Raw genomic sequence first — 56,823 nt, 5'->3', positions numbered from 1 at the left:
CCCGGTGCGGGCTGCTGCGGTTGCGGCTGCTGCGGGGCGTCCGACCCGGTGGCCCCCGGCGAGGAGCTCGGCTTCCTCGTCGGCGAGGCGCTCGGCGAGTGCGACGCGCTGCCGCTCGCCGAGGCCTCCGGACTGGCGCTCGCCCCCGCCGGGCTGCCCGGCTCGGCGCCGCCCGCACCGGCCGTCCCCGGGCTGCTGCTGGCGGACGGCAGCGGCATCGGCGTGTTCTTGGTGTCGCCGACGTCGTCCAGCCGCCCGTGCGGGTCGTTCCCCTTGTGCTCGTCGGGCCCGGTGATGCTCATCGCCACTGCCGTACCGAGCACCCCGAAGGTGAGCACGGCCGCGGAGGCCACCACCACCCGGCGCCGCTTCCCGGTCCGGGCCTTCAGGCCGGCCGGCACCCGGGCCGCGATCTTGCGGATCACCGGCCCGCGGCCGGGGGCCGCCGCCGCGACCGCGGCTGCGGACAGCTGTCGGCCTTCGGCGCGCAGCAGGTCGAGCATCCGGCGCGCGGCGGCGACCCCGCGCTGCTCCCCGGCGGAGGCCCGCAGGGTGAGCGCGGTCTCCAGTTCGGCGATCGCCCGAGACGGCTGCTGGACGCAGATCGCGTGCACGCCCGCCTCATGGTGGAACCATGCCTGGTCGACCGTCGAACCGGTCCGCCGGGCCGCCTCCAGGCCCAGCTCCAGCACCCGCTCCCAGGCGCCCCAGCGCAGCGCCAGCGCCAGCGCGGGCGCCGCGGCCCGGGCCAGCCGGATCACCGCCTCGTGCCGCCCGGCGGTCCGGTCGGCGAGCAGCACGCCGATCACCACCTCGGCCTCGGCGGCGATCTGCTCCAGCGACACCGAGCTGTGCCCGACCCACCAGGCGAAGTGCTGGGCGGCGCCGTCCACGCAGCCGCGGGCCGGCCAGTGCGGGGCGAGCAGTTCGAGCGCCCCGGCGGTGAGCCGGTGGTGCCCGCCGATGGACACCGCCAGCCCGGCGTCGGCGAGTTCGGCCAGCGCGCTCTCGCCCTGGCCGACGTCGATCAGCGCGGGCAGGTGCGGCGCGGTGGGGCACTCCCCGCCGAGCGCGACGGCGAGCCGCAGCACGGCCTGCGCGGGCTCGCTCAGACCCTCGGCGAGCCGGACGGCGGGCGAGGCGGTCTCGGCGACCGAGAGCAGCGGGACGGTGCGGCGCAGCGCGTTCTCGCGCACCGCCGGGTCGGGGTCGCGGGTGGGCTCGTCGATCGCGCCGAAGACGTCCAGCCGGTCCTCCTCGGCGGCGACCAGCGCGTCCACCGAGACGTCCCGCTGGCGCAGCAGCGCGGCGGCCTGGACGAAGCGCAGCGGCAGGCCCTCGGACTCGAACCAGAGGTCGACGGCCCAGTCCTTCTCGGCCACGTCCAGGGGGCGCCCGGCCTGCCGGGCGGCGAGGGCGAGGCAGGCGGAGCGGGAGAGCCCGGCGACGGTGTGGTCCTGCAGCCGGGAGTCGGCCGGCAGCAGCGGGGTGTCCGGGGCGACGGAGATCAGGAAGACACAGCCGGGGGCCGCGGCGAGCAGCTCCTCCAGCTCGGCGCCGGTGGGCTCGGCCTCGTCGATCACGACGATCGCGCCGATCCCGGCGAGGTGGGCGGCCAGCTGGCCGGGATCGGGCCGGAAGCCGGGGGCGTGGTGGGTGGCCGCGAAGAGGTCCTGGAGCAGGTCGGCGGCGGTGCGGCGGTGTCCGCAGAGCTGGACGACGCCGCCGGGGGCGAGGTCGGCCGCGGCCTCGGCGACGGCCGACAGCAGTGTGCTGCGGCCCGAGCCGGCCTTGCCGACCAGGCGTATCGAGCGGCCCTCGGCGAGCAGGCCGAGCAGTACGGCGATGTCGGCCTCGCGGTCGAGCAGCGGCAGGTCGGCGGGCCCGGCGCCGAGGGCGAGCGGGCCGACCGCGCGGCCGACGCCGCCGGCCGGGCCGCGGGCGGGCTCGCTGCGCTCGATCCGGCGCGGGCGGGGGCGCCACTCCTCCGGACAGGGCCTGGCCTCGGAGCCTTCCGGGGCTCCGACACCGACCAGCAGGCCGCCGGAGACCAGTTCCCCACCGCGGGTGCGGACGGCCTCCTGCCGGAACTCCCCGGTTGGCTGTGCCACGTTCTGCTCCGCATCGTGCTCGGCCGCCGGCGCCCCGCGCCACCCGGCACACGTCTCAATCAGGCCGCGGGCGGGGCCCGGGCGGCCGTTTTCTGACGGGCAGACTCTCGCACATCCTGGCCCGCCCGTGCAGAGCGGTCCGGTGCGGGGGAGGTGGCGGGGCGGGCCCCGGCCTAACGAAGCACTGCCACCTGACAAAGCCCCACTAGAGGATGTGCGCCTCGGCGACGCCGCCGTCGACGGCCAGGATGCGGTGCAGCTTGGTGGCCACCAGCAGCCGCTGGAGCTGCGCGGGGACGGAGCGCAGCACGAGCCGACGGCCGATCCGGCCGGCCCTCCGGTGGGTGCCCATGATCACGCCGAGGCCGGTGGCGTCCCAGAACTCCAGCCGGGCGAGGTCGAGCACGAGGTCGCCGAGGCCGCCGTCCACGGCCTGGTGCAGCCGGGCCCGCGCATCGGCGGCGGTGCGCACGTCGAGGCGGCCTTCGATGGCCAGCGCCGTGTGGTCGCCGGTGATGCGCATGCTCTCCTCCTTCGCCTGGGTGGCCTGCTCGGGGTGGTCCGCCCCGGCCGCGACGGGCTCGGAGGCGGGTAGAGGTCGTGGACGGAACGCCTGTGACGGCTCGGTCCGCACCCGGCCCCGGTCGGAATGCCGGGTTCCCTCATCTGACGGTGAAGCAGCGCCGCAGGTTGCTGGTTTTCGCCCCGGTCTGAAGCAATTTCACTCGTCCGAGGGAATATACGCAGGAACTCTCCACACCTATGCTCGATTACCGCCCAAATCACCCGTCTGCGGCACCCGGCGTGAGGAAACTCACCCGTCCGGCACAGCGGGCCGTACGATTCTCCGATCGCACGGCCCGCCAGGTCGTTCAGCCTTGTCGGCTCACTTGCCTTCGTACGGGTAGAAGCCTCGGCCGCTCTTGCGGCCGAGGTCGCCGGCGGTGACCATGCGGGCCATGATCTCCGGGGCCGCGAACTTCTCGTCCTGGGTCTCGGTGTAGATGTTGCGGGCGGCGTGCAGCAGGATGTCCACGCCGGTCAGGTCGGCGGTCTGCAGCGGGCCCATCGCGTGGCCGAAGCCCAGCCGGCAGGCGGTGTCGATGTCCTCGGCGGTGGCCACGCCCGACTCGTACAGGCGGGCGGCCTCGACGACCAGCGCGGTGATCAGGCGGGTGGTGATGAAGCCGGCCACGTCGCGGTTGACCACCACGACCTCCTTGCCGACGCCCTCGGCGTAGGCGCGGGCGGCGGCCAGCGTCTCGTCACTGGTCTTGTAGCCGCGGACCAGCTCGACCAGCTTCATCATCGGGACCGGCGAGAAGAAGTGCACACCGACGACCGACTCCGGGCGCTGGGTGACGGCGGCGATCCGGGTGATCGGGATGGCGGAGGTGTTGGAGGCCAGCACGGCGCCGTCCTTGGCGAGCTTGTCCAGCTCGCGGAAGACGCCCTCCTTGACCTCCAGGTTCTCGAACACGGCCTCGACCACGATGTCGGCCTCGGCGACGGCGCCCAGGTCGGTGGTGGTGGTGATCCGGCCCAGCGCGGCCTCGGCGTCCTCGGCGCTCAGCTTGCCCTTGGCGACGAACTTCTCGTACGAGGCGCGGATGCCCGCGAGACCGCGCTGCAGCGCTTCCTCGGTGACGTCCCGCAGCACCACCGGGTGGCCGGCCTGCGCGGACACCTGGGCGATGCCGGCGCCCATCAGGCCGGCACCGATCACGGCGATCTGCTTGCTGGACGCATTGCTCATGGCTGGGTCTCCCGATGCCGTCGCCGCCCCGCGGGCGGGCCCTGAAGGCGGCTCAGGGCAGGGGTCGCCGCCTGAGAGCCGCATCGCTCGATTTCTCCCGCCTCGCTGGCGCTCGGCGGTCACTTCCGCGAAGCGCGCCCCCCGATCGGTTCACTCGCTTCGCTCGCTCACGGCGGGACTCTAGTGCCCAAATCCCCCGTGCAATAGCAATCCGGAGTGTGATCTGCAACCGACCTGGTCAGCCGCTCAGGATGCGGATCAGATGGTCAGGCCGAGGTCCTGGGCCAGGATCGCCGCCTGCACCCGGCTGCGCAACCGCAGCTTCGCCAGGATCCGGCTGACATGGGTCTTGGTGGTCGCCTCCGCCATCTCCAGCCGACGGGCGATCTCCCCGTTCGACAGCCCCGCCCCGATGCAGGCCAGCACCTCCCGCTCGCGGGCGGTCAGCCCGGCCACCGCCTCCTTCGCCTCGGGCCCGACCTGCCGCTCCGGGCGGGCGAAGACGCCGATCAGCCGCCTGGTCACCGAGGGCGCCAGCATGCCGTCCCCGCGCGCCACCGTGCGGATGCCCTCGACCAGGGTGTCCGCCTCCAGGTCCTTGAGCAGGAACCCGGCCGCGCCGGCCCGCAGCGCGCCGTAGACGTACTCGTCCAGGTCGAAGGTGGTCAGCACGAGCACCTGGGCGGCCCCGGCGGCGACCACCTGGCGGGTCGCCGAGACGCCGTCCAGCCGGGGCATCTGCACGTCCATCAGCACCACGTCCGGCCGCAGCTCCAGCGCCAACCGGACGGCCTCCTCGCCGTCGGCGGCCTGCCCGACCACCTCGAACTCGGGCTCGGCTCGCAGGATCATCACCAGCGCGGCCCGTACCGCCGCCTGGTCCTCGGCCACCAGCACCCGGATCGTCATGCCCGTCCCCCGCTCTCCCGGCCGCGCGGCAGTACCGCGCGCACCCTCCACCAACCGTCCCGCGGCCCGGCGTCGAAGCTGCCGCCGAGCAGCCCGGCCCGCTCCGACATGCCCACCAGTCCGGCCCGGGCGCCGGGCAGTTCTCGGCCCGGCCCGCCCCGGTACGGGCTGTCGACGCTGATCCGCAGCTCCTGGGGCCCGAACTCCAGCCGCAGGGTGACCAGTCCGGGCCCGGCGTGTTTGAGCGCGTTGGTCAGCGACTCCTGGACGATCCGGTACGCGGCCAGTCCGACCGGCACCGGCACCTCGGCGCGCTCGCCCTCCTCGGTCAGCTCGAACTCCAGCCCCACGTCCTGCCCGGCCGCCCTGGCCTTGGCCAACAGGGCGTCCACCGCGGCCAGGTCGGGCGCCGCGTAGGACTCGTCGGCCTCTCCCCCGCCGCTGTCCCGAAGCAGTCCGATCATGCGACGCATTTCGGCCAATCCCTGGACGCTGTTCTCCCGGATCACCGCCAGCACCTCGACCAGCGGATCGTCCTCGGCCAACCGCCGCCGCCGGGCCACCGCCTGCGCGCCGGTGGCGTGGATCGCGATCGCCGACAGGTGGTTGGCCACCACATCGTGCAACTCCCGCGCCATCCGCGCCCGTTCGGCGCCGACCGCCTCGCGCCGGTCCATCTCCGAGAGCAGCGCGGTCTGTTCGGCCCGCAGCCGCTCGCTCTCCGCCTCCTGCCGGTGCTTACGCACCAGGTCGCCGGTCCACACCGGCGCCAGGAACACCAGCGAGCCGACCACCACGATCAGCAGCCCGGCCGCAGTGCCGCCCACCCACCACGCCAGGGCGGAGAGCACCAGCACCGTCGAGCCACCGGTCAGGTGCAGCACCCGCGACATCCGGTGGGAGCCGTAGAGCACCGCCGCGTACAGCAGATCGGTGTACATGATCGTCGTCGCCAGCAGGCTGCCGGCGAACACGCTCCCCGCGAAGGCCAGCCCGCCGAGCGACACCGCCAGCACCGGCCGAGTCCGCCGGACCAGCTCCAGCCCCGCCATCACCAGTAGCGGCAGCACCACCGCCCAGATCGGCAGGTCGTCGGCGCTGTCGTACACCTTGAAGGCGATCAGCACCGCGCCGCCGAGCACCCCGCACAGGGCGATCAGCTGGTCCACACGGCGCGGGGGGACGGACGGTGCGAGCACGCCCCCATCTCACCATCCCCGGCACCCGCACCGGCTCCCGTCCACGGAGGAGCCCGCTACATCGAAAGATGCAGCCCCGGACGGCACCGTGCGACGACGACACGGCCGCGCCCGCGCACGAGGCTGGACCAGGGCGTGTCTCCAGGGTCCTCGCCGGGCCCGCCGGAACCCGAGGACAGGCCCGGACCGCCGAACCGACCGGGAGCAGAACGTGATCGTCACCCTCATCGTCGCGGCCGAGATCTCCTGGTGGATCGTGCTCGGCCTCGCGCTCTCCGCCCGCTACCTGCTGCGCCTGCGCCGCACCAGCACCGCGCTGCTGATCGGCCTCCCGGTGGTGGACCTCGCCCTGTACGCGCTCACCGTGCTCAACCTGCGCGGCGGCGCCGAGGCGGGCTGGATGCACGCCCTGGCCGCGAGCTACGCCGGCTTCTCGGTCGGCTACGGCCCCTCGCTGGTCCGCTGGGCCGACCGGCACTTCCTGCACCGCTTCGCCGGCAGCCCCAAGCCGCTGCCCTCGCCGAAGTACGGCCCGGAGCGGACCAGGTACGAGTGGCAGGTCGCCGGCCGAACCGTCGTGTCCGCCGTGATCACCCTGGGCCTGATCAGCCTGCTGGTGCCGCTCTCCGCGGGCTCCGCCCACTTCGGCACCTTCAGCCAGTGGTACGTCAAGCTGGGCATCGCGGCCGTGGTGAACCTGGTCGTGGCCGGCTGCTACTCGATCTGGCCCAAGGAGCCGCCGGCCGGCGTGCGGGTCGAGAACGGCCGGGTGGTGGAGCGGAAGGCCCCTGCCGAGCGGGTCTAGCGGTTCTCCCCCGGCACCCAGAGCACGTCGCCGCGCTCCTTGTTGGCCACCCGGGCCAGGATGAACAGCAGGTCGGAGAGCCGGTTGAGGTACTTCGCGGTCAGCGGGTTGACCGAGTCCCCGTACTCCGCGATCGCCGCCCAGGTGGAGCGCTCGGCCCGCCGCACCACCGTGCAGGCCAGGTGCAGGTGGGCCGCGCCGATGGTGCCGCCGGGCAGGATGAAGCTGCGCAGCTTCTCCACCTGCGCCAGGTAGTGGTCGCAGTCACCCTCCAGCCGGTCGATGTAGGACTGCAGCACCCGCAGCGGCGGGTACTTCGGGTCCTCCACCACCGGGGTGGACAGGTCCGCACCGACGTCGAACAGGTCGTTCTGGACCCGGGTGAGCACGGCCACCACGTCCTCGGCCAGTGCGCCGGCCGCCACCGCCACCCCGATCGCCGCGTTCGCCTCGTTGGCGTCGGCGTACGCCATCAGCCGCGGGTCGGTCTTGGTGGTCCGGCTCATGTCGCCGAGCGCGGTGGTGCCGTCGTCACCGGTACGGGTGTAGATGCGCGTCAGATTGACCATGCGGCCAGACTAGCCCGGCGGGTTAGGCGACGTTAACCCTCTCCCAGCCGCCGGCCTGGGGGCACGGCCCGGCCGCCAGGCTGGGGGAGGGTACCCCCACCGCGAGAGTCTCGTCGCTACGCGACGTTGACCCTCTGGCCGGGCGGGGCCGCCTCCAGCCAGGCCAGGAAGCCGGTGAGCGCGTCCTCGCTCATCGCCAGCTCCAGCGGGTCCCCGTTGTGCAGGCAGCGCAGCACCACCGAGCCGGAGAGCAGCGCCAGCTCCTCCTGGCCCTCCGGGTAGCGCCGGCCGAGCACCTCGATCTCCCGGCGCGGCAGCACCTTGCGCGGACGCGGGGCGTACGAGAAGACCCGGAACCACTCGATCGAGTCGCCGCTGTAGCGGCCGATACCAAAAACCCACCCCTTGCCGTCGGTCGGGGGGACCGGGGCTGAGGTGGGTTTGCCGTTCTCGTCGAGGTCGGGCTGCGTCGAGGCGTCGGCGGGCATTTTGAGCCGGTAGCTGCAGTCGAACGTGCCGCCGACCCGCTGGATCAGGCGGCGGCGCACGGCGAAGGCCATCAGGCCGATCACTCCCAGCGCCACGACCGCCGCACACACCACAAGCGCGAGGACCATGCTCACCTACCTCCTCGCTACCCGCGTTCCCCGTTAACGGTCGTACCAGGCGACCGCGCTGACCTACCAACTACGACGACAGTCCCGGGGTCACGCTCGCGCGTCCCCGGGACCGTCGGTCGACCCCGCTAAGCCGGGGTCCGGCGCACTCAGGCGTGGGCCTTGAGGCCGCGCGCCGCGAACAGACGCACCTCGGCGCGACGCTCGGCGTGCTCGTCCAGGTCCGCCTTGGCCTTCTCCAGCGCGCGCTCGGCACGCGCGACGTCGATCTCGTCCGCCAGCTCGGCGATCTCCGCGAGCAGAGACAGCTTGTTGTCGGCGAAGGAGATGAAGCCGCCGTGCACCGCGGCGATCACGGTGCCGCCGTCCACCGTACGGATGGTGACCGGACCGGTCTCCAGCACGCTCAGCACCGGGGTGTGGCCCGGCATGATGCCGGTGTCACCGGAGGCCGTACGGGCGACGACGATGGTGGCCGCACCGGACCACACCTTGCGGTCGGCTGCGACCAGCTCGACGTGCAGCTCAGCCAACGTGGGCTCCTAGGCTCATGCAACGCCCGATTACTCGGGAGTTTCGGTAAGAATAACGGCCCCGCGCCTCCGGCATGAAACCGGCGGCACGGATTTGACCGGAATCACAGCCGATGCGACGCGAGGGGTGGACCCCAGGCTCGGGGGCCACCCCTCACGGTCACTCAGCTGCTACCGGCCGCGATTACTTCTTGGCCAGCTCGGCGGCGTTCTTCTCGAGGTCCTCGATGCCACCGCACATGAAGAAGGCCTGCTCCGGAACGGAGTCGTACTTGCCGTCCGCGATCGCGTTGAAGGCCTCGATGGTCTCCGACAGCGGCACGGTCGAGCCCTCGACACCGGTGAACTGCTTCGCCACGTAGGTGTTCTGCGAGAGGAAGCGCTCGATGCGGCGGGCACGGTGCACCGTGACCTTGTCCTCCTCGGACAGCTCGTCGATACCGAGGATCGCGATGATGTCCTGGAGGTCCTTGTACTTCTGCAGGATCCCCTTGATACGGATGGCCGTGTCGTAGTGGGTCTGCGCGATGTACCGCGGGTCGAGGATGCGGGACGTGGAGTCCAGCGGGTCGACGGCCGGGTAGATGCCCTTCTCCGAGATCGGACGCGACAGAACGGTCGTCGCGTCCAGGTGGGCGAAGGTGGTGGCCGGGGCCGGGTCGGTCAGGTCGTCCGCGGGGACGTAGATCGCCTGCATCGAGGTGATCGAGTGACCGCGGGTCGAGGTGATGCGCTCCTGCAGGAGGCCCATCTCGTCGGCCAGGTTCGGCTGGTAGCCCACCGCGGAGGGCATGCGGCCGAGCAGGGTCGACACCTCGGAACCGGCCTGGGTGAACCGGAAGATGTTGTCGATGAAGAGGAGCACGTCCTGCTTCTCGACGTCACGGAAGTACTCCGCCATGGTCAGCGCGGACAGCGCGACGCGCAGACGGGTGCCCGGCGGCTCGTCCATCTGGCCGAAGACCAGCGCGGTCTTGTCCAGAACGCCCGAGTCGACCATCTCGTCGATGAGGTCGTTGCCCTCACGGGTGCGCTCGCCGACGCCGGCGAACACCGACACACCACCGAAGTTCTCGGCGACGCGGTAGATCATCTCCTGGATCAGAACGGTCTTGCCGACACCGGCACCACCGAACAGACCGATCTTGCCACCCGTGACGTACGGGGTGAGCAGGTCGATGACCTTGATGCCGGTCTCGAACATCTCGGTCTTGGACTCGAGGTCCTTGAACTCGGGGGCCTTGCGGTGGATCGGCCACCGGACCTCGACCTGCGACTCGAACTCGTCCTTGTCGACGTTCAGCACGTCACCGAGGGCGTTGAACACCTTGCCCTTGGTGATCTGGCCGACCGGCACGGAGATCGCGGCACCGGTGTCGGTGACCTGCGAACCGCGGACCAGGCCGTCGGTCGGCTGCATCGAGATGCCGCGGACCATGCCGTCGCCGAGGTGCTGGGCGACCTCGAGGGTCAGGGTCTTCTTGCCCGTGCCGTCGGGGTTCTCGACCTCGACGTGCAGGGCGTTGAACATGTCCGGAATCGCGTCGACGGGGAACTCCACGTCGACGACCGGGCCGATGACCCGCGCGACGCGGCCCGTCGCCGTGGTCGGCTCAACAGTGGTGGTCATACTCATTCGCTCCCGCGGCTAGCGTCGGCGAGGGCGTTGGCGCCGCCGACGATCTCGCTGATTTCCTGGGTGATCTCGGCCTGACGGGCCGAGTTGGCAAGCCGCGTGAGCGACTTGATGAGCTCGCCGGCGTTGTCCGTCGCGCTCTTCATCGCACGGCGGCGGGCGGCGTGCTCGGAAGCGGCCGACTGCAGCAGCGCGTTGTAGATCCGGCTCTCGACGTACCGCGGCAGCAGCGCGTCCAGGACGCCCTCCGCCGACGGCTCGAAGTCGTACAGCGGGAAGATCTCCGACTTGGCCGGCGTCTGGTCGCTGAGCTGGACCTCGTCCAGCTTCAGCGGCAGCAGCCGGGCCTCCACCGCGTTCTGCGTCAGCATCGACACGAACTCGGTCGAGACCAGGTGGAGCTCGTCCACGCCGCCGGTCTCGGCCGTGAAGGCCTCGATCAGATCGGCCGCCACGGTCTTCGCGTCACCGTAGGTCGGCTTGTCCGAGAATCCCGTCCACGACTCCGCGATCGTCAGACCGCGGAACGTGTAGTACGAGACGCCCTTGCGGCCGATGATGTACGTCACCACGTCCTTGCCCTCGGACCGCAGGCGCTCGGAGAGCACCAGCGCGGCCTTGATGGCGTTGGTCGAGTAACCGCCCGCCAGGCCGCGGTCCGCCGTGATCAGCAGGACGGCGGCGCGCGAGGCGCTCGGGTTCTCGGTGGTGAGCGGGTGCTTGGCGTTGGACCGGGTGGCCACCGCCGTCACCGCCCGGGTGAGCTCATCGGCGTACGGAGTGGAGGCGGCCACCGCGCGCTGCGCCTTGACGATGCGCGACGCGGAGATCATCTCCATCGCCTTGGTGATCTTCTTCGTCGCGGTGACAGAGCGGATCCGGCGCTTGTAGACCCGAAGCTGTGCTCCCATGGGTCGTTACGTCCTTTCCCTCGCTACCGGACTCAGGCCTGCTCGGAGAGCAGCTTGCCGTCGGCGGTCTGGTAACCCTGCTTGAAGGCCTCGATCGCGGTGGTCAGCGCGTCGACGGTGCCGTCGGCGAGCAGACCGGTCTCGACGATGCCGGCGAGCAGGTCCTTGTGCTGCAGACGCACGTGGTCCAGGAACTCGCGCTCGAAGCGGCGGATCTCGGCGACCGGGACGTCGTCCATCTTGCCGGTGGTACCGGCCCAGATGGAGACGACCTGCTCCTCGACCGGGAACGGCTGGTACTGACCCTGCTTCAGCAGCTCGACCATGCGCGCACCGCGCTCCAGCTGGGCCTTGGAGGCCGCGTCCAGGTCGGAACCGAAGGCGGCGAAGGCCTCCAGCTCGCGGTACTGGGCGAGGTCCAGACGCAGACGGCCGGCGACCGAGCGCATGGCCTTGATCTGGGCGGAGCCACCGACGCGGGAGACCGAGATACCGACGTTCACGGCCGGGCGGATGCCGGCGTTGAACAGGTCGGACTCCAGGAAGCACTGGCCGTCGGTGATGGAGATGACGTTGGTCGGGATGTACGCCGAGACGTCGTTGGCCTTGGTCTCGATGATCGGCAGACCGGTCATCGAGCCGCCGCCCAGGGCGTCGTTCAGCTTGGCGCAGCGCTCCAGCAGACGGGAGTGCAGGTAGAAGACGTCACCCGGGTAGGCCTCGCGGCCCGGCGGGCGGCGCAGCAGCAGGGAGACGGAGCGGTAGGCCTCGGCCTGCTTCGACAGGTCGTCGAAGATGATCAGGACGTGCTTGCCGTCGTACATCCACTCCTGGCCGATGGCCGAACCGGTGTACGGGGCGAGGTACTTGAAGCCGGCCGGGTCGGAGGCGGGAGCAGCCACGATGGTGGTGTACTCCAGCGCGCCGGCCTCCTCCAGGGCGCCGCGGACGGACGCGATGGTGGAGCCCTTCTGGCCCACGGCGACGTAGATGCAGCGGACCTGCTTCTCCGGGTCGCCCGAGCGCCAGTTGTCGCGCTGGTTGATGATCGTGTCGACGGCCACCGCGGTCTTGCCGGTCTGGCGGTCGCCGATGATCAGCTGACGCTGGCCGCGGCCGATCGGGGTCATCGCGTCGATGGCCTTGATACCGGTCTGCAGCGGCTGCTTGACCGACTTGCGGGCCATGACGCCGGGGGCCTGCAGCTCAAGGGCGCGACGGCCGGTGGAGGCGATGTCGCCCAGGCCGTCGATCGGGTTGCCCAGCGGGTCCACGACGCGGCCGAGGTAGCCGTCGCCGACCGGAACCGAGAGGACCTCGCCGGTGCGGCGCACCGTCTGGCCCTCTTCGATGCCGCCGAACTCACCCAGGACGACGACACCGATCTCACGGGTGTCGAGGTTCAGCGCGAGGCCGAGCGTGCCGTCCTCGAACTTCAGCAGCTCGTTCGCCATGACCGAGGGCAGACCCTCGACATGCGCGATGCCGTCCGCCGCGTCAGTGACCGTGCCGACCTCTTCCACAGAGGCGGCGTCCGGCTGGTACGACTGGACAAAGTCGGCCAGCGCGTCCCGGATCTCCTCCGGACGGATCGTAAGCTCCGCCATCAGGCTTCCCTGCTCTCCTAGTTTGCGATCCTCGGCCCGCCATTGAGGGCCGCAAGTACTCGACTCTCGGCCGGGTCGTATGAACCGGCCGTACGATTTGCCGGCTCCTTGGGGAACCGGTTTCCCGACCGAGGGTCGGATGTGCTGCTTGGGTGCTCAGCCTTCGAGCGACTGGCGAGCGCCTTCGAGGCGGCTCGACACGGTGCCATCGATGATCTCGTCGCCGATCTGCACCCGGACACCACCGACGACCTCGGGGTCGATGTCGATGTTCAGGTGGACCTGGCGGCCGTACATCCGGCCCAGAGCACCGGACAGGCGCTCCTTCTGGGTGTCCGACAGCGGCACCGCACTGGTGACCAGGGCCACCACGCGGCCGCGGCGCGCGGCGGCGAGCTTCGAGTAGGACTCCAGGCCCTGCTCCAGGCTACGGCCACGCGGCGCGTTGACGAGAGCGGTGACCAGCCGGACGGTGCCGGCGTTGGCGCGGCCGCCGAGCAGCTTCTTGATCAGCTCGGCCTTGGCGACGGCCCCGGCCTTCGGCTCGGTCAGCGCGGCGCGCAGCTCGTGCGAGCCGCTCACCACCCGGCCGAAGCGGAACAGCTCGTCCTCGACGTCGTCCAGGACGCCGGCCTTGTCCGCGGCGATGATCTCGGCGTACGCGGCGAGCTCCTCGGTCGCGTCCACCAGGTCACGCGAACCCGACCAGCGGGAGCGGACCAGGCCGGAGACCAGGTCCACGGCCTCGCCGGAGACCTGACCGGTCAGCAGCGCGGTGACCAGCTGGGCCTTGTCCTGACCCGACCGGGACGGGTCGGTCAGGACGCGGCGCAGCGAAACCTCGCGGTCCAGCACGGCCGTGACGGCGGTGAGCTCCTCGGCGAGCTTGGCCGCGTCCACCGAGGTGGAGTCGGTCAGGCTCTCCAGGTTCTGCCGACCGGCGGCAAGAGCCTCGCGGCTGGCGCCGATCACTTGGCCGCACCCTGAGCAACGGCGGCCTTGGCCTCCAGCTCGTCCAGGAAGCGGTCGATCACGCCGCTCTGCCGGGCGTGGTCCTCCAGGGACTCACCCACGATGCGGGTGGCCAGCTGGGTGGCCAGCGAACCCACGTCCTGGCGCAGGGCGGCAGTCGCCTGCTTCTTGTCAGCCTCGATCTGGGCGTGACCGGCCGCGACGATGGCCTCGCGCTGACGCTGGCCCTCCTCGCGCATCTCGGCGAGCTGGGCAGCGCCCTGCTCGCGAGCCTGCTCAACAATGCGGGCGGCCTCGTGGCGCGCCTCGGCGAGCTCGGCGCGGTACTGCTCAAGCACGGCCTGGGCCTCGGCCTGAGCCGCCTCGGCGCGCTCCATGCCGCCCTCGATGGCGTCCCGGCGCTCCGACAGCACCTTCTCGATGCTGGGGAGGAGCTTCTTGCCGAGCAGACCGAAGACGATGAAGAAGCAGAGCAGGCCGATGATGACCTCGGGCCAAGCGGGGAGAAGAGGGTTCATCTTCTCCTCTTCCGCGAGGAAGACCACGGGGTTCATATCTGAACCTTTCGTCTGGGGGACTACCGGTGTGCCGGAATTACTTGCCGGTGCCGAACACGAACGGCATGACGATGCCGATGAGCGCGAGCGCCTCGGTCAGCGCGAAGCCGATGAACATGTTCGAGCGGATCAGGCCGGCGGCCTCGGGCTGACGGGCCATGGCCTGAACGCCGTTGCCGAAGATCAGACCGACGCCGATGCCGGGGCCGATGGCGGCGAGGCCGTAACCGACGGAAGCGATGGAACCGACGACGCCCTCAGCGAGGTTGCTCATTGCAATTGTCCTTTGCAGGGTGGTGAACCGGTGGTGATTGGCCACCGGGATTCCAGATGGTGGTTCATGGGAGGCCAGGGCCTCAGGCTCAGTGAGCCTCTTCCAGGGCACCGGCGATGTAGCTGCTGGCCAGCATCACGAAGATGTAGGCCTGCAGGAACTGGACCAGCAGCTCGAAGGCGGTCAGCGCGACGGCCACGATGAAGGAGGCCGAGCCGTACAGCGCGCCCAGGGTCGGGCTGAGCAGGTACCAGGAGGCGATGGAGAACATCACGATCAGCAGGTGGCCGGCGAACATGTTCGCGAAGGCTCGGACCGCGAGCGTGAAGGGGCGCACGAAGATGTTCGAGAAGAACTCGATCGGCACCAGGATGAACATGACCCAGCCGGGGATGCCCGACGGCCAGCAGAGGTTCTTCAGACCGCCGACGAAGCCGTGCTTCTTGAAGGTCAGCGTCATGTAGGTGACCCACACGACCGCCGCGAGGCCGGCCGGGAACGCGATCGCCGCCGTCACGGGGAACTGTGCGAACGGGATGATCGACATGATGTTCAGCAGCCACACGAAGAAGAACATCGAGACCAGCATCGGGACGTACTTCTCGCCCTTTTTGCCGATCGTCTCCAGCACGATGGAACGCTTGACGAAGTCGTAGCCGATCTCACCGACCAGCTGCAGCTTGCCCGGAACCAGACGCGGCTTGGCGAAGGCGGCCCAGAAGAAGACGACCACCAGCAGCGCGACGAGGATCGACAGCAGCATCGGCTTGTTGAAGTCGACGCCGCCGACCGAGAAGATCGGCTTGAACTGGAACTCGTTCAGACCCGGGGCCGGGAAGCCGCAGCCAGCGTCGCCGAAGTGGCAACTGCCTGAGGCGAGGGACGTGAGTTCAGCACTCACCGCGGACTCCTTCGTCGTGACGCATGGTTACGGCAACCTCGGTGTGTCGGCGTGGCCTGCGGCCACGGAGCGGCACTGGAACTTGATGGGTTTCTCGCCGACCCCGCGCGACGGCGCGCTGCGCGACTGCGGGATCATCGAAGACTGCGCGGGTCCGGGGGGCGATCAGTCCGCTGTCCGGACAGACCAGGCCTCTTCCCGTACTCCGTTGTTGCGACGGACGATAGCAGCCCGTCAGTGCGGCATAAACACCGCCCCCCTCGTTGGGGGGACAGTTGGGCCTCGTCACTGTTGACGCCCCGAGTCGGAGGGCTTGTCGCCCTTCTTTTCGGAGGCGTCGGTGTCGACGTAGAAGGTCTTGGCCTTGAGAGCGCCACGCACCTGGAAGCCCGTCCAGATCAGGGCGCAGCCCAGCAGGGTGAAGGCGAAAGCCTGCCGGTTGAACAGTTCGGTGTTCTTGAAGATCGCGAGCACGATGCCGACCAGCAGGATCTGCGTGGTGTACACCAGCAGCCCCGCGGCCATCATGATGTGCGGGTTCGACCTGGTCAGCCGGTCGAGCGCGACCTGGCCGAAGCTGAAGAAGGCCATTACGAGCAGCGCGCCGAAGAGGGCGCCGAGCAGCCCTTTCCCACCGGCGACAACGAACGAGATCGCCATGGCGATGATCCCGGCGACCGCAGTGGGAATCGCGGCGCCTCGGAGGATCCGGGCGTCGGTGGACGGCATGTCGGCAGCTCCGGCGGCATGTCGATGTGGCGGGGGACGGGCACAGACGGTGGTGACAGGCACAACGGTGGTGGTGGCACCGGACCGAGCGAGCCGCCGCCGGGCCGCCCGCGTGAGCGGCGGGCCCGTCGAGGGAGACCGACCGGGGACGGAAGTCCTCCACCTGTCAGGTCTTTCGGCGTGTTCTCGGTACTCGTGAACGGTATCACAAACTATTTGATGAGAGCTTTACCATGAACGTGTGGCTCCTGTCACACCGTCGGCGCAGCGAATCCACCGTACGGGTGAGGCTATTTGACGGAACGTCAACTTTCTTTCTAGCGACGGCCGGTGGCCTTGTCGTGGTCGGAGGACGCGGACGAGCCCCGGCTGGCTTCACCGAGAAGTTGCTTGTCCTTTGCCGACAGTTCGGCCATCGGAGCGGAGCCGCCCTGCCTCCGGTACCGCGGCGGGACGAAGGACTGCACCGCCCGCGGGGCGCGCGGCCGGAACCGCGGGGTGAGCAGCACCACCAGACCGACGAGGCAGAGCCCGGCGAGGGTCAGCACCACGGTGCGGCCGGTGTTGGTCACCGAGAACGCCACCGTGCCGAAGGCGATCAGCGCGGCCCAGAAGTACATGATCAGTACGGCGCGGCTGTGCGAGTGCCCGACCTGGAGCAGTCGGTGGTGCAGGTGGCGCTTGTCGGCGGCGAACGGGGACTGCCCGGCCCAGGTGCGGCGCACCACCGCGAGCAGCAGGTCGGCCAGCGGCAGCGCGATGACCGTCAGCGGCAGCAGCAGCGGGATGTAGATCGGCACCAGGGCGTGCACGGTGGCGGTCTGCGAACCGGTCTCGTTGTTGATCAGGTCCGGGTCGACCCGGCCGGTGATGGAGATCGCCGCGACGGCCAGCATCAGACCCAGCATCATCGAGCCGGAGTCGCCCATGAAGATCCGCGCGGGGTGCATGTTGTGCGCCAGGAAACCCAGGCACATGCCGATCAGCAGCACGCTGAACAGCACCGCGGGGGCCGCGTCGGTGATCGCGTAGCCGTACCAGAGCCGGTAGCTGTACAGGAAGAACGCCATCGCGGCGATGCAGACCATGCCGCCCGCCAGGCCGTCCAGACCGTCGATGAAGTTCACCGCGTTGACCATGACGACGACCAGGGTGACCGAGATGACCATGCCCTGGGTCGGGCTCACCGCGACCGCGCCGACGCCGGGCACCGGAAGGGTGATCACCGTGACGCCCTGCCAGACCATCACACCGGCGGCGATCATCTGGCCGCCGAGCTTCACTAGCGCGTCCACGCCCCACTTGTCGTCGAGCACGCCGAGCAGCCACATGATCCCGGCGCCGGACAGCAGCGCGCGGATGTCGCCGCCCTGGCTGAACACCTTGCTCAGGTTGTCCAGCTGCGAGGCGACCAGGATGCCCGCGCACAGCCCGCCGAACATGGCGATGCCGCCGAGGCGCGGGGTGGGCTCGCGGTGCACGTCGCGGGCGCGGACCGGGGGCATCGCGCCGGCCGCGATGGCGAACTTCCGGACCGGGCCGGTCAGCAGGTAGGTGACGGCGGCGGTGCAGAACAGCACCAGCAGATACTCACGCACCACTGGCCTCCTGCATCACTGTCGAACGGGGAGGTACCGAAGGTACTCCCCTGCCTTCCCGGGGTTCGAGGTGCGTCGCCACGGCACACACCTTATTGAGTCGGACGCCCGGGACGCGCATCGCGGTTCGCCCTCCCGGGTAGGAGATCCGGATACCCGTGCACGAGACCTCTCGATCGGTGCGCTCGCCGTCGCCCGCTCACGCGTCGACGGAGGCCCCGGCGAAGGACCCCGCCAGCTCGCGGACCCGCTCCGCGACCGACGCCACCGCGCTCCCGGCGAGCAGGCGCGCGATCAGCCCGGCGATCTCCGACAGCTCCGCCTCGCCCATCCCCTGGCTGGTCACCGTGCCCGTGCCCAGCCTGATCCCGGAGGCCTCGGCGGCCGGCGCCGGGTCGTACGGCAGCGCGCACTTGCCGAGCAGCAGCCCGGCCGCCGCGCAGCGCCGCTCGGCCTCCGCGCCGGTCACCCCGAGCGAGCTGACGTCGGCGGTCACCAGATGGGTGTCGGTCCCGCCCGTCAGAGGGCGCATTCCGGCCTCTGCGAGCCCCGCAGCGAGCGCCCGAGCCCCTGCCACCGCCCGCTGCGCGTAGGCCCGGTAGGCGGGCGTCCGGGCCTCCGCGAGGGCGACCGCCTTGCCGGCCACCTCGTTCATCGCCGCGCCGCCCTGGCTGAACGGGAACACCGCCCGGTCGACCCGCTCGGCCAGCTCGGCGGTGGACAGCAGCAGGCCCCCGCGCGGGCCGCGCAGCAGCTTGTGGGTGGCCGCCACCGTGACGTCGGCGTACGGCACCGGGGAGGGCGCCTCCCCGGCCGCGATGAGGCCGGTGGTCTGCGCGGCGGAGGCGATCAGATAGGCGTCCACCTCGTCGGCGATCTCCCGGAAGGCCGCCCAGTCCGGGTGCCGGGGGTAGGAGATCGAGCCCGCCACGATGGCCTTGGGGCGGTGCTGGTGGGCCAGGTCGCGCACCTGGTCGAGGTCGATCAGGCCGTCGTCCTCGCGCACGCCGTAGCCGGTGAAGGCGAACCAGCGGCCGGAGAAGTTGGCCCGCGAGCCGCAGCTGAGGTGGCCGCCGTGCTCCAGCGACATCGCCAGCACCCCGTCACCGGGCCGCAGCAGCGCCGCGTAGGCTGCCAGCATCGCCGAAGTCGCCGATCTGGGTTGGACGTTGGCGTGCGGGGCGGCGAACAGCCCACGGGCCCGGTCGATCGCCAGCAGCTCCGCGGCGTCCGCCAGCGCGCAGCCGGTGTGGTGTCGTCGGCCCGGGTAGCCCTCGGCGTACTTGTCGATCAGCGGCCCGGTCAGTGCCGCCAGGACGGCGGGGCTGGTCAGGTTCTCCCCCGCCAGCAGCTGGATCGTCTCGGCCCGCCGCTCGGCCTCGGCGGCCAGCAGGTCGGCGATCTGCGGATCCGCCCGGTGCAGCGCCTCGGACGCCCACGGGCGGACCCTCGTCGCGGTCGAGCCGGTCGCGGCATCGGTGACGGTCATGGCAAGGCTCCCGGCGCTGCGGATGGGGCGCCCCCGGCCGGCGGCTGGGGGGGTCTACCCAGCGTAGGACCGTCTCGGCCGCCCGGCTCGGCGGCGCAGGGCCGTTCGGAGCCCCCGGTTGGGCGGCGCAGGGCCGTTCGGAGCCCCCGGCTCGACTCAGCGCGGCGCGGGCATACCGGTGAGCGCGGTGACCACCGGGTCGACCGCGTGGAATATCTCCTCGCCGCAGTTGCGGAACATGCCGATCGGCGCCCCGTACGGGTCCTCCAGCTCGTCCGACTCCGGGGTGGCGGCCAGCAGCCAGCCGCGCAACGAGGCGGCCGCCCGGACCAGCGCGCGGGCCCGCTCGGTGACGTCGGCGCCGCGGCGGGGGTCGGGCAGGGTGCCCGGGTCGATCGTCCGCACCAGGCGGGTGAACTCCTTCAGCGTGAAGGTGCGCAGCCCCGCCTCGTGGCCCATCGAGATCACCTGGGCGCGGTGGTCCAGGGTCGCGGTGAGCACCAGGTCGGCCTCGACCACGTGTTCGTCGAGCAGCTCACGGCCGGTGAAGCCGCCGCTGTCGGCGCCGTACTCGTCGAGCACGGTCGCGGCGTGGTCCTCCATCGGCGCGCCGACGTGACCCCAGGTGCCGGCGCTCTCGACCAGCATCCGGCCGGCCACCCGGGGGCTGAGCCGGGTGTCCAGCTCACGCCGGGTGAGCCGCTCGGCTATCGGCGAGCGGCAGATGTTCCCGGTACAGACGAACAGGATCCGGAAGTGGTCCAGCGGCCTGGGGCCCACGGCCAGGTACGGCGCCATGCCGGGCCGGTCATGGAGCGAGGCGGTGGGTGTCAACTTCCGGCCTCCAGGTCGGGGACGACCTCCCTCAGCTGCTCGATGCTGATCGCGCCGGCCCGCAGCAGGATCGGGACCTTGCCGGTCACGTCGACGATGGACGAGGCGGTGGCGTGGTCGGCCTGCCCGCCGTCCAGGTAGACCGAGATCGCGTCGCCGAGCTGGGCCTGCGCCTCGTCGCAGGTCGCCGGGGACGGCCCGCCGGTCTTGTTGGCGCTGGAGACCGCCAGCGGGCCGGTGGTGTTCAGCAGCTCGATGGCGACCGGGTGCAGCGGCATCCGGACCGCGACGGTGCCGCGGGTCTCGCCGAGGTCCCAGCGCAGCGAGGGCTGGTGCCGGGCGACCAGGGTGAGCCCGCCGGGCCAGAAGGCGTCGACCAGCTCCCAGGCCTGCTCGGAGAAGTCGGTGACCAGGCCGTGCAGGGTGGTCGGCGAGCCGACCAGGACGGGCGAGGGCATGTTGCGGCCCCGGCCCTTGGCGGCCAGCAGCTCGCCGACGGCCTCCGGGGAGAAGGCGTCCGCGCCGACCCCGTACAGGGTGTCGGTGGGCAGCACGACGAGTTCGCCGCGGCGGATGGCCGAGGCGGCCTCACGCAGGCCGGTGGCACGGTCCCCGGCGTCGGCACAGTCGTAGCGGCGGCTCATCGGTGCGGTCCCCTTCTGGAATGGCTCATGACGGTCACAACGGGCTTCACAGCACGGCTTTACGCGCCGTCGTGAAGCGCGGCCGGTTGTTCAGGTCACGGTGGTCGGCGGTGTCCGTCCAGCCGCGTTCCTCGTTGAAGATCCACGGCACCTGGCCGCCCTGCTGGTCGGCGTGCTCGATCACCACCGCGCCGCCCGGGCGCAGCAGTCGCGCGGCCACCCGCTCGATGCCGCGGATGGTGTCCAGGCCGTCCTCACCCGAGAACAGCGACATCTGCGGGTCGTGGTCGCGGGCCTCCGGCGCGACGTACTCCCACTCGGTGAGCGGGATGTACGGCGGGTTGGAGATCACCAGGTCGAAGCGGCCGTCCCAGGAGCGGTCGTCCTCGAAGGCCTTGGTGGCGTCCCCGGCGTGCAGGGTGACCCTCGCGCGGTCCGGGCTGGCCTCGATGTTGCGCCGGGTGTACTCCAGTGCGCCCTCGTCGAGTTCGAAGGCGTGCACGGTCGAGCGCGGCAGCTCCTGGGCCAGGGCGAGCGCGATGGCGCCGGAGCCGGAGCACAGGTCGACCACCAGCGGCTCGGCGACGTCCATGTCGCGCACCGCGTCTATCGCCCACTCGACGACCGTCTCGGTCTCCGGCCGGGGCACGAACACCCCGGGGCCGACCTCCAGTTCGAGGTAGCGGAAGAACGCCCGCCCGGTGATGTGCTGGAGCGGCTCGCGCGCCTCACGGCGCGAGACCGCCTCCCAGTAGCGGGCGTCGAAGTCCGCGTCCTTCACCGTGTGCAGCTGGCTGCGCTTGACGTTGTGGACGTAGGCGGCGAGTTCCTCCGCGTCGAAGCGCGGCGACGGCACGCCGGCCGCGGCCAACCGCTGGGTGGCCTGGGCCACCTCGGCGAGCAGCAGGTTCATCCGTACGACCTCTTGTTTCTGCGCTCCGGCTTCAGGCTTGCGTCGGGCTGGGGCGCGCCGGTCTCAGTTCTCTTGGGCCGCGGCGAGCTTGGCCGCCGCGTCCTTGTCGACGCAGGACTGGATCACCGCGTTCAGGTCGCCGTCCAGGACCTGGTCCAGGTTGTACGCCTTGAACCCCGTGCGGTGGTCCGAGATGCGGTTCTCGGGGTAGTTGTACGTCCGGATCCGCTCGGAGCGGTCCACCGTACGGACCTGGCTGCGACGCGCGTCCGAGGCCTCGCGCTCGGCCTCCTCCTGCGCGGCGGCCAGCAGCCGCGAACGCAGGATGCGCATCGCCTGCTCCTTGTTCTGCAGCTGGCTCTTCTCGTTCTGGCAGGACGCCACGATACCGGTCGGCAGGTGGGTGATCCGGACCGCGGAGTCGGTGGTGTTGACCGACTGGCCGCCGGGGCCGGAGGAGCGGTAGACGTCGATCCGCAGGTCGTTGGCGAGGATCTCGACCTCGACCTCCTCCGCCTCGGGGGTGACCAGCACGCCCGCCGCGGAGGTGTGGATGCGGCCCTGGGACTCGGTGGCGGGGACGCGCTGCACGCGGTGCACGCCGCCCTCGTACTTCAGCCGGGCCCAGACGCCCTGGCCGGGCTCGGTGTTGCCCTTGGTCTTGACCGCGACCGAGACGTCCTTGTAGCCGCCGAGGTCCGACTCGTTGGAGTCGATGATCTCGGTCTTCCAGCCGATCCGCTCCGCGTAGCGCAGGTACATCCGGAGCAGGTCACCGGCGAACAGCGCGGACTCCTCGCCGCCCTCGCCCGCCTTGATCTCCAGGATGACGTCCTTGTCGTCGCTCGGGTCGCGCGGCACCAGCAGGACCCGCAGCTCCTCGGTCAGCTCGTCGCGGCGCTGCTCGGAGTCCTTCACCTCGGAGATGAACTCCGGGTCCTCGGCGGCGAGTTCGCGCGCGGCCTCGATGTCCTCGCCGGTCTGCCGCCACTGCCGGTAGACCCGGGTGATCGGGGTCAGCTCGGCGTACCGCTTGGCCAGCTTGCGGGCGTTCGCCTGGTCGGCGTGGACGGACGGCTCTGCCAGCCTCTTTTCGAGGTCGGCGTGCTCGACGAGGAGCTCTTCGACTGCCTCGAACATGGGGTGGCCTTCTTCCCGGGGCTAGGAACGTGTGAGGAGGTGGATGCGGGGCGTTCGGAACGCGCGGGGGGACGCGAACGGCGCCGGTCCCCAGCGCCCCCGGAACGAGTACGGGGGCACCGGGAACCGGCGCCGAGGGAGCGCTAGGCCTTCGCGCTGTGCTGCTTGCCGAAGCGGGCCTCGAAGCGGGCCACGCGGCCACCGGTGTCGAGGATCTTCTGCTTGCCGGTGTAGAACGGGTGGCACTGCGAGCAGACCTCGGCGCGGATCTCGCCGCTGGTCTCGGTCGAGCGGGTGGTGAACTCGGCGCCGCAGGTGCAGGTCACACGGGTGACCACGTACTCCGGGTGAACGTTGGACTTCAAGGGGTTCTCCTAGGTTTCGGGAGGGCACCGGGTCGGCGGCTGGAGTGCCGCACGTGAACCGGGACCGACGTACCAGTCTGCCAGGACCGGCCGCACCTTCCAAAACCGGGGCCTGTTCCGGGATATTCCGGGCGCCGTCCGGGCCCGGTCAGCGCCCCGCCGTGGCCGTCGCGGCGGGCTTCGGGGAGGTGGCCGGGGAAGCCGCTGGGGAGGCCGTGGGGGTCGCCTGGGCGGGGTTCTGGGGCTGGGCCGAGACGACCGCCTGCGGGACGGGCCGGTCGGCCTTGAGCGCCGCCCAGAGCTGCCGGGCCTGCGGCTGCCGCTCGACCACCCGGTTGGGGTCGCCGGGGGCGGTCTCCACCGGCAGGGTGACCATGGTCAGCTGGTCCGGGCCGATCCCCTTGAGCTCCTGGACCAGCCCCACCAGGGAGTTCACCGAGCCCAGCGCGGAATCGGCCGTGATGCTCTTGGTCATGGTGTCGCCGATCGACCACAGCTTGACCGGGTTGGAGAACAGTCCGATCCCGCCGGCCTGCTGGAGCAGCGACTTGACCATCTGCTTCTGCAGTTCGATCCGGCCGAGGTCGCTGCCGTCGCCGACGCCGTGCCGGGTGCGGACGAAGGCCAGCGCCTGCTGCCCGTCGAGGTGGTGCTCGCCGGCCGGCAGGTCGAGCCCGCTGTCCTTGTCGTGGATGGCCACCGTGGTGGTCACGGTGGCCCCGCCCATCGCGTCCACGACCCTGGCGAAGCCGGCGAAGTCGACCTGCAGGTAGTGGTCCATCCGCAGCCCGGTGAGCTGCTCGGTGGTCTTGACCGCGCAGGCCGCGCCGCCGACCTCGAAGGCGCTGTTGTACATCGCGCGTTCGGCGCCCGGGACGGCCTTGCCGTTCGCGTCGGTGCAGTCCGGGCGGTCGACCAGGGTGTCGCGCGGGATGGAGACGATCGAGGCCCGCGCGTGGTCCTGGCCGATGTGCACCACCATCGCGGTGTCGGAGCGGGCGCTCTCGCCGGTGTCCCCGCCCGCCAGGTCGCCGTTCTCGCCGACCCGGGAGTCGGAGCCCAGCACCAGGATGTTGAAGGAGCCGTCGGTGGCGGCCGGGGGCCGGGCGTCACCGAGGCGGCCGTCGATGTCGACGCTCTTGATGTTGCCGTTGAGCTTCAGGTACGCGTACCCGGCCGCCCCGCCGCCGAGGACGACGAGCGCGGCGAACGCGCAGGCGGTCACCCGCAGGACCTTGCGGCGACGCCTCGGGACCCTCTTGTGCTCGGCCATACGATCCAGAGTAAAACGGACAAGATGATCGAATAGCCTCAAGTTGTCCCGACCCTGGAACAAAGCCGCCGTCCTGGTCGGCGTGCTGACGCACGGAACCCCGGACCGCTCGCGCGATCCGGGGTTCCGTGCTTCAACAGCCGTACGGCTTACGGTCAGTCGCCGGAGCCGGGGGTGGTCTTGGCGATCTGCATCAGGAACTCGGCGTTGCTCTTGGTCTGCTTCATCTTGTCCAGGAGCAGCTCGATCGCCTGCTGCGAGTCGAGCGCGTGCAGCACCCGGCGCAGCTTCCAGACGATGGCCAACTCCTCGCTGCCGAGCAGGATCTCCTCCTTGCGGGTGCTGGAGGCGTCCACGTCGACGGCCGGGAAGATGCGCTTGTCCGAGAGCTTCCGGTCGAGCTTGAGCTCCATGTTGCCGGTGCCCTTGAACTCCTCGAAGATCACCTCGTCCATGCGCGAGCCGGTCTCGACCAGCGCGGTGGCCAGGATGGTCAGCGAGCCGCCGTTCTCGATGTTGCGCGCGGCACCGAAGAACTTCTTCGGCGGGTACAGCGCGGTCGAGTCGACACCACCGGACAGGATGCGGCCGGAGGCCGGCGCCGCCAGGTTGTAGGCGCGGCCCAGACGGGTGATCGAGTCCAGCAGGATGACCACGTCGTGGCCCAGCTCCACCAGGCGCTTGGCGCGCTCGATGGCCAGCTCGGCGACGGTGGTGTGGTCCTCGGCCGGGCGGTCGAAGGTCGAGGAGATGACCTCGCCCTTCACCGACCGCTGCATGTCGGTGACCTCTTCCGGACGCTCGTCGACCAGGACGACCATCAGGTGGCACTCGGGGTTGTTGTGGGTGATCGCGTTGGCGACCGCCTGCAGCACCATGGTCTTACCGGTCTTCGGCGGCGCGACGATCAGACCGCGCTGGCCCTTGCCGATCGGCGACACCAGGTCGATGATCCGGGTGGTCAGCACGCCCGGGTCGGTCTCCAGGCGCAGCCGCTCCTGCGGGTAGAGCGGGGTGAGCTTGTTGAACTCGGGGCGGCCGCGGCCGGTCTCCGGGTCCATGCCGTTGACGGAGTCCAGGCGCACCATGGCGTTGAACTTCTCGCGGCGCTCGCCCTCGCGCGGCTGGCGCACCGCACCGGTGATGGCGTCACCCTTGCGCAGGCCGTTCTTGCGGACCTGGGCGAGCGAGACGTAGACGTCGTTCTGACCCGGCAGGTAGCCGGAGGTGCGCACGAACGCGTAGTTGTCGAGGATGTCGAGGATGCCCGCGACCGGGATCAGGACGTCGTCCTCGCCGATCTGCGGCTCGACGGTGCCGGTCTCGAAGCCCTCGCGGCCGCGACGGCCGCGACGGTCGCGGTAGCGGCCGCGACGGCCCCGACGGCCCTCACCGAACTCGTCGTCGTCGTAGCCGCCCTGCTGGACCTGCGGCTGCTGCTGGGTCTGCTGGCCGCCCTGGCGGCTCTGCTGGCCGTCGGCCTGCCCCTGCTGCTGACCCTGCTGCTGGCCCTGGCGCTCGGCGCGGTCGCGGCGGTTGCGGCGGTCGCGGCGCGACTCGCGCGTCTCGCCGTCCTGCCCGGCCTGGGCCTCGCCGGTGTCCTGACGCTCGGTGCGCTCGGTGCGCTCGGTGCGCTCGGTGCGCTCGGTGCGCTCGCCGCCCTCGCGGCGCTCACGGCGCTCACGGCGGTCGCGGCGGGTCTCCCGGCCCTCCTCGCGGCCCTCGAAGCCGCGGGTCTCGGCCGGACGGTCGGCCTGCTTGGGCTCGGCCACCGCGACGGTGGCGGCCTCGGCGGCGGCCTCGGCCACCGGGGCGGTCGGGGCGCCGGCGGCGGCGGTGGCGCGACGGCGGGTGCGCTCGGTACGGGCGGGCGCAGCGGTCTCGGCGGCGGCCTGGACCGGGATGTCGATCTGGGCCTGCGCCTCGGCGGCCGCGGCCGCGGCGGCCTTGGTGCGACGGGCCGGCTTCTCGGCCGGGGCCTCGGCGTCCGCCTTGGCGGCGGTGCGCTTGGCGGCCGGGGCGCCACCGGCGGCGAGCAGCGGGTCCCCGCCGCTCTTCTCCTTGATGGTCTCGATCAGCTGGCTCTTGCGCATGCGCCCGGTACCGGTGATGCCCAGGTCCGCGGCGAGCTTCTGCAGCTCGGCGAGGACCATGCCGTCCAGGCCCGCGGCGGCACTGCGGCGGCGGCGGGCCGGGGCAGCGGGGGCGGCGGCTGCGTCCGACGCATCGGCGTCCGGGCGCGCGCCCATCAGATCGGTGGAGTCGCTCACTAAGGGTCCTTCCCTGGAGCGGACGTCGGCCTGTCTGGCTCGGCGACCGGTTGTGCTGTCCTGACCAACGCTCGACTGCGTCGGTCCGAGGCGGTGATCCCTCGAATGGCGGGAGCCGGTCGAGGGAGAGCTGCGAGGTGCGGTGCATGAAGCACGGTGGTGCTGAGGTGGCGCGTGGGCCGGTCGTGTGTCGACCTCCCCTGAGGGCACTGCCCCCACGCTGCCTGCGAATCCCGGGCCCCCGTCGCGTGACGGTGGCCCGCGCTCCGCCCGTCCTGGCCTCAAGGTGGGAGGCCGCGGGTGGGAGTCAGGTGCCGTCACGGCTTCGGGATGCGGCCGCATGTCGCGCAGGCAGGCTGCGTACGCGCTGCGGTGGGCTCCCGGAGAATCGTCGCCCCGGACATCGCCACGACTCCACGGCCGTGGAGTGCTGGGATCGGGACGCGGCGCACCGAGCCCCGGAGGGCACCTGGTGCAGCAATGAGGTTAACACTACCGACCCCCTCACACATTCCCCGACCTCGGGCTTGCCAATCGTGTCCGGACGGCCCGGCTGGACGCCGGGCCCGAACTGGCTGCTCAGGCGCCCAGCGGGAGCACGGCGGCCCCGGTCCGGTCGATGCCGAGCCGGTGCGCGGCGAACGCCGGGTCCCCGCCGTGGCCGTGGTGGCCGGCGAAGGAAAGCACCTTGTCGACGCCGGCCTCGTCGGTGAGCGCCAGCACGGTCGGACCGGCCCCGGAGATGACCGCGGGGACGCCCTCCGCGCGCAGCACGCCGACCAGCGCGGCGCTGTCCGGCATGGCCGAGGCGCGGTAGTCCTGGTGCAGCCGGTCCTCGGTGGCCGTGAGGAGCAGTTCGGGCCGCCGGGTCAACGCCTCCACCAGCAGCGCGGATCGGCCCGCGTTGACGGCCGCGTCAGCAAGCGGGACGGTCTTCGGCAGCAGGCCACGGGCGGTCTCGGTGAGCACCTCGCCGGCCGGCACGAACACCACCGGGACGACCTGCTCGGAGGGCTCCAGGGTGACCGCCTTGGCCGACTCCTCGTCGGTCCAGGCGATGGTGAAGTTGCCGCGCAGGCAGGCCGCGACGTTGTCCGGGTGGCCCTCCAGCTCGGAGGCGAGGGCCAGCAGCGCGTCGTCGTCCAGCGCGGACGGACCGCCGATGGTGACCGCGCGGGCGGCCACGATGCCGGCGCAGATGGCGGCCGAGGAGGAGCCCAGGCCGCGGCCGTGCGGTATCCGGTTGGCGCAGACCACTTCGAGGCCGCGGGGTTGGCCGCCGAGCCGGTCGAAGGCGGCCCGCATCGAGCGGATCAGCAGGTGGCGCTCGTCCCGGGGCAGCGTCTCGGCACCCTCGCCGGCGATGTCGACGGAGAGGCCCGAGTCGGCGACCCGGACGACCACGTCGTCGTACAGGCCCAGCGCGAGCCCGAAGGCGTCGAAGCCCGGACCGAGGTTGGCGCTGGTCGCGGGAACCCGGACCCGGACGGCGGCGGCACGGAACGCAGGACCGGCCATGCGGTGGACTCTCCTGGGGAAATCGGGCGGCGCGGAGCGCGTCGTCGGTGCAAGGGTGGGGGGAAGGGCCGAGGACCCACGGGGCGGGCGGCCACAGTCGTCGGCGCGGCCCGCACCAGGACGGGCCCGGGGCATGTGCCACACGGCCGAAGCCAGAGTATCGAAGAGAGGTTCCCCAGTGGTACACCCCGTGGGCCCTCGATCTGGTGTGTTGCCGCTTCTGGCCGGAATGCACACCCTTCTCCGTCAAAGGGAGGGGTGAAATCGGATCGGAATGCGAACCGGAATTGACGCAGAAGAGTCAGCGGAGAACTTTGACGGGCCCCCCCGAAAGAGTCGGCCCGTCGAAGCGTCAGGCCCCGTCGTCAGTCCAGCAGTCCGAGCCGCCGGGCCGCGGCCTCCGGGTCGACCGGGACGACCTGCGGCTGCGGCGCGCCGGCCACCGCCCAGTCCGGGTCCTTGAGGCCGTTGCCGGTCACGGTGCAGACGATCCGCTGGCCCGGGTCGACCAGGCCGGCCTCCGCCTTGGCCAGCAGACCGGCCACCGAGGCGGCCGAGGCGGGCTCCACGAAGACGCCCTCCTGCGCGGCCAACAGCCGGTAGGCGGCGAGGATCTGACGGTCCGTCACCTTGTCGATGAGGCCGCCGGACTCGTCCCGGGCGGCGAGCGCGTAGTCCCAGGAGGCCGGGTTGCCGATCCGGATCGCGGTCGCGATGGTCTGCGGCTTGAGGACGGGCGCGCCGTCCACGATCGGGGCCGAGCCGGCGGCCTGGAAGCCCCACATCCGCGGGGTGCGCGAGGCCATCCCGTCGGTGGCGTACTCGCGGTAGCCCTTCCAGTACGCGGTGATGTTGCCCGCGTTGCCGACCGGCAGGACGTGGATGTCCGGGGCGTCGCCGAGCATGTCGACGATCTCGAAGGCCGCCGTCTTCTGGCCCTCGATCCGCGCCGGGTTCACCGAGTTGACCAGGGCCACCGGGTACTTCTCGGACAGTTCACGCGCGAGCGTCAGGCAGTCGTCGAAGTTCCCGTCGACCTGCAGGATCCTGGCGCCGTGCACCAGCGCCTGGCCCATCTTGCCGAGGGCGATCTTGCCCTGCGGGACGAGCACGGCGGAGACCATCCCGGCCCGCACCGCGTACGCGGCGGCGGAGGCCGACGTGTTGCCGGTGGACGCGCAGATGACGGCCTGCGCGCCCTCCTCCTTGGCCTTGGAGATGGCCATCGTCATCCCGCGGTCCTTGAAGGAGCCGGTCGGGTTGGCGCCCTCGACCTTGAGGTAGACCTGGCAGCCGGTGCGCTCGGAGAGCACCTGGGCGGGGACCAGGGGCGTACCGCCCTCCAGCAGGGTGACCACCGGGGTGGCCGCGGTGACCGGCAGACGGTCCCGGTACTCCTCGATCAGCCCGCGCCACTGGTGGGTGTGGGTACGGGTGTGGGTGTTTCTGGCCGCGTTCTCGGCAACGCCGCTCATCATCTGTTCCTTACTCCCCTTCGACCCGCATGATGCTGGCCACGTCCCGCACGCTGTCCAGCGCGCGGAGCTTGTCGACCGTCGCCGACAGCGCGGCGTCGGTGGCACGGTGGGTGACCACGACGAGCGAGGCGTCGCCGTCGCGGCCCTGCTGGCGCACGGTGTCGATGGACACACCGTGCTCGGCGAACACGGACGCGACCTGGGCGAGCACGCCCGCGCGGTCGTCCACGTCCAGGCTGACGTGGTAGCGGGTGACCACCTCGTCCATCGGCTTGGCCGGCAGCCGGGTGTACACCGAGTCACCGGGACCGGTGGCCCCGGCCAGCTTGTTGCGGCAGACCGCGACCAGGTCACCGAGCACCGCGGAGGCGGTCGGCGAGCCGCCCGCGCCCGGGCCGTAGAACATCAGCCGGCCGGCCGCCTCGGCCTCGATGAACACCGCGTTGTACGCCTCGCGGACCGAGGCCAGCGGGTGCGAGAGCGGGATCATCGCCGGGTGGACCCGCGCGGTGACGGACTCGCCGTCGGCCGCCCGCTCGCAGATCGCGAGCAGCTTGACCACGCAGCCCATCTCCTTGGCGGAGGCGATGTCGGCGGCGGTCACCTCGGTGATGCCCTCGCGGTAGACGTCCGCCGCGGTCACCTTGGTGTGGAAGGCGATACCGGCCAGGATCGCGGCCTTGGCGGCGGCGTCGAAGCCCTCCACGTCGGCCGTCGGGTCGGCCTCGGCGTAGCCGAGCGCGGTGGCCTCCTCCAGTGCCTCCGAGTAGCCGGCGCCGCTGGTGTCCATCTTGTCGAGGATGAAGTTGGTGGTGCCGTTGACGATGCCCAGCACCCGGTCGACCTTGTCCCCCGCGAGGGACTCGCGCAGCGGGCGCAGCAGCGGGATCGCGCCCGCCACCGCGGCCTCGTAGTACAGGTCCACCCCGGCCTCGGCGGCCGCGGCGTGCAGCTCGGTGCCGTCCTGGGCGAGCAGCGCCTTGTTGGCGCTGACCACCGAGGCGCCCTGCTTGAAGGCGGACAGGAGCAGCGATTTGGACGGCTCGATGCCACCCACCACCTCGACCACCACGTCGATGTCACCCCGGTTGATCAGGGCCTCGGCGTCGGTGGTGATCAGGTGCTCGGGCACACCGGGGCGCACCCGGCCGGCCCGGCGGACCGCGATCCCGGCGAGCTCGACCGGGGCACCGATGCGAGCGGCGAGGTCGTCGGCCGTCGTCGTCATGATGCGCGCCACCTCGGAGCCCACCACACCACAACCCAGCAACGCCACCTTCAGCGGGCGCGTACGCATCATCCGACTCCGCTCTGCATTCATCGTGCTTCGGTATTTCCGGCGGTTTTCGGGGCCGCCGGGAACTTCGGTCCGTTACCAGTCTCGGGGACTTTCCGCACGGATCTACGGTCGTTCCATGATCTGAGACGAGAATTTCGTCATCCGATATCCAGGCGCAGGAGATCCTCCTCCGTCTCGCGCCGGACGATCACCCGGGCCGCACCGTCCTTGACGGCGAGCACGGGGGGCTTCAGGGCGTGGTTGTAGTTGCTCGCCATCGAGCGGCAGTAGGCGCCGGTGGCGGGCACCGCGATCAGGTCGCCCGGGGTCAGGTCGGCCGGCAGGAAGGCGTCCCGGACGACGATGTCACCGGACTCGCAGTGCTTGCCGACCACCCGGACCAGCATCGGCTCGGCCTCACTGGTGCGCGACACCAGGGCCACCGAGTACTCGGCGTCGTACAGCGCGGTGCGGATGTTGTCGGACATCCCGCCGTCCACGCTGACGTAGGTGCGCAGGCCCTCCAGCGGCTTGACCGTGCCGACCTCGTACAGGGTGAACGCGGTCGGGCCGACGATCGCCCGACCCGGCTCCACGCACAGCCGGGGGGTGTCGAGGTTCGCGGCCTCGCACTCGCGGCGGACGATGTCGGCCAGCGCGGCCGCGATCTCGGCCGGCTCGCGCGGGTCGTCCTCGCTGGTGTACGCGATGCCGAGCCCGCCGCCGAGGTCGATCTCGGGCAGCTGGACGCCGTGCTCGTCGCGGATCCCGGCCAGCAGGCCGACCACCCGGCGGGCGGCCACCTCGAAGCCGGCCGTGTCGAAGATCTGCGAGCCGATGTGCGAGTGGATGCCGCGCAGCTCCAGGCTGTCGTGGCCGAGCACCCGGCGCACCGCCTCGGCGGCCGCTCCCCCGCCCTCCCGTCGCCCACCACCACCCTCGACCGAGCCGCTTCGCGGCGCAGCCAGATTCAGGGACAGGCCGAACTTCTGGTCCTCGTGCGCCGTGGCGATGAACTCGTGGGTGTGCGCCTCGACGCCGACGGTGATCCGGATCAGCACCTGCTGGCGCACGCCCTGGCGGGCGGCGATCGCGGCCAGGCGCTCGATCTCCTCGTAGGAGTCGACCACGATGTGCCCGACGCCGGTCTTCACCGCGTACTCGAGCTCGTTCACCGACTTGTTGTTGCCGTGCAGCGCGATCCGCTCCGGCGGCATCCCGGCGGCCAGCGCGACCGCCAGCTCGCCGGTGCTGCACACGTCGAGGTTGAGGCCCTCCTCGTGCAGCCAGCGCACGATCGCCTTGGAGAGGAAGGCCTTTCCGGCGTAGAAGACGTCCGCGTCGGCGCCGAAGGCGTCCCGCCAGGCGCGGGCCCGGGTCCGGAAGTCCTCCTCGTCCAGCACGTAGGCCGGGGTGCCGAACTCGGCCGCCAGCCGCTTGACGTCGATCCCGCCGACGGTGGCCACGCCCTCGGCGTTGCGGGCGACGGTGCGGGACCAGACCTTGGGGTCCAGCGCGTTCAGGTCGGCCGGCGGGGCCTGGTAGTGGCCGTCGGGCAGGACGTCGCCGTGCCGGGGGCCTGCGGGATGTGCGGAACGACTCATGGTGGAAGGTCCTTCGAGGCCTATGGCGAGGGGCGGCGACGGTCCCCGTTGACCGTCAGCCGCCCCCCGCTGTGCGCTTGGGGGTGGTGCCTACATCCGCTCGGGCGCCGTAACGCCCAGGAGCGTGAGGCCGTTGGCCATGACCGTGCGCGTGGCCTCGACCAGCCAGAGCCGGGCACGGTGCGTGTCGGTGAGCTCCTCGTCGCCCTTGGGCAGGAACATGCAGTTCTCGTACAGGCGGTGGTACTTGCCCGCGAGGTCCTCCAGGTAGCGCGCGACCCGGTGCGGCTCGCGCAGCTCGCCGGCGGTGGCGAGGATGCGCGGGAACTCGCCGAGGGCGCCGAGGATGTCGTTCTCCCACTCGGTGGCGAGCAGCTCGGGTTTGAACTGCTCGGCCGTGCCCTTGTCCACGCCCAGCTCGACGGCCTTGCGCGCCACGCCGCACATCCGGGTGTGGGCGTACTGGACGTAGTAGACCGGGTTCTCGTTGGTCTGGCTGGTCAGGACGTTGATGTCCAGCGTGATCGTCGAGTCCGTGGACGAGCGCGCCAGGGTGTAGCGGGCGGCGTCCACGCCGATCCACTCGACCACGTCGTCGATCGTGATGATGTTGCCGGCCCGCTTGGACATGCGGACCTCTTCGCCGTCGCGAAGCATCTTCACGAACTGGCCGATCTTCACCTCGATGTTGCGGTCCATGTCGTCGCCCGCGCAGGCCGAGATGGCCTTGAGGCGGTTGACGTAGCCGTGGTGGTCGGCGCCCAGCATGTAGAGCGCGACCTCGGCGCCGCGGTCACGCTTGGACAGGTAGTAGGCGGCGTCGGCGGCGAAGTAGGTCTTGTCGCCGTCGGCCTTGATCAGGACGCGGTCCTTGTCGTCGCCGAAGTCGGTGGTGCGCAGGAAGACCGCGCCGTCCTGCTCGAAGACGTGGCCCTGCTCGCGCAGCCGGTCGATGGCCTTCTCGACGGCGCCGGCGTCGTGCAGCGTCTTCTCCGAGAACCACACGTCGAAGTGGGTGCCGAACTCGTCCATCGAGCGCTTGATCTCGGCGACCATGAGCTTGAGGCCCTCGGTGCGGAAGACCTGCAGCTGCTCGTCCTCGGGCAGGTCGAGCACGCCGGGGACGGCGCCGGTGATCGCCTTGGCGATGTCGACGATGTACTCGCCGACGTACCCGCCCTCGGGCACCTCGCGGCCGTTCGCGGCGGCCTGCAGCGAGGCGGCGAACTTGGTGATCTGCACGCCGGCGTCGTTGAGGTAGTACTCGGTGGTGACGTCGGCACCGGAGGCCCGCAGCACGCGCGCCAGCGAGTCGCCGACGGCGGCCCAGCGGACGCCGCCGATGTGGATCGGGCCGGTCGGGTTGGCGGAGACGAACTCCAGGTTGATCTTCAGGCCCTTGAGGGCCTCGTTGCGGCCGTAGGCCTCGCCCGCCTCGACGATGGTGCGGGCGAGCGCACCGGCGGTGGCGGTGTCCAGGGTGATGTTCAGGAAGCCCGGACCGGCGATGTCGACCTTGGCGACGCCGGTGATCCCTCGCAGGCGGTCGGCCAGCACCTCGGCAACGGCTCGCGGCGGCTTGCCGGCCGCCTTGGCGAGCTGGAGGGCCACGTTCGTCGCGTAGTCGCCGTGGTCCCGGTTCTTGGGCCGCTCGACCGTCACGTGCTCGGGCACGGCGACGGCCAGCTCGCCCGCCTCGACGGCGGAGCTCACTGCGGCCTGGATTGCCTGGGAAAGGTCTGCGGGGGTCACGACGCCAAGCGTAGGCGAGACGGGGTGCCCGCCCGCCACTCGGTTTACCGGTTGAGACGCGTGGAGTCGCCGCCGCGCCGTGCGTCCAGCGGTGTCAGCCGCGATCCGTGCGATCTGTTCGCTCAGGGCGGAACGCTTCGGGCTGTCCGGTGAGTCGCATCAGGCGCCGGACCAGGGCCACCAGATCGGCCGGGTCGAAGGGCTTGCCGAGGTAGCCGTCCACCCCGACGGTCTCCCCCAGGTCCAGATCCGCCGGGGTGCAGGCGCTCACGATCGCGATCGGCAGCCGGCTGGTGTCCGGGGTCGCGCGCAGCCGGGCCGCGGTCCGCAGGCCGTCCAGCCGCGGCATCACCACGTCCAGGGTCACCACGTCCGGCTTCACCCGGCGGATGACCTCCAGGCACTCGGCGCCGTCGGCGGCGGTCACCACCTCGAAGCCCTCAAGCTCCAGGTTGACCCTGATCAGCTGGCGGATCACCTCGCTGTCGTCCACCACGAGGACCCGCCCGGACACTCCCGACACCTCACCGAGGGTATCGGCGGGCCCGCCGATACGTCCGGCCTTTGGACACTTCCGCCCCGAGCCGACCCCGACGATCTTTCCGGAAACCCGTGCACGGACCACGGCCGAAGCCTGGTAGTGTTCATTCCGTCGGAACGCGGGAGCGGCCGACAGGCCAACAGGCCCCCGTAGCTCAGGGGATAGAGCACCGCCCTCCGGAGGCGGGTGCGTAGGTTCGAATCCTACCGGGGGCACTTCGCGGTAAGTGCAACTGAGGCCCAGATCAGTGGAGTTGATCCACGGATCTGGGCCTTCGTCATGTCCGGAGCGGGGGCTGCGGGCAGCCCGGCCCCGGAGGGGGCGGCACGGCAGTGGTGGGGCTGGCCCCCGAAGGGGCCGGCGCCGCACGGGGGTCAGGACGCGGCGGACTCGGCCTGGTCGTACAGCTCGGCGATGGTGTGGTCGAAGTAGGCGCTGTACGAGGTGTCGTCGCTGTCGCCGCCCTGCTGGTAGCCGCCGATGGCGCCGACCACGTCGCCGGTGGCCGCGCTGATCCACGGACCGCCGCTGGTGCCGGCCGGGTAGGACGGGCACTGGATGACGCGCTGGTACGCGCTCTGCTGGGCGGTGGTGTTGGTGCAGAGGCTGGGCGTCTCGGCGTCGGCCGGGTAGCCGTACAGGCGGACGGTGGAACCGAAGGGCTCGCTCGCGCCCAGGTGGTTGCCGCCGACCACGTCCTCGACCTTGCGGCCGTTGCTGGGGGCGGTCTCCAGGATCGCGAAGTCCTCGTCCACGTCGCCCTTCTGGGACCAGCCGGCGGTGGTGTGGACCGCGGTCACCCGCCAGGTGCCGTACGGGGCGGAGCCGTCGCGGTAGCCGGGGGCGAAGGTGACGCCGTCGGTGCTGGTGATGCAGTGGGCGGCGGTCAGCAGCAGGTTGCCGGTGGCGCTGTGCAGCACACTGGCGGTGCAGAAGTGGTTGCCCGCCGCGACCGAGCCGCTGAACAGCGCGCCGACGATGGAGCTCTCCTTGTCGGCGGTGGGGGCGGAGGCGGTCGTACCGAGGGTGGTGGGGGTGGCCGAAGAGGTGGCCGTGGGGGTGTCGGCAGGGGTGTCGGTGGGGGTCGGGCTGCCGCTCGGCGTGGTGGCCGCGGCCGGCGCGGGCGGCGCGGGCTCCGCCGTGGCGGCGCTCGGGCTGGCGGTCGGCGCGGACGCCACGGCCCGGACGCTGCGGGCCTCCTTCCCGGCGGCCGTCGCGTCGGACAGGTTCAGCTCGTGCGCCCCGGTCACCACCGCGGCCACCACGACCGCGGACAGCGCGGTGAACAGCGACGGGGCGAGCAGACGGTGACGGCGCGACCTCTTGCGGCGGTGCTGACCCATGCCTGTCTCTCCTGCCGTGGTCGGTGGCGGCGTTCGGTCAACGACTATGACGCCTCAGCCTGCAAAGGTTGTTACCGCAGGCTTGGAGGTCGATGAGAAATCGGTCACCGGGACAGCAGGGTATCCAGTTCGCGGGGGCCGATGAAGTCGGTGTGCGTACCGGCACTGGTGCAGGTGAACGCGCCGGCCGCCGAACCGGCCCGGGCGCAGTCCAGCGGCGGGTGTCCGCGGAACCAGGCGTACAGGAATCCGGAGACGAAGGCGTCCCCGGCGCCGTTGGTGTCCACCACCGGGCGGCCCGGGTCGACGGCGGGCAGGTGGCGCAGGACGCCGTCCTCACGGGTGAGCAGGTAGCAGCCCTCCGCGCCCGCGGTGGCGGTGACCGCGGTGGCCCGGCCCTCGGCGAGGATCGCCCGCATCACCTGCTCGTGCCGGTCGCGGCAGCCGGCCACCGAGAGGAACACCAGGTCGGAGCCGAGCGCGTAGTCGCGGTGGTGGGGGTTCGCGCCGTCCCAGTCGTGCAGGTCGGTGGAGGTGGTGCGGCCCAGCCGGCGCAGGTCGTCGTACATGTCGCGGTTGACGCCGGTGATCGAGAGGTGGACGTGCCGGCTGCGCTCGGCGTACGGGAGGTAGAACTCGCGCGGGAGCCGCAGGTCGGCGGGGTGGCGGCCGTCGAAGAAGGAGAACCGGCGGCCGTCCGCGTCCACCAGGTTGACCCCTCGCGGGGTGCCGTGCGGGCTCACCAGGTGCGCGAAGTGCAGCCCGTGCCGCCGGTAGTGGGCGCGGACCAGGTCGCCCTGCGGGTCGTCGCCGAGGAAGTCCAGGAAGGCGGTGCGCAGGCCGAGGCGGTGGGCGCCGAGGGCGACGCCGTTGCCGGTGTGGCCGACGTAGTCGCGCACCGGCTCGACGAACCGCGAGTCGCCGGGCGGGATCTCCAGCCGCTCGACCCGGACGATGGTGTCCACCCCGGCACCGCCGACGACCAGCAGGTCGAACTCGGGCGACTCGGTTTCCGGCAGCATGGCGGCGCCTCCTTGATCCCTGGACGGTGGCCAGGAGTCAAGCAGGCGCCGGAGGTTGACTGCAAGACCTTGCTGCAAGCCTTCAATCGGCGTGCTGCCGATCGATCGCTCCCCATCGGCCCGGGGCCGCTGCGGCCCCGGGACTCGCGACCGGGTCCCGGGGCCCCGCTGCACACCGGCCCTACAGCGCCGACAGCTCCGCGACCAGGTCGTCCAGCCCCAGCGAGCCCTGCGAGAGCGCCGCCATGTGCCAGGCCTTGAGGTCGAACTCCTCGCCGCGCGCCTCGTGCGCCGCCCGCGCCGCCGCCCGGCCGCGCAGCCAGGCGCGCTCGCCGAGCTTGTAGCCGATCGCCTGGCCGGGCAGGCCCAGGTAGCGGACCAGCTCGCTGTCCAGGAAGTCGGCGGACAGGCCGCAGTACAGGCCGAAGAACTCGCGGGCGTGCTCCGGGCTCACCGGCTCGCCCGGCTTGTACGGGGAGTCGGCCGGGAAGTCCAGGCCCAGGTGCATGCCGATGTCGATGATGACCCGCAGCGCCCGCATCATCTGGGCGTTGAGGTAGCCCAGGCGGTGGCCCGGGTCGGTGAGGTAGCCGAGCTCGTCCATCAGGCGCTCGGCGTACAGCGCCCAGCCCTCCAGGTTGGCGCTGACCCCGCCGAGGCTCACCTGGTAGGTGGAGAGCCGGTCGGCGACGTAGTTCCACTGCGCGAGCTGCAGGTGGTGGCCCGGGACACCCTCGTGGTACCAGGTGGAGACCAGGTCCCAGACCGGGAAGCGGTCCTTGCCGAGCAGCGGCAGCCAGGTCCGGCCGGGGCGGCTGAAGTCCAGCGAGGGCGCGGTGTAGTACGGCGCGGCGGCACTGCCGGCCGGGGCGATCCGCGACTCGACCCGGGTGACCGGCTCGGCCAGGTCGAAGTGGCTGCCCTGGAGGTCCCGGATCGCCTGGTCCATCAGGCCCTGGAGGTACTCCCGGGTCGGCTCGGCGCCCTCGATGGCCGGGCCGTCCTCCTCCAGCCATTTCATCGCGGCCATCGGGTCGGAACCCGGGCGGACCTTCTCGGCCTCCGCCCGCATCTGCGCGTACAGGTCGTGGAACTCGCCCCAGGCCCAGGCGTAGGCCTCGTCCAGGTCCAGGTCGGCGCCGGTCCAGTAGCGCACCCAGCGGCCGTAGCGCTCCCGGCCGACCTGGTCCGGGGTGCCGGCGGCGGCCGGGGCGTACACGTCGCGCATCCAGTCGCGCAGCGCGGCCAGCGCCTCGGCGGTGGCCACCGCGTGGGCGGACAGCTCGGCGCGCACGCCCTCCGGGGCGTCCTGGACGAACTGCCCGAACCACCCGCCGGGCACCTCGCCGTCCAGCCACTCGCCGAACTGCCCGATCACGGTCTGCACCTGGCGGGGACCGGACAGCAGACCGCGCTCGACGCCTTCGGCCAGGGTCTGCCGGTACTGCTCCAGCGCCAGCGGGAAGCGGGCCAGCCGGCGGCCGATCACCTGCCACTCGGCCTCGGTGCCGGTGGGCATCAGGGTGAAGGCCTCCCGCGTGTTGTGCACCGGGGAGGCCAGGTTGCGCACCGCGCGGAAGTTCTCGCCGGCCGCGTGGACGGCGAGTTCGGCGGTCAGCCGCTCGCGCAGCAGCCGGGCGCAGCGGCGCTCGGCCTCGTCCTCGGCGGCGCCGGCCCGCTCGGCCTCGTCCAGCCGGGCCAGGGTGCGGCGGCCCAGGTCGGCGATCGCCTCGGCGCCGGCCGGGGAGAGGTCGGGCAGGCGGTCGCCCTCGGGGTCGAGGCCGAGGTACACCGCGGTCAGCGGGTCGAGCTCGGCCAGGGTGCGGACGTAGTCGTCGGCGATGCGGCGCGGGGTGTCGCCGCCGGAGGTGATCAGTTCTTCAACCATCCGGACATCATCGCGTTGCCGGGGCCGTTTGCAAGCCCCTGCCGCAGACCGGTTGACCTGCACCGGCCCGGGATCTGACGGACGGTGGGCGACACAAACGCCCGTTCGGAAAGATCCGTGCCCGACAGGTCCCGATCGATCCGACGCCCATTACGCTGACGGCCATGGAAGCCCGCCCCACCACGGCACCCGGACCGGTCCCCACCCCGGCCGCACCCGGCCTGCGCCCGCGCCGCACCGGCTACCGGCGGCTGCCGGTCGAACAGCGGCGTGAGCAACTGATCGCGATCGCCCTGGAACTGTTCGCCTCCCGGCCGCCCGAGGAGGTGGGCCTGGACGACGTCGCCGAGGCCGCCGGGGCCTCCCGGCCGCTGGTCTACCGCTACTTCGCGGGCGGCAAGCAGCAGTTGTACGAGGCCGCGCTGCGCACCGCGGCCGACGAGCTGACCAGCCGGTTCACCGTCCCGCCGACCGGGACGCCGTCCGAGCAGTTGGCGGCCGTACTGGACGGCTACTTCGACTTCGTGTCCGAGCACCAGGCCGGCTACTCGGCGCTGCTGCGCGGCGGTTCGGTGGTGGAGACGGCCCGCACCTCGGCGATCGTGGACGACGTCCGGCGGGCGGCGTTCAAGCGGACCGTACGGCACCTGGGCGTGCGGGAGGCCGGGCCGCGGCTGACCCTGCTGGTGCGCTCGTGGATCGCGGTGGTCGAGGGCGCCTCGCTGAGCTGGCTGGACGAGGGGCGCGCACTGCCGGTGGCGGAGCTGCGCGACTGGCTGGTGGACCAGTTCACGGCGATGGCGGCGGCCACGGCGCTGCACGATCCGCAGACGGCGGAGGTGCTGGCGGGGCTGCTCGCGCTGGACGGTCCGAGCACCGACCGGGCCGGGCGGCTGCGCGCGGTGCTGGGCGGGCGGTGACGCGGGCTCGGCTCGCGGTGGCCGCGGCCGGGGCCGGGCTCGCGGTAGGGCCTTCCCGACCCCCGTGCCAAGGGTCGGGTGCACCCGGAGGCTACGCCTTGCCGAGCACCTGGCGCTGGCGGCCGAGGCCGTCGATCTCGATCTCGACCACGTCGCCCGGGGCGAGGAACGGCGTGCCGGGGCGGCCCAGGGCGACCCCGGCCGGGGTGCCGGTGACGATCACGTCGCCGGGCTCCAGCACCATGAACCGGCTCGCGTAGCGGACGAGTTCGAGCACCGGGAAGATCATCCCGGCGGTGTTGCCGTGCTGCCGCTGCTCACCGTTGACCCAGAGCCGCAGCTCCAGGGCCTGCGGGTCGGCCACCTCGTCGGCGGTGACCAGCCAGGGCCCGAGCGGGGTGAAGGTCTCCGCCGACTTGCCCTTGTCCCACTGGCCGCCGCGCTCGAACTGGAAGGCCCGCTCGGTGACGTCGTTGGCGATCGTGTAGCCGGCGATCACCCCGGCGGCCTCGGCGTGCGAGTCCAGGTAGCGGGCGGTGCGGCCGATCACGATCGCCAGCTCGGCCTCGTAGTCGGTCTTCTCGCCGCCACGCGGCACCAGGACCTCGTCGTACGGGCCGACCACGGTGGAGCTCGGCTTGAGGAAGATCACCGGCTCGTCCGGGATCGCGGCCCCGGCCTCGGCCGCGTGGTCGCGGTAGTTGAGCCCGATGCCGACCACCTTGCCCGGCCGGGCCACCGGCGCGCCCACCCGCAGGCCGTCCAGGTCCACCACCGGAAGCAGGCCGGCGGCCACCTCCCGGGCCAGGGCGTCGGTGTCCAGCCCGGACAGGAAGGCCCCGTCGAGGTCGCGGGCCCGCCCGGAGAGGTCGTACGCGGTGCCGTCCTCGCCCAGCACGACCGGGCGCTCGGCGCCCGGGGGTCCGACGCGGAGGAGCTTCATCGATCCGTCACCAGCCTTTCGTCGCAGCTCACCGGGGCGGCGCGGACACCGCTCCCGAGTCCGGCAACGAGGTATATCAACGGCCCGGGGCCGCGGACCAGACCGTCCCGATGGGCGAATTCCCATCAAGTCCCACCGGAGCCCGAGCGCCCGAATCGGCGGCCCGTACGGTTGACACCCGCGGGCGGAGCCGCCGGGAGCGGACCGCGCACGCCCAGGACAGGCCCAGAGCGAACGCGGGCGTACGGCGGCGCCGGAGGACGCAGGATCCGAGCATGGAGATCACCCGGGTACGCGACGAATTGCACATGATCACCCTGGAGTTCGGCACCGCCTACCTCTGGCGGGACGACCACGGACTGACCCTGGTCGACACCGGCATCGCCGGGTCGGCGGACGGGATCGAGAAGGGCATCCGCACCATCGGGCTGGATCCGACCGCACTGCGCCGGATCGTGCTCACCCACCACCACGAGGACCACACCGGCTCGGCCGCCGAGCTGGCCCGCCGCTGGAGCGCCGAGGTGGTGGCGCACCGGCTGGAGGCGCCGGTCGTCCGACGCGAGCAGCCGGCGGCGCCGCCGGTGCTGAACGCCTTCGAACAGGAGCTGTGGGACGGCCTGCCGCCGATCCCGCCCGCCGAGCCCTGCCCGGTGCACCGCGAGGTCGGGGACGGGGACGTGCTGGACATCGGCGGCGGCGCGCTGGTCGTGCACGTGCCCGGCCACACCGACGGCAGCATCGCGCTGCACCTGCCGGGGCCCGGGGTGCTGTTCACCGGGGACATCGTGTCCAACGTCCAGGGGCAGACCAGGCCGGGGGTGTTCAACACCGACCCGGCACTGGCCCTCGCCTCCTTCCACCGGCTGGCCGCGTTGCCGGTGGAGACGGTGGTGTTCGGGCACGGCGACCCGATCGCCGTCGACGCCTCAGCGGCCCTGCGCGCCGCCGCCGAGCAGCACCCCCAGGCGTAGCGGGCCTGGGCCCCGCCCCTCACCCGGGCCGAGCCGGGCGGCCTCCCGCTGCCAGTGCGCGAGGTCGCGCCGCAGGTCGTCCCGGGCCTCCGGGGCGGCGCCGGGCTCCAGCGTCAGCGCCTCCAGCAGCTCGACGGCGGCGCCCCGGCTGCCGTCCCGGGCCAGCCAGAGGGCCAGGTCGTGGCAGGTGCGCAGGGTGCGCGGGTCGGCCGGGCCGCAGATCCGGGCGAAGTCGGGAACGAGCTTCAGCAGGACCTGCACGGCCTCCCCCGTCCTGCCGCCGGCGCCGAGCTGCCAGGCCTGGTCGGCCCGGCGGCGCAGCTGTTCCGGGCTGGCGTCCGGCCGCAGCGTCCCCGGCCGGATCCGGCGCAGCCGCTCCAGCACCTCGGCGGCGTCGGCCGGCCGGTCGGCGGGCCGCTTGGCGAGCAGCCGGGCGACCAGGTCGGCCAGCGCCGGGTCGTGGCCGCGGATCCGCGGCGGGGTCACCTCCAGGTGCTTGGCCATGTACTCGTACGGCGAGTCGGCGTAGAACGGCCGCCGGCCGGTACTGACCTCGTACAGCATCACGCCGAGCGCGTAGAGGTCGGCCCGGCCGTCCACGGTGCCGCCGGACCAGCACTCGGGCGCCAGGTACGGGACGGTGCCGACCACGCTGCCGGTGGAGGTGAGCCCGGTGGACTGGGTGAGCAGCCGGGCGATGCCGAAGTCCAGCACCTTCGCCCGGTCCCCGCTGTCCGAGATCATCACGTTCTCGGGCTTGATGTCCCGGTGGATGACACCGCTGCGGTGCGCCGCGTCGAGCGCCTCGCAGATCTGCCCCATCCAGGTCAGCGCGCGTCCGTGGTCCGGCCGGCCCTCCTTGAGGATCTTGGACAGCGGCCGGCCGCGGACCAGCTCCATCACCAGGTAGTGCATCTCCCCGTCGCCGTCGGCGACCCGGCCGTAGTCGTGCACCGTGACGATGTGCGGGTTGGACAGGCCGCCGGTCAGCTTGGCCTCGCGGACGAACCGCCCGACGGCCTCCCGGTCGGCGGCGTGCTCGGCCAGCAGCAGCTTGATCGCGACCTCCCGCTCCAGCCAGTTGTCGGTCGCCCGCCAGACCGATCCGAAGCCGCCTCTGCCCAGGAAGTCGTCCAACCGGAAGCGACCGTCGAGCACCTCGCCCTTGTGCATGCCCTCCCCCAACTCGACCGCGCCCGTGCGTCGTTCGCCGTCGGATGGGCCACCATAGCGGCGGCCGGGGACGAACGGGTGAACGGGGAAGGCCCTTAGGGCTTGGACTTGGGCAGGCCGACCGGATTGATCTCGGAGCTGCGCACCGCCTCGCCGTCCAGGCCCCAGCGCTTGAGCACCTGCCCGTAGGTGCCGTTCCCGATCACCTCGTCGATCGCCTTGTTGAGCGCCTGGACCAGGCCGTTGTGAAGGCGCTGGGCGGGGCGCCGAAGGAGGACCCGAACCTCAGCACACCGGAGGCGCGCACCTCCTGGAGTACACCCACCGCACCGGCCTGGTCACCGTCGCCCCCACCGACAGCCGGCTGCTCGACCCGGCCCTCGGCGGCGCCCCGCACCCCCGCCGCACCGCACTCGGCCCGCACACCAGCCTGCGCTCGGCCGCCGCCTTCGCCCGCCCGCGCACCGACGCCCCGGGCTTCCGGCAGAACGACGCCGCCGCCCGGGCGCTGCTGCGGGCGCTGGCCGCGCTCCCGGCGGCGGCACTGGCGGCGTGAGCGCCGGGTGTTCAGGGCGCCCAGGGCCTGTCTCTTGGATGTCGTCGGATCGGGCAGGGATCCACGGGACAGGCCCTACGGCCCGAAGACCTCCGCGCCCCTCCCCCATCCGCTGTGGACCCCGGACTCCATCGACGCCGTCCGGGCCGCACCTCGCTCATGGACCGAAGATCTCCTCCACCAGGTCCTCCTCCGAGACGTGGTCCGGGGCCTCGAAGACCAGGTCGGCGAGGCCCTTGAGGCCGATCCCCCGGTCCAGCGCGTCGATGGCGGCCCGGGCCTCCTGGTCGGTGGCGAAGTCCCACACCCGCAGCCGCCGGACCAGCACCAGCGCCTCCATCCGGCTCATCCTCGGCGCCTTGCGGCGGTTCGAACCGCCGAGCCCCTTGCGGCCGGCCTGGGCGAGCCGCTGTTGGTAGCCGGCCAGGTCCTGCCAGGCCTGGACGGTGCTCGGGTGGTGCTCGCCCAGCGCCCGGGCGAGGTCGGGCAGCAGCGAGTGCAGCTGCACCACCGCGCTCTGCAGGTCGCCCCGGTTGGCCAGGTGGACGGCGAGGTCGTGCCGGGCCTTCAGGACCCGGCTGTCCTGCGGGCCCCAGGCCGCGGTCAGGTCCGGCAGCAGCTCGTGCAGCAGCCGGATCGCGGTGACGGTCGAGCCGCTCTCGCCGATGCACCACGCCAGGTGGTAGCGGGCGCCCAGGGTGTCCGGGTCGGCCGCGCCGAGCGCCGAGCGCATGTCGCCCACGACGGTGGACAGCAGCCGGATCGCGCCGTCCAGGTCCCCGGCCCGGCTGAGGTACCAGGTGAAGTCCCGCCAGGCGGCCAGCGTGTCCCGGTCGGCCGCGCCGAGCGCGGTGACGCACTCCTGGGCGATCGCTTGCAGCTGGATCGCGGACTCGCCCGCCGTCGCCGCCCGGTACGCGACCGAGCGTCGTTCGCGCAGCCCGGCCCGTACGGCCTCCGCGGACGGCGGGGAGGCGACCACCGGCGGGGTGGTCAGCGGGGACAGCACCGCCGGCGCGGGCACCACCGGCGGGGCGGCGGGCGGCGCGAGCGGAGCAGGGGGTGCGGGCGGGGGCGCGGTCGGCGCGGGCGGCACCACCGGGCCCGCCGGCACCGCGGCCGGGGCAGGCGTCGGCGTCGGCGTCGGAGTAGGGACGGGGGCCGGAGCCGGAGCCGGCCGGTCCACCGCCGTCGGCGCCGGCGCGACGGTCCCCGCCCCGCCGCCCTGCCACCCCGCCAGCTCCGCCAACCGCCGCTCGACCGTCCGGGCGTCGGCCGGCCGGTCAGCCGGGTCCTTCGCCAGCAGCTCCGCGACCAGCCCCGCCACCTGCGGCGGCAGCCCGAACTGCGCCGGGTCCAGCGGCGCCGGCGCCTCGTTGAGGTGCTGGTACATCAGCACCGGCGTCGAGTCCCCGCTGAACGGCCGCGCCCCGGTGAAGAGTTCGACCAGCACGCAGCCCAGCGCGTAGAGGTCGGCCCGGCCGTCCACCCGGCCGCCGGTCCAGCGCTCCGGCGCCATGTACGCCGGGCTGCCGACGATCGTCCCGGTGGTGGTCAACCCGCCCGCGCCGCTGTCCAACTGGGCGATCCCGAAGTCCAGCACCTTCAGGTGCCCGGCATCGGTGATCATGACGTTGTCCGGCTTGATGTCCCGGTGCACCATGCCCGCGTCGTGCGCCGCCGCCAGGGCGCCGCTGATCTGCTGCCCCCAGCGCAGGCTGAGCGCCGGCTCGGGCACCCCCGCCCGCAGCACCTCGGTCAGGGTGCGGCCGGTGAGCAGCTCCATCACCAGGAAGGTGACCTCCTGGCCGCCGAGTTCGCACTGGCCGAGGTCGTGCACCGTGACGATGTGCGGGTGCGACAGGTTCCCGGCCGCGCAGGCCTCCCGGACGAACCGCAGCGCCGCCTTCCCGTGGTCGCCGCCGTGGTGCCCGATGACCTTGACCGCCACCGGCCGCCGCATCCGGGTGTCCTGGGCCCGCCACACCACCCCGAAGCCGCCCTGCCCCAGCTTCTCCCCCAGCTCGTACCGGCCGTCGAGGACGTCACCGACTCGCACGCGCCCCTCCCCCTCCCGTCATGACGCCCAGACTCTACCGACGGCTCTCCCCTTGTTCCGGCCCAGGTGGAAGGATGGCCCGAGCCCCGCGACGTTGCGGCGGTTCGACCAGCAGAACCCGAGGAGCGCAGTCATGGCCAAGCAGGCCCCGCAGAGCGACCCGGCGCAGGACGCCCCCGAGGTGTCCGTGCCCCAGCACGCGGCCGCCGGCCTGCCCGCCGTCGGCCACAGCCTGCGGATGGCCGCCGAGCAGATGGGTGCCCGTCGCACCCTCGCCACCCTGCTCAAGGTCAACCAGCCGAACGGCTTCGACTGCCCCGGCTGCGCCTGGCCCGAGCCGGACAAGACCCACACCGCCGAGTTCTGCGAGAACGGCGCGAAGGCCGTCGCCGAGGAGGCCACCGAGCGCCGGATCCGGGCCGAGTTCTTCGCCGCCCACCCGGTCGCCGAACTCGCCGGGCGTTCCGGCTACTGGCTCGGCCAGCAGGGCCGGCTCACCCAGCCGATGCTGCTCGACGAGGGCGCCACCCACTACACGCCGGTCTCCTGGGACGACGCCTTCGCGCTGATCGCCGAGGAGCTGCGCGCCCTGGACACTCCGGACGGCGCCGCCTTCTACACCTCCGGCCGGACCAGCAACGAGGCCGCGTTCGCGTACCAGCTGTTCGCCCGCCGGCTGGGCACCAACAACCTGCCGGACTGCTCCAACATGTGCCACGAGTCGTCCGGTTCGGCGCTCACCGAGACGCTCGGCGTCGGCAAGGGCAGCGTCAGCCTCAAGGACCTCTACCAGGCCGACCTGATCATCGTGGCCGGCCAGAACCCGGGCACCAACCACCCCCGGATGCTCTCCGCCCTGGAGCGCGCCAAGCGGGCCGGCGCCACGATCGTCAGCGTGAACCCGCTGCCGGAGGCGGGCCTGGAGCGGTTCAAGAACCCGCAGAACGCCCGCGGCCTGGTCGGCCAGGGCACCAAGCTGACCGACCTCTTCCTGCAGATCCGCCCCGGTGGGGACCTCGCGCTGTTCCGCGCGCTCAACCGGATCATCCTGGAGCAGGACGGCGTCGACCGCGCCTTCGTCGCCGAACACTGCCACGGCTACGAGGAGTTCGAGGCGCAGGCCCGGGAGACGGACCGGGAGGACGTGCTCGCCGCGACCGGCCTGCCCTGGGAGCAGATCGAGGAGCTCGGCCGGCTGGTGCTGGCCTCCGAGAAGGTCATCGTCTGCTGGGCGATGGGCCTCACCCAGCACAAGCACTCCGTACCGACCATCCGCGAGGTGGTCAACTTCCTGCTGCTGCGCGGCAATGTCGGCCGCCCCGGCGCCGGGGTCTGCCCGGTGCGCGGGCACAGCAACGTCCAGGGCGACCGGACGATGGGCATCTTCGAGCGGCCGACGACGGCCTTCCTCGACGCGCTGGGCAAGGAGTTCGACTTCGAGCCGCCGCGCGAGCACGGCCTCGACTCGGTGGACACCATCCGCGCGATGCGCGACGGCAAGGTCAAGGTGTTCTTCGCGATGGGCGGCAACTTCGTCGCGGCCACCCCGGACACCGAGGTCACCGAGGCCGCGATGCGGCGCTGCCGGCTGACCGTCCACGTCTCCACCAAGCTCAACCGCTCGCACGTCGTCACCGGCGCCCGCGCCCTGATCCTGCCGACCCTCGGCCGCACCGACCGGGACGTCACCGCGCACGGCGCCCAGTTCGTCAGCGTCGAGGACTCGATGGGCCAGGTCCACGCCTCGCGCGGCGGCCTGCGTCCGCCCGCGCCCGGCCTGCTCTCCGAGACCGCGATCATCTGCCGTCTCGCCCGGACCGCCCTCGGGCCGCAGGACACCGTGCCGTGGGAGGACTTCGCCTCCGACTACGACACCCTGCGGGCCCGGATCGCCCGGGTCGTGCCGGGCTTCGACGACTACAACGAGAAGGTCCGCCGCCCCGGCGGCTTCACCCTCCCGCACGGCCCGCGCGACTCCCGCACCTTCCCCACCGCGACGGGCAAGGCCAACTTCACGGTCAACCCGCTGTCCGCCCCCGAGATTCCGGCGGGCCGCCTGCTGCTGCAGACCCTGCGCTCCCACGACCAGTACAACACCACCGTCTACGGGCTCGACGACCGCTACCGCGGTATCAAGGGCGGCCGCCGGGTGGTTCTGGTGAACCCCGCCGACGCGGCCGACCTCGGCCTGGTCGAGGGCCAGTACGTCGACCTGGTCAGCGAGTGGACCGACGGCACCGAGCGCCGCGCCCCCCACTTCCGCGTCGTCCACTACCCCGTGGCCCGCTCCGGGGCGGCCGCCTACTACCCCGAGACCAACGTCCTGGTGCCCCTCGACTCCACCGCCGACATCAGCAACACCCCCACCTCCAAGGCCGTCGTCATACGCTTCGAGCCCGACTCCGGCGAGGCCGAGTAGCGGGAACACGGAGGCCGCCCCACGTCACCGGACGTGGGGCGGCCTCCGTCGTACCGCGTCAGTGCGGCAGGCCGCCCAGCGGCAGGGTCGCCGTCGCGCTGCCCGGGGCCGAGGCGCCGGCCGAGCCCGTGGTGCTCGGGGAGCCCGTGCCCGTCGGGGCCTGGGTCGCACTGCCGGTCGGCGTCTGGGTCGGCGTGCCCGTCGGCGTCTGGGTCGGCGTACCGGTCGGGGTCTGGGTCGGCGTGCCCGTCGGCGTCTGGGTCGGCGTGCCGGTGCCGGACGGCGTGCCCGGGTTGCTCGGGGTGCCGGTGCCGGTGGGCGTGCCCGGGTTCGACGGCGTGCCGGTGCCGGACGGCGTGCCGGTCGGCGTGCCCGGGGCGGTCGGCTGCTGGGTCGCCGGGCTGCCCGGAGCGGGGGTGGGCGTGACCTGGTTGGCCGGGCTGGGCGCGATCGGGGTGACGGAGTCCCAGCCCTTCGGCAGGTCGGGCACCTTCCAGGCGCCGCCGGCGTCGTCCGCCGCACCGTCCGGGTCGGGCCGGACGGCCCCGAGGATCGGCATCGAGCCGATCGGCGAGACCTTGATGAACGCTCCCGGCCGCGGGGCCTGGACGATCAGCCCGCCGCCGATGTACATCGCGACATGCGAGGCGTCCTGGAAGTAGAGCACCAGGTCGCCCGGCCGCAGCTGGTTCAGCGGGACGTGCTGCAGCTGCGCCCACTGCTCCTGGCTGGTGCGCGGGATCGGCTTGCCGGCGTGCAGCCAGGCCTGCGAGGTGAGGCCGGAGCAGTCGTAGGAGTCCGGGCCGATGCCGCCCCACAGGTACGGCTTCCCCACCTGCGCCAGTGCGAAGGCCACCGCCCCGCGCCCGTTCAGCGAGGGAGTGCGCTCGCCCTTGCCGAGGGCGCCGGAGGCGAGGAAGGCGAGCTGGGCCTCGTCGGCCTTGGCCTTCTCCACCTGCTCCAGCTCGGAGCGCTGTGCGCCGGTCAGCGAGGAGACCAGCTGCTTGACCGAGGCGAGGTCGGTGGCGACCTTGGCCTTGGCGGCGTCCTGCTGGGCGACCAGCGCCTGGGAGGTCTTCAGCGCCTCCTCGGTCTGCTTCTTCAGCCCGTCGAGCGCGTCCCGGTCGGCCTTCAGCCGGTCCAGGAACTCGGACTGCGACCGGCTGGCCGCGGCCAGCAGCTCGGCGATGGTGACCGCCTCGTACGGGTCCTTGGAGAGCAGCAGTTCGGCGTAGGCGGAGGCGGAGCCGTTGCGGTACTGGGCGGCGGCGAGCTGGGCGGCGATGTCCGTGCCGGTGTCGACCTGCTTCTGCTGCCGGTCCAGCTTCCCCTGGAGGTCGGTGAGCGAGGCCTGCTGCTCGGCGACCTTCGCCACCGCCCCGTTGTACTGCTCGGTCGCGGCCTCGGCGCTCTGGTACAGCGCGTGCAGCCGGTCGAGCAGCGGCCCGAGGGTGGCCTTGGCGGCGGCCAGCGGGTCCGTCCCGGGCGCCGCCGATACGCCCGCCCCCGGGTCGGGTGCGGCGTAGGCGGCCTGAGCGGCCGTCGGCAGGGCGAGTGCGGCGGCCGCGAGGACGGCTCCGCACCGAAGTGCCGCTCGTACCCAGGGACGTACGCCTGCCGTCTCCGTGCGCTGTCCAGCCCCGCCCATGGGTGGTCCTCCCCGCCCGCCTGTTCCTGCACTGTCCGTGACCCTGCCGGATCCCGCAGATCCTCCCATGGGTTACTCGTCGGAAACAGAGCGCACGCGTACCTGGAGGTTAATTCTCGATTGATCTGTGAGACAGCTCTCAGCAAACGTGGGCGAAGCAGGGCGTTCTTCGCTAATGTCCAGCTCAGCGCGGTCCAGGTCACCTCTCCGAAAGCTTCCGGCCACCGCTGAGCCACCAGCGGAACCACGATTCCCGGCTCAGTTCACCTTCCGTTTACCCAACAGACCTACGGTCGCGACGTCATCAACGTCCGTGCGACAACTACGACGATTGTTTGGGTATGGAACACATCTCGTTCCTGGTGGCCGTTGTGATCATCACGGCGCTCGCCTTCGACTTCACCAACGGGTTCCACGACACCGCCAACGCGGCCGCCACCGCGATCGCGACCGGGGCCCTTCGTCCGAAGGTCGCGGTCACCATCGCGGCCCTGCTCAACTTCGCGGGCGCGTTCCTGTCCGTGAAGGTCGCCACCACCATCTCCGGTGGCATCGTCAACGAGAAGGCCGGCGTCCACCCCGAGATCATCTTCGCCGCACTGGCCGGAGCGATCCTCTGGAATCTGCTGACCTGGCTGCGGGGTCTGCCGTCCAGTTCCTCGCACGCCCTGTACGGCGGGCTGATCGGCGCCACGATCGTCGGCGTCGGCATGAACGGCGTCAACTTCGACACCGTGATCACCAAGATCATCATCCCGGCGGTCGCCTCCCCCTTCGTCGCCGGCCTCGCCTCCTGGGGCGCCACCAAGCTGGCGTACGCGATCACCCGCAAGGGCGACACCGCGGCCACCGAGAAGGGCTTCAAGGCCGGCCAGGTCTTCTCCTCCTCGCTGATCTCGCTCGCGCACGGCACCAACGACGCCCAGAAGACGATGGGCATCATCACCCTGACCCTGGTCTCGGTCGGCGCCCTGCCGCACGGCGCGCTGCCCCCCACCTGGGTGATCGTCTCGGCCGGCGCCGCGATCGCGCTCGGCACCTACATGGGCGGCTGGCGGATCATCCGCTCGATGGGCAAGGGCCTGGCGGACATCCGCCCGCCGCAGGGCTTCGCCTCCGAGTCGGCCGCCGCGACCGTCATCCTGACCTCCTCGCACATGGGCTTCGGCCTCTCCACCACCCAGGTCTGCTCCGGCGGCATCATGGGCGCCGGCCTCGGCGGCCCGAAGGGCGAGCTGCGCTGGAGCATGGTCCGCCGCATGGTCTACACCTGGGGCCTGACCCTGCCGGCCGCCGCGCTGGTCTCCGGCTGCGCGGCCCTGGTGGCCCGGCAGGGCACCTGGGGCATCGCCCTGGTCGGCGCCGCGCTGGTGGCCGGTTCGGGCGCGATGTGGATGATGTCCCGCCGCCAGCCGGTCGGCGCGGACAACGTCAACGACGTCGTCGAGGTCACCCCCGTCGAGGTCGCCACCGGCACCCCGGCGAACGCCGCCCCCACCCCCGCCTCGACCACGGTCGCGGCCTGAGCGCCGCCGGCTGAGGAGCACTCACCATGCACATCAAGTGGAACGCCCTGGCCCAGACCGCCGGCGTCAGCTTCGGCGTCACCGTCGCCGTGGTCGCCGTCTTCGCCCTCGGCATCCTGGCGCTGTCCCGTCGCGAGGCCGCGCTGAGCGCCCGCGAGGGCGGCCAGGCCTCCGGCGGCGCCAAGCCCGCCCTGCTGGCCGGCGCGTACGCCTGCTTCGCGCTCTGCGCCGCGGCCGTGATCTACGGCCTGGTGCTGATCGCCGCACCGTAGGGCGGGGAGCCGAACGCCGAACGGGCCGGGGAGTGTTTCGACACTCCCCGGCCCGTTTCGCGTATCCCGGCCCGCCGGTCAGTTCTCCTGGGTGGTCTTCAGCGCGGTCTCCCGGATGAACAGCACGGTGACGAAGGACAGCGCCGCGAACGGGGCGGCCCACAGGAAGACGGTGCCGACGCCGTGGCCGAAGGCGTCCGTCACCAGCGGGAGGATCGGGGCCGGCAGCTTGTGCAGGTCCGGGATGCCGCCGCCGGCCGCCGCGTGCCCGGCCGGGATGTGCGCCGCGGCCAGGTTCTCCGCCAGGTAGTCGCCGACCTTGTTGGTCATCAGCGCGCCGAGCGCGGAGACGCCCATCGCGCCGCCCATGGTGCGGAAGAAGGTGACGACGGAGCTGGCCGCGCCGAGCTCGTGCCGGGGCACCGTGTTCTGCACCGCGAGCACCAGGTTCTGACTGGTCAGGCCGAGGCCGATGCCGGTGATCGCCATGTAGACGGAGAGCAGCCCGTAGGCGGTGTCGACCCGGGCGGTACCGAGCAGGCCGAACCCGATCGCGAGCAACGCGGTGCCGGAGACCAGGTAGGCCTTCCACTTGCCGTACTTGGTGATCAGTCGGCCGGCCACGGCGGAGGAGACCGCCAGACCGATGATCATCGGCAGGGTCATCAGACCGGCCATGGTCGGGGACTTGGCCCGGGCCAGCTGGAAGTACTGGCTGAGGAAGGTGGTCGCGCCGTACATCCCGACGCCGACCAGCACGCTGGCGATCGCGGCCAGGGTGACGGTGCGGTACTTGAAGAGGTCCGGCGGGATGATCGGCTCGGCGGCGCGGCGCTCGACCACGATCGCCAGGGCGCCCAGCAGCAGGCCGCCGCCGACCATGGCCGCGGTCTGCCAGGACAGCCAGGCGTAGTTCTTGCCGGCCAGCGTGATCCAGATCATCAGCAGGCTGACGGCGCCGGTGATGACCAGCGCGCCCAGGTAGTCGATCTTCGCCGGGCGCTTGACCACCGGCAGCTTGAGAGTGCGCTGCACCACCAGGATCGCGGCCAGCGCGAACGGGATGCCGACGTAGAAGCACCAGCGCCAGCCCAGCCAGGAGGTGTCCACGATGACGCCGCCGATCAGCGGGCCGCCGATGGTGGCCAGCGCGAAGACCGCGCCGAAGTAACCGCTGTAGCGGCCGCGCTCGCGCGGCGGGACCATCGCGGCCAGGCAGATCTGACCGAGCGCGACCACACCCCCGGCGCCGACGCCCTGCAGGGCGCGGCAGGCGATCAGCTCACCGGTGTTCTGCGAGAGGCCGGCCAGCGCGGAGGTGGCGATGTAGATCAGCAGGGCGATCTGCAGCAGCAGCTTCTTGCTGGCGAGGTCGGAGAGCTTGCCCCAGATCGGGGTGGAGGCGGTCAGGGTGAGCAGCGCGGCGGTGATCACCCAGGTGTAGGCGGACTGGCCGCCGTGCAGGTCGGTGAGGATGTGCGGCAGGGCGTTGGAGACGACGGTCGACGAGAGCACGGCCACGAACAGGCCGAGCAGCAGGCCGGACAGCGCCTCCATCACCTGCCGGTGGGCCATCGGCTGGTCGTCGACGACGGCTCCGGCTGCCGCCTCGGCTGTGACGGTCATCTGGGTCCTTCGGTGGGAGGGGTGGGGATGCGCGGGCAGACAAATTCGTTGCCTTAAGCAACCATAGGCCGAATGGTTGACTAAGGCAACTTTCTTCAAGCCGGAGCAAAGTCCCCCGAGCGAGGCCCGATCACTCCGCGGGCGGCTCCCCCAGCACGTCGTTGAAGCGGTGCAGCAGGTCCGCGAAGCGGACCACGTCCTCCCGCGACCACCCGCCCATCACCTCGCGCATCCGCCGCATCCGTACGCCGTAGGCGGCCCGGTAGCGCTCGCGCCCGCCCTCGGTCAGCGAGACCAGGGCGGCCCGGCGGTCCAGCGGGTCCGCCTCCCGGGCGACCAGGCCGAGCTCCTCCAGCGCGCGGATCTGCCGGCTCACCGTGGCCTTGCCGACCGCGAAGTGCACGCCGACGTCCGTCACCCGCACCCGCCCGGCCTGCTCGATGTAGGCGAGCATGCTGTACGCCATGCCCTCCAGTTCGGGGTGCACCCGACGTGAGAGTTCCGCCACTCTGGCGCGGCCCCGCCGGAACATCAGCCCGACCTCGCGCTCCACCGCCACCAGGGCTTCCTCGTCCATCACGGCGCCAGTATCGCCCAGCCGCGGTGGCCGGATACCGGCCCGGAAGTTGAGACAAGCCAACTATTTCATGGTATTAAGTATCCGTTTTCCCCCGATACGCAAGGAGATGTGGATGGCCGCCCCGGGGCAGGGTTTCGTCGCGGAACTGAAGGGCGCGGTCACACCGCGTGCGGCACTGCTCGTGATGGGCGTGCTGCTGCTGCAGCTCGGCTTCATCACCTCGTACGTCGGGGCGCTGCACCACCCGACCCCGCACAAGCTGTCGATCGCGGTGGTCGCCCCGCCGCAGATCACGCCGAAGCTGGTGGCGGCCCTGGAGTCGGTGCCGGACGAGGCCGTCAAGCCCGTCACCGCGCCGGACGCCGACGCGGCGACCCAGCAGATCAAGGACCAGAAGATCTACGCCGCGCTGGTCGTGAACCCGACCGGCGCCGAGGACACCCTGCTGGTCGGCAGCGCCCGCGGCACCTCCGCCGCCAAGGCCGCCGAGGCCGTCACCACCACGCTGGACAAGGCCCAGGGCCGCACGGTCAAGGTCGAGGACGTCGTCCCGCTGGCCAAGGGCGACACCAACGGCCTGTCCGCCTTCTACCTGGTCATCGGCTGGTGCGTCGGCGGCTACCTGGTCGCCTCGATCCTCGGCATCAGCGCCGGCTCCAAGCCGGCCAACGTCCACCGCCTGCTGATCCGCCTCGGCGTCCTGGCCCTGTACTCGGTCGGCGCCGGCCTCGGCGGCACGATCATCGCCGGGCCGGTCCTGGACGCGCTGCCCGGCTCGACCCTGGCCCTGACCGCCATCGGCGCCCTGGTGGTGTTCACGGTCGGCGCGTTCACCATGGCGCTGCAATGCCTGTTCGACGTCCTCGGCATCGGCCTCGCGGTGCTGGTCTTCGTGGTGCTGGGCAACCCGAGCGCCGGCGGCGTCTACCCGGCCCCGATGATGCCGCCGTTCTGGCGGGCGATCGGCTCGCTGATCCCGAACGGCGCCGGCACCAGCGCCACCAAGTCCATCGCCTACTTCGAGTCCACCAACCTGGGCATGCCGATCCTGGTCCTGGTGATCTGGGCACTGGTCGGCGTCGGCGTCGCCTTCCTGGCCGTGCTGCGCGGCCCGCGCTCCGGCGGCCGCGAGATCGTCGCCGAGAGTGCCGAGACCGCCGAGACCGTCGAGGCCTGAGCCTCCTGAGTCTCACAGCATCCGACTGAGCCCCCGGCTGCCCTGGCCGGGGGCTCGGTCGTGTCCCGGGTGCGCGGCTCTCAGCCGCCCGCGAGCGGTCCCGGGTCGGCGACGATGGCACGCACCACGCCGACCGCCGCGCCCAGCAGCGACCCGCGCCGGCCGAGCTTTGAGACGATCAGCCGGTCCTCCGCCCAGGGCCGCACCGTCACCCGGGCGGCCAGCTCGCGCCGCATCGCCGGCAGCAGCCAGGGCGCCAGCCGGGCGTAGCCGCCGCCCAGCACCACCTCGGCCGGATCCAGCAGGTTGACCGCCCCGGCGGCCGCGATGCCGAGCGCCGAACCGGCCCCGGCCAGCGCCGCCCGGGCCGACTCGTCCCCGCCCCCGGCCCGTTCGGCCAGCAGGGGCACCCAGTCACCGCGCGTGCTGGTCAGCCCGGCCGCCCGCAGCACCGCCGCCTCACCCGCGTACTGCTCCAGGCAACCGCGCGCCCCGCAGGCGCAGCGCGGCCCCTCCGGGTGGACGGGGATGTGACCGAACTCGCCCGCGTAACCGCGCGCGCCGCGCAGCAGCCGGCCGCCGACCACGATCGCCGCGCCGACCCCGGCCTCGGCGGAGACGTAGAGGAAGTCCTCCGGGCGCTCGTCCAGCCACCGTTCGGCCAGTCCGCCGAGGTTGGCCTCGTTGTCCGCCTGGACCGGCAGCTCGGCCAGGCCGTCCCCGGCCGTACGCAGCGCCGCGCGCAGTTCGGGGGCCAGCGGGACGTCCTGCCAGCCGAGGTTGGCGGCCCGCTGGAGCACCCCGCTACCGCTGACCAGTCCGGGCACCGCCAGGGTCAGTCCGGCCGGGCGCAGGCCCGACTCGGCGACGGCGGAGCGCACCAGCTGGCCCAGGTCGGCCATCACGGCGGCAGGCTGCCGGCCGCGGTTGGCGATCTCCTGACGCCGCCAGGCGCGGACCTCCCCGCGCAGGTCGACCACGCAGGCGCCCAGGTGCCGGACGCCGATCTCGGCGCCGAGGCCGCCGGGCCCGAGCGGGTTGAGCCCGAGCGCGGTGCCGGGGCGGCCGACCTTGCCGCTGGGCGCGGCGGGGCCCTCCTCGACGACCAGGCCGGCGGAGATCAACTGTTCGGCGAGCGAGGAGACCGCGGCCCTGGTCAGCCCGGTCTCGGCGGCCACCTCGGCTCGCGAGCGCGGGCCGCGCGCGATCACCCCCAGCACCAGGGCCAGGTTGGCCCGGCGCATCCCCTGCTGGCTGGCGGGCCCGGCCTGGACGCCGTCCGGCTCCCCGCGCATGACGCTCATGCGCCCACCTCGCTACGCTCGGCGGTCTCTTCGCGAAACGCGCACCCTTCAATGGTGACCTCGCTCCGCTCGCCCACGCACCCACCTCGCTACGCTCGGCGGTCTCTTCGCGAAACGCGCACCTCTCGATGGTGAGCTCGCTCCGCTCGCTCACGTCACGGTCTTACGGCACATCCCGTGGCATCTCGGGTGCAGCGTAACCGGGATTGCCGTCGAAGGGCCCCTCCGCGGGCCCGGTGAAGACCCAGCGCTGTATCGCCCAGAAGCGAAACAGCATCGCGACGAAGGTCCCGACGACCATCCCGCTGAGGAAGTCCGCGGTCTCCTGGGTGAGCGGGTCGACATACGGCTCGCGCAGGTCCAGGGCGTAGCGGGAGAGCGCCAGCGGCAGGTCGTTGACGGCGATCGCCACCGCGCTGACCAGGAAGAACAGCAGGGCCTCCCGCCCACGCCCGGCGGTGCGGAAGGCCCAGCGGCGGTTGAGCACATAGGAGACGACGGTGCCGATCACCGTCGCCACCGTCAGCGCGACCACCGGCTTGTGCTCCAGGACGGTGAACTTCAGCTCGAAGTCGATCACCAGGGTGAGGACGAAGCAGCTTCCGCCGA

The 56,823-nt window shown here is 72.1% G+C and carries 49 protein-coding genes, 1 tRNA gene and 1 pseudogene (2 of these 51 only partly in view); 9 read left to right on the top strand and 42 right to left on the bottom strand.

Going from position 1 to position 56,823, the window contains the following annotated elements; all coding sequences use genetic code 11:
• The 5 genes from ACH4E7_RS02030 to ACH4E7_RS02010 all read right to left on the bottom strand — a co-directional run.
• Nucleotides 1-2,111, bottom strand: partial view of an ATP-binding protein gene (locus ACH4E7_RS02030; RefSeq protein WP_396247046.1) — the 5' portion only. Its footprint begins 196 nt before the window's first position; 2,111 of the gene's 2,307 nt are visible here — the first part of the coding sequence; the start codon lies at nt 2,109-2,111; the stop codon falls past the left edge of the window.
• Nucleotides 2,112-2,316: 205 nt separating this feature from the next.
• On the bottom strand, nt 2,317-2,634 hold the full coding sequence (locus tag ACH4E7_RS02025) for an STAS domain-containing protein (RefSeq protein WP_355671458.1): 318 nt from the start codon (nt 2,632-2,634) through the stop codon (nt 2,317-2,319).
• A gap of 363 nt (nt 2,635-2,997) precedes the next feature.
• On the bottom strand, nt 2,998-3,867 hold the full coding sequence (locus ACH4E7_RS02020) for a 3-hydroxyacyl-CoA dehydrogenase family protein (RefSeq protein ID WP_396247045.1): 870 nt from the start codon (nt 3,865-3,867) through the stop codon (nt 2,998-3,000).
• A gap of 258 nt (nt 3,868-4,125) precedes the next feature.
• Complete coding sequence (locus tag ACH4E7_RS02015) at nt 4,126-4,776, bottom strand: response regulator (RefSeq protein WP_396247044.1); 651 nt, start codon at nt 4,774-4,776, stop codon at nt 4,126-4,128.
• Nucleotides 4,773-5,975 (bottom strand): sensor histidine kinase, encoded by a 1,203-nt coding sequence (locus ACH4E7_RS02010; protein WP_396247043.1) that lies wholly within the window; start codon nt 5,973-5,975, stop codon nt 4,773-4,775. The genes ACH4E7_RS02015 and ACH4E7_RS02010 overlap by 4 nt, the downstream gene beginning before the upstream one ends.
• Before the next feature lie 211 nt (nt 5,976-6,186).
• Between ACH4E7_RS02010 and ACH4E7_RS02005 the strand changes: the two genes are divergently transcribed.
• A complete protein-coding gene (locus ACH4E7_RS02005; protein WP_396247042.1) occupies nt 6,187-6,780 on the top strand; it encodes a hypothetical protein in 594 nt (197 codons plus the stop codon).
• On the opposite strand, the gene ACH4E7_RS02000 is transcribed toward ACH4E7_RS02005, so the two are convergent.
• The 26 genes from ACH4E7_RS02000 to ACH4E7_RS01875 form a co-directional block, all read right to left on the bottom strand.
• Nucleotides 6,777-7,349 (bottom strand): cob(I)yrinic acid a,c-diamide adenosyltransferase, encoded by a 573-nt coding sequence (locus ACH4E7_RS02000; RefSeq protein WP_396247041.1) that lies wholly within the window; start codon nt 7,347-7,349, stop codon nt 6,777-6,779. The two genes, ACH4E7_RS02005 and ACH4E7_RS02000, sit on opposite strands and share 4 nt — an antisense overlap.
• Before the next feature lie 116 nt (nt 7,350-7,465).
• Nucleotides 7,466-7,966 (bottom strand): DUF2550 domain-containing protein, encoded by a 501-nt coding sequence (locus ACH4E7_RS01995; protein WP_270144010.1) that lies wholly within the window; start codon nt 7,964-7,966, stop codon nt 7,466-7,468.
• A gap of 149 nt (nt 7,967-8,115) precedes the next feature.
• Complete coding sequence (locus tag ACH4E7_RS01990; RefSeq protein ID WP_396247040.1) at nt 8,116-8,499, bottom strand: F0F1 ATP synthase subunit epsilon; 384 nt, start codon at nt 8,497-8,499, stop codon at nt 8,116-8,118.
• 184 nt (nt 8,500-8,683) lie between these two features.
• Nucleotides 8,684-10,129, bottom strand: a complete 1,446-nt coding sequence (gene atpD / locus ACH4E7_RS01985) for a F0F1 ATP synthase subunit beta (protein ID WP_396247039.1) — start codon at nt 10,127-10,129, stop codon at nt 8,684-8,686.
• Between the two features lie 2 nt (nt 10,130-10,131).
• Nucleotides 10,132-11,046 carry a F0F1 ATP synthase subunit gamma gene (locus ACH4E7_RS01980; RefSeq protein WP_396247038.1) on the bottom strand — a complete coding sequence of 305 codons (915 nt, stop codon included), beginning with the start codon at nt 11,044-11,046 and terminating at the stop codon, nt 10,132-10,134.
• Between the two features lie 32 nt (nt 11,047-11,078).
• Entirely contained in the window at nt 11,079-12,653 is a 1,575-nt protein-coding gene (gene atpA, locus ACH4E7_RS01975; RefSeq protein WP_355671467.1) for a F0F1 ATP synthase subunit alpha, read from the bottom strand.
• 156 nt (nt 12,654-12,809) lie between these two features.
• The gene (locus tag ACH4E7_RS01970; RefSeq protein ID WP_396247037.1) at nt 12,810-13,625 is read right to left on the bottom strand and encodes a F0F1 ATP synthase subunit delta; all 816 of its coding nucleotides are present in this window, start codon (nt 13,623-13,625) and stop codon (nt 12,810-12,812) included.
• Nucleotides 13,622-14,179 carry a F0F1 ATP synthase subunit B gene (locus ACH4E7_RS01965; protein WP_396247036.1) on the bottom strand — a complete coding sequence of 186 codons (558 nt, stop codon included), beginning with the start codon at nt 14,177-14,179 and terminating at the stop codon, nt 13,622-13,624. The genes ACH4E7_RS01970 and ACH4E7_RS01965 overlap by 4 nt, the downstream gene beginning before the upstream one ends.
• 40 nt (nt 14,180-14,219) lie before the next feature.
• Nucleotides 14,220-14,456, bottom strand: a complete 237-nt coding sequence (gene atpE, locus ACH4E7_RS01960; RefSeq protein ID WP_396247149.1) for an ATP synthase F0 subunit C — start codon at nt 14,454-14,456, stop codon at nt 14,220-14,222.
• 88 nt (nt 14,457-14,544) lie between these two features.
• Nucleotides 14,545-15,357 carry a F0F1 ATP synthase subunit A gene (atpB, locus tag ACH4E7_RS01955; protein WP_396247035.1) on the bottom strand — a complete coding sequence of 271 codons (813 nt, stop codon included), beginning with the start codon at nt 15,355-15,357 and terminating at the stop codon, nt 14,545-14,547.
• Nucleotides 15,358-15,642: 285 nt separating this feature from the next.
• Nucleotides 15,643-16,086, bottom strand: coding sequence for a hypothetical protein (locus tag ACH4E7_RS01950; RefSeq protein ID WP_396247034.1), 444 nt, complete (start codon nt 16,084-16,086; stop codon nt 15,643-15,645).
• A gap of 317 nt (nt 16,087-16,403) precedes the next feature.
• Nucleotides 16,404-17,684 (bottom strand): MraY family glycosyltransferase, encoded by a 1,281-nt coding sequence (locus ACH4E7_RS01945; protein WP_396247033.1) that lies wholly within the window; start codon nt 17,682-17,684, stop codon nt 16,404-16,406.
• 199 nt (nt 17,685-17,883) lie between these two features.
• Nucleotides 17,884-19,173, bottom strand: coding sequence for a serine hydroxymethyltransferase (glyA, locus tag ACH4E7_RS01940; protein WP_396247032.1), 1,290 nt, complete (start codon nt 19,171-19,173; stop codon nt 17,884-17,886).
• 156 nt (nt 19,174-19,329) lie between these two features.
• A complete protein-coding gene (locus ACH4E7_RS01935) occupies nt 19,330-19,971 on the bottom strand; it encodes a protein-tyrosine-phosphatase (protein ID WP_396247148.1) in 642 nt (213 codons plus the stop codon).
• A 32-nt stretch (nt 19,972-20,003) separates the two neighbouring features.
• A complete protein-coding gene (locus tag ACH4E7_RS01930) occupies nt 20,004-20,651 on the bottom strand; it encodes an L-threonylcarbamoyladenylate synthase (RefSeq protein ID WP_396247031.1) in 648 nt (215 codons plus the stop codon).
• A gap of 46 nt (nt 20,652-20,697) precedes the next feature.
• Nucleotides 20,698-21,564 (bottom strand): peptide chain release factor N(5)-glutamine methyltransferase, encoded by an 867-nt coding sequence (prmC, locus tag ACH4E7_RS01925; protein WP_350511993.1) that lies wholly within the window; start codon nt 21,562-21,564, stop codon nt 20,698-20,700.
• A 63-nt stretch (nt 21,565-21,627) separates the two neighbouring features.
• The gene (prfA, locus tag ACH4E7_RS01920; protein ID WP_396247030.1) at nt 21,628-22,704 is read right to left on the bottom strand and encodes a peptide chain release factor 1; all 1,077 of its coding nucleotides are present in this window, start codon (nt 22,702-22,704) and stop codon (nt 21,628-21,630) included.
• Between the two features lie 143 nt (nt 22,705-22,847).
• A complete protein-coding gene (rpmE, locus tag ACH4E7_RS01915; RefSeq protein WP_030235761.1) occupies nt 22,848-23,069 on the bottom strand; it encodes a 50S ribosomal protein L31 in 222 nt (73 codons plus the stop codon).
• A gap of 148 nt (nt 23,070-23,217) precedes the next feature.
• Complete coding sequence (locus ACH4E7_RS01910; RefSeq protein ID WP_396247029.1) at nt 23,218-24,342, bottom strand: LCP family protein; 1,125 nt, start codon at nt 24,340-24,342, stop codon at nt 23,218-23,220.
• A 155-nt stretch (nt 24,343-24,497) separates the two neighbouring features.
• Complete coding sequence (gene rho / locus ACH4E7_RS01905) at nt 24,498-26,612, bottom strand: transcription termination factor Rho (protein WP_396247028.1); 2,115 nt, start codon at nt 26,610-26,612, stop codon at nt 24,498-24,500.
• A gap of 579 nt (nt 26,613-27,191) precedes the next feature.
• Nucleotides 27,192-28,130, bottom strand: a complete 939-nt coding sequence (gene thrB, locus ACH4E7_RS01900; RefSeq protein ID WP_396247027.1) for a homoserine kinase — start codon at nt 28,128-28,130, stop codon at nt 27,192-27,194.
• 365 nt (nt 28,131-28,495) lie between these two features.
• Nucleotides 28,496-29,605, bottom strand: a complete 1,110-nt coding sequence (gene thrC / locus ACH4E7_RS01895) for a threonine synthase (RefSeq protein WP_396247026.1) — start codon at nt 29,603-29,605, stop codon at nt 28,496-28,498.
• Between the two features lie 10 nt (nt 29,606-29,615).
• A complete protein-coding gene (locus tag ACH4E7_RS01890; protein WP_396247025.1) occupies nt 29,616-30,908 on the bottom strand; it encodes a homoserine dehydrogenase in 1,293 nt (430 codons plus the stop codon).
• A gap of 137 nt (nt 30,909-31,045) precedes the next feature.
• A complete protein-coding gene (lysA, locus tag ACH4E7_RS01885) occupies nt 31,046-32,491 on the bottom strand; it encodes a diaminopimelate decarboxylase (protein ID WP_396247024.1) in 1,446 nt (481 codons plus the stop codon).
• 90 nt (nt 32,492-32,581) lie between these two features.
• Nucleotides 32,582-34,243, bottom strand: coding sequence for an arginine--tRNA ligase (gene argS, locus ACH4E7_RS01880; protein ID WP_396247023.1), 1,662 nt, complete (start codon nt 34,241-34,243; stop codon nt 32,582-32,584).
• Nucleotides 34,244-34,337: 94 nt separating this feature from the next.
• Nucleotides 34,338-34,757 (bottom strand): PleD family two-component system response regulator, encoded by a 420-nt coding sequence (locus ACH4E7_RS01875; RefSeq protein ID WP_396247147.1) that lies wholly within the window; start codon nt 34,755-34,757, stop codon nt 34,338-34,340.
• Between the two features lie 170 nt (nt 34,758-34,927).
• On the opposite strand from ACH4E7_RS01875, the gene ACH4E7_RS01870 reads away from it, so the two are divergent.
• Nucleotides 34,928-34,999 (top strand) — tRNA-Arg (locus ACH4E7_RS01870).
• Between the two features lie 159 nt (nt 35,000-35,158).
• Here ACH4E7_RS01870 and ACH4E7_RS01865 read toward each other — a convergent pair.
• The 3 genes from ACH4E7_RS01865 to ACH4E7_RS01855 form a co-directional block, all read right to left on the bottom strand.
• A complete protein-coding gene (locus ACH4E7_RS01865; RefSeq protein WP_396247022.1) occupies nt 35,159-36,127 on the bottom strand; it encodes a trypsin-like serine peptidase in 969 nt (322 codons plus the stop codon).
• Nucleotides 36,128-36,231: 104 nt separating this feature from the next.
• Nucleotides 36,232-37,149, bottom strand: coding sequence for a carbohydrate kinase family protein (locus tag ACH4E7_RS01860; RefSeq protein ID WP_396247021.1), 918 nt, complete (start codon nt 37,147-37,149; stop codon nt 36,232-36,234).
• A 181-nt stretch (nt 37,150-37,330) separates the two neighbouring features.
• The gene (locus tag ACH4E7_RS01855; protein WP_396247020.1) at nt 37,331-39,037 is read right to left on the bottom strand and encodes a DUF885 domain-containing protein; all 1,707 of its coding nucleotides are present in this window, start codon (nt 39,035-39,037) and stop codon (nt 37,331-37,333) included.
• Between the two features lie 164 nt (nt 39,038-39,201).
• On the opposite strand from ACH4E7_RS01855, the gene ACH4E7_RS01850 reads away from it, so the two are divergent.
• Complete coding sequence (locus ACH4E7_RS01850) at nt 39,202-39,957, top strand: TetR/AcrR family transcriptional regulator (RefSeq protein ID WP_396247019.1); 756 nt, start codon at nt 39,202-39,204, stop codon at nt 39,955-39,957.
• Between the two features lie 91 nt (nt 39,958-40,048).
• Here the strand turns inward: ACH4E7_RS01850 and ACH4E7_RS01845 are convergent, their stop codons facing one another.
• On the bottom strand, nt 40,049-40,900 hold the full coding sequence (locus tag ACH4E7_RS01845; protein WP_396247018.1) for a fumarylacetoacetate hydrolase family protein: 852 nt from the start codon (nt 40,898-40,900) through the stop codon (nt 40,049-40,051).
• Between the two features lie 275 nt (nt 40,901-41,175).
• Between ACH4E7_RS01845 and ACH4E7_RS01840 the strand changes: the two genes are divergently transcribed.
• Nucleotides 41,176-41,874: an MBL fold metallo-hydrolase gene (locus tag ACH4E7_RS01840; protein ID WP_396247017.1), complete on the top strand. Its 699-nt coding sequence runs from the start codon at nt 41,176-41,178 to the stop codon at nt 41,872-41,874.
• Here the strand turns inward: ACH4E7_RS01840 and ACH4E7_RS01835 are convergent.
• Complete coding sequence (locus tag ACH4E7_RS01835) at nt 41,830-43,047, bottom strand: serine/threonine-protein kinase (RefSeq protein WP_396247016.1); 1,218 nt, start codon at nt 43,045-43,047, stop codon at nt 41,830-41,832. The two genes, ACH4E7_RS01840 and ACH4E7_RS01835, sit on opposite strands and share 45 nt — an antisense overlap.
• A gap of 331 nt (nt 43,048-43,378) precedes the next feature.
• Between ACH4E7_RS01835 and ACH4E7_RS01830 the strand changes: the two are divergent.
• Nucleotides 43,379-43,603: pseudogene (locus tag ACH4E7_RS01830) on the top strand (adenylate cyclase); the annotation flags it as partial.
• A gap of 157 nt (nt 43,604-43,760) precedes the next feature.
• Here ACH4E7_RS01830 and ACH4E7_RS01825 read toward each other — a convergent pair.
• Nucleotides 43,761-45,662 carry a protein kinase gene (locus ACH4E7_RS01825; RefSeq protein WP_396247015.1) on the bottom strand — a complete coding sequence of 634 codons (1,902 nt, stop codon included), beginning with the start codon at nt 45,660-45,662 and terminating at the stop codon, nt 43,761-43,763.
• A 133-nt stretch (nt 45,663-45,795) separates the two neighbouring features.
• On the opposite strand from ACH4E7_RS01825, the gene ACH4E7_RS01820 reads away from it, so the two are divergent.
• Nucleotides 45,796-48,081, top strand: coding sequence for an FdhF/YdeP family oxidoreductase (locus tag ACH4E7_RS01820; protein WP_396247014.1), 2,286 nt, complete (start codon nt 45,796-45,798; stop codon nt 48,079-48,081).
• A gap of 58 nt (nt 48,082-48,139) precedes the next feature.
• Here ACH4E7_RS01820 and ACH4E7_RS01815 read toward each other — a convergent pair whose 3' ends face one another.
• Entirely contained in the window at nt 48,140-49,729 is a 1,590-nt protein-coding gene (locus tag ACH4E7_RS01815; RefSeq protein ID WP_396247013.1) for an NlpC/P60 family protein, read from the bottom strand.
• Nucleotides 49,730-50,070: 341 nt separating this feature from the next.
• Here ACH4E7_RS01815 and ACH4E7_RS01810 point away from each other — a divergent pair, with 341 nt between their 5' ends.
• Complete coding sequence (locus ACH4E7_RS01810) at nt 50,071-51,255, top strand: anion permease (protein WP_396247012.1); 1,185 nt, start codon at nt 50,071-50,073, stop codon at nt 51,253-51,255.
• A gap of 26 nt (nt 51,256-51,281) precedes the next feature.
• A complete protein-coding gene (locus ACH4E7_RS01805) occupies nt 51,282-51,527 on the top strand; it encodes a hypothetical protein (RefSeq protein ID WP_396247011.1) in 246 nt (81 codons plus the stop codon).
• Between the two features lie 78 nt (nt 51,528-51,605).
• On the opposite strand, the gene ACH4E7_RS01800 is transcribed toward ACH4E7_RS01805, so the two are convergent.
• The gene (locus ACH4E7_RS01800) at nt 51,606-53,153 is read right to left on the bottom strand and encodes an MDR family MFS transporter (protein ID WP_396247010.1); all 1,548 of its coding nucleotides are present in this window, start codon (nt 53,151-53,153) and stop codon (nt 51,606-51,608) included.
• 130 nt (nt 53,154-53,283) lie between these two features.
• Complete coding sequence (locus tag ACH4E7_RS01795) at nt 53,284-53,730, bottom strand: MarR family winged helix-turn-helix transcriptional regulator (protein ID WP_396247146.1); 447 nt, start codon at nt 53,728-53,730, stop codon at nt 53,284-53,286.
• A 115-nt stretch (nt 53,731-53,845) separates the two neighbouring features.
• Here ACH4E7_RS01795 and ACH4E7_RS01790 point away from each other — a divergent pair, with 115 nt between their 5' ends.
• Nucleotides 53,846-54,910 carry an ABC transporter permease gene (locus tag ACH4E7_RS01790; protein ID WP_396247009.1) on the top strand — a complete coding sequence of 355 codons (1,065 nt, stop codon included), beginning with the start codon at nt 53,846-53,848 and terminating at the stop codon, nt 54,908-54,910.
• Nucleotides 54,911-54,990: 80 nt separating this feature from the next.
• Here ACH4E7_RS01790 and ACH4E7_RS01785 read toward each other — a convergent pair whose 3' ends face one another.
• Both ACH4E7_RS01785 and ACH4E7_RS01780 read right to left on the bottom strand, forming a co-directional pair.
• On the bottom strand, nt 54,991-56,214 hold the full coding sequence (locus ACH4E7_RS01785; protein WP_396247008.1) for an ROK family protein: 1,224 nt from the start codon (nt 56,212-56,214) through the stop codon (nt 54,991-54,993).
• Nucleotides 56,215-56,377: 163 nt separating this feature from the next.
• Nucleotides 56,378-56,823 carry the 3' portion of a GtrA family protein gene (locus tag ACH4E7_RS01780; RefSeq protein ID WP_396247007.1) on the bottom strand. 94 nt of this gene lie beyond the right edge of the window, so only the last 446 of its 540 coding nucleotides appear in the window; its start codon lies off the right edge, out of view — the gene reads right to left on this strand; the stop codon is at nt 56,378-56,380.

Source organism: Kitasatospora sp. NPDC018058 (genome assembly GCF_044327205.1).
Lineage (GTDB): Bacteria > Actinomycetota > Actinomycetes > Streptomycetales > Streptomycetaceae > Kitasatospora.
Note: the sequence above shows the minus strand (reverse complement) of the source record. Positions and strands in the feature narration are given on the sequence as shown.

Coding starts and splice junctions, on each gene's coding strand:
- ACH4E7_RS02025 (WP_355671458.1), bottom strand. CDS start 2,634: ATGCGCATCACCGGCGACCACACGGCGCTGGCCATCGAAGGCCGCCTC.
- ACH4E7_RS02020 (WP_396247045.1), bottom strand. CDS start 3,867: ATGAGCAATGCGTCCAGCAAGCAGATCGCCGTGATCGGTGCCGGCCTG.
- ACH4E7_RS02015 (WP_396247044.1), bottom strand. CDS start 4,776: ATGACGATCCGGGTGCTGGTGGCCGAGGACCAGGCGGCGGTACGGGCC.
- ACH4E7_RS02000 (WP_396247041.1), bottom strand. CDS start 7,349: ATGGTCAATCTGACGCGCATCTACACCCGTACCGGTGACGACGGCACC.
- ACH4E7_RS01995 (WP_270144010.1), bottom strand. CDS start 7,966: ATGGTCCTCGCGCTTGTGGTGTGTGCGGCGGTCGTGGCGCTGGGAGTG.
- atpD (WP_396247039.1), bottom strand. CDS start 10,129: ATGACCACCACTGTTGAGCCGACCACGGCGACGGGCCGCGTCGCGCGG.
- ACH4E7_RS01980 (WP_396247038.1), bottom strand. CDS start 11,046: ATGGGAGCACAGCTTCGGGTCTACAAGCGCCGGATCCGCTCTGTCACC.
- atpA (WP_355671467.1), bottom strand. CDS start 12,653: ATGGCGGAGCTTACGATCCGTCCGGAGGAGATCCGGGACGCGCTGGCC.
- ACH4E7_RS01965 (WP_396247036.1), bottom strand. CDS start 14,179: ATGAACCCCGTGGTCTTCCTCGCGGAAGAGGAGAAGATGAACCCTCTT.
- atpE (WP_396247149.1), bottom strand. CDS start 14,456: ATGAGCAACCTCGCTGAGGGCGTCGTCGGTTCCATCGCTTCCGTCGGT.
- ACH4E7_RS01950 (WP_396247034.1), bottom strand. CDS start 16,086: ATGCCGTCCACCGACGCCCGGATCCTCCGAGGCGCCGCGATTCCCACT.
- glyA (WP_396247032.1), bottom strand. CDS start 19,173: ATGACCGTCACCGATGCCGCGACCGGCTCGACCGCGACGAGGGTCCGC.
- ACH4E7_RS01935 (WP_396247148.1), bottom strand. CDS start 19,971: ATGGCGCCGTACCTGGCCGTGGGCCCCAGGCCGCTGGACCACTTCCGG.
- ACH4E7_RS01930 (WP_396247031.1), bottom strand. CDS start 20,651: ATGAGCCGCCGCTACGACTGTGCCGACGCCGGGGACCGTGCCACCGGC.
- prmC (WP_350511993.1), bottom strand. CDS start 21,564: ATGAACCTGCTGCTCGCCGAGGTGGCCCAGGCCACCCAGCGGTTGGCC.
- prfA (WP_396247030.1), bottom strand. CDS start 22,704: ATGTTCGAGGCAGTCGAAGAGCTCCTCGTCGAGCACGCCGACCTCGAA.
- ACH4E7_RS01910 (WP_396247029.1), bottom strand. CDS start 24,342: ATGGCCGAGCACAAGAGGGTCCCGAGGCGTCGCCGCAAGGTCCTGCGG.
- thrB (WP_396247027.1), bottom strand. CDS start 28,130: ATGGCCGGTCCTGCGTTCCGTGCCGCCGCCGTCCGGGTCCGGGTTCCC.
- thrC (WP_396247026.1), bottom strand. CDS start 29,605: ATGAGCGGCGTTGCCGAGAACGCGGCCAGAAACACCCACACCCGTACC.
- ACH4E7_RS01890 (WP_396247025.1), bottom strand. CDS start 30,908: ATGATGCGTACGCGCCCGCTGAAGGTGGCGTTGCTGGGTTGTGGTGTG.
- lysA (WP_396247024.1), bottom strand. CDS start 32,491: ATGAGTCGTTCCGCACATCCCGCAGGCCCCCGGCACGGCGACGTCCTG.
- ACH4E7_RS01865 (WP_396247022.1), bottom strand. CDS start 36,127: ATGGGTCAGCACCGCCGCAAGAGGTCGCGCCGTCACCGTCTGCTCGCC.
- ACH4E7_RS01860 (WP_396247021.1), bottom strand. CDS start 37,149: ATGCTGCCGGAAACCGAGTCGCCCGAGTTCGACCTGCTGGTCGTCGGC.
- ACH4E7_RS01855 (WP_396247020.1), bottom strand. CDS start 39,037: ATGGTTGAAGAACTGATCACCTCCGGCGGCGACACCCCGCGCCGCATC.
- ACH4E7_RS01850 (WP_396247019.1), top strand. CDS start 39,202: ATGGAAGCCCGCCCCACCACGGCACCCGGACCGGTCCCCACCCCGGCC.
- ACH4E7_RS01845 (WP_396247018.1), bottom strand. CDS start 40,900: ATGAAGCTCCTCCGCGTCGGACCCCCGGGCGCCGAGCGCCCGGTCGTG.
- ACH4E7_RS01840 (WP_396247017.1), top strand. CDS start 41,176: ATGGAGATCACCCGGGTACGCGACGAATTGCACATGATCACCCTGGAG.
- ACH4E7_RS01835 (WP_396247016.1), bottom strand. CDS start 43,047: ATGCACAAGGGCGAGGTGCTCGACGGTCGCTTCCGGTTGGACGACTTC.
- ACH4E7_RS01820 (WP_396247014.1), top strand. CDS start 45,796: ATGGCCAAGCAGGCCCCGCAGAGCGACCCGGCGCAGGACGCCCCCGAG.
- ACH4E7_RS01815 (WP_396247013.1), bottom strand. CDS start 49,729: ATGGGCGGGGCTGGACAGCGCACGGAGACGGCAGGCGTACGTCCCTGG.
- ACH4E7_RS01810 (WP_396247012.1), top strand. CDS start 50,071: ATGGAACACATCTCGTTCCTGGTGGCCGTTGTGATCATCACGGCGCTC.
- ACH4E7_RS01805 (WP_396247011.1), top strand. CDS start 51,282: ATGCACATCAAGTGGAACGCCCTGGCCCAGACCGCCGGCGTCAGCTTC.
- ACH4E7_RS01800 (WP_396247010.1), bottom strand. CDS start 53,153: ATGACCGTCACAGCCGAGGCGGCAGCCGGAGCCGTCGTCGACGACCAG.
- ACH4E7_RS01795 (WP_396247146.1), bottom strand. CDS start 53,730: ATGGACGAGGAAGCCCTGGTGGCGGTGGAGCGCGAGGTCGGGCTGATG.
- ACH4E7_RS01790 (WP_396247009.1), top strand. CDS start 53,846: ATGGCCGCCCCGGGGCAGGGTTTCGTCGCGGAACTGAAGGGCGCGGTC.
- ACH4E7_RS01785 (WP_396247008.1), bottom strand. CDS start 56,214: ATGAGCGTCATGCGCGGGGAGCCGGACGGCGTCCAGGCCGGGCCCGCC.